This is a genomic window from Shewanella sp. T24-MNA-CIBAN-0130 (assembly GCF_040310185.1).
Classification (GTDB): domain Bacteria; phylum Pseudomonadota; class Gammaproteobacteria; order Enterobacterales; family Shewanellaceae; genus Shewanella; species Shewanella psychromarinicola.
Map to the genome: position 1 here is coordinate 1 of NZ_JBEOPP010000007.1, position 57,671 is coordinate 57,671.

The window sequence follows — 57,671 nt, forward strand, 5'->3', positions numbered from 1 at the left end:
AACGCTCGGACCCTCCGTATTACCGCGGCTGCTGGCACGGAGTTAGCCGGTCCTTCTTCTGTAGGTAACGTCACAGTAACGGGCTATTAACACGCTACCTTTCCTCCCTACTGAAAGTGCTTTACAACCCGAAGGCCTTCTTCACACACGCGGCATGGCTGCATCAGGGTTTCCCCCATTGTGCAATATTCCCCACTGCTGCCTCCCGTAGGAGTCTGGGCCGTGTCTCAGTCCCAGTGTGGCTGATCATCCTCTCAGAACAGCTAGGGATCGTCGCCTTGGTGAGCCATTACCTCACCAACTAGCTAATCCCACCTAGGTTCATCCTGTCGCGGAAGGCCCGAAGGTCCCCTCCTTTCCCCCGTAGGGCGTATGCGGTATTAGCAGTCGTTTCCAACTGTTATCCCCCTCGACTGGGCAGATCCCTAGGCATTACTCACCCGTCCGCCGCTCGTCACCTCAGAAGCAAGCTCCCTTGTGTTACCGCTCGACTTGCATGTGTTAGGCCTGCCGCCAGCGTTCAATCTGAGCCATGATCAAACTCTTCAATTAAAGTTTTTTGAAAACCCCACTCTTACAAGTAAGAACGACGCTTTCGGCTCAATGAATTCTGATTTCATTAATTAGACTCGGAAGAATCTAATATAATGTTTGTACATATTACTATGAACACTCATCGTTGCATTGAGTTGAAATTTTTTGATTATCAAAAACAGTAAACTGTTTTAAATAATTGTCGAATAACTCAATACCTGTGAATGTCCACACAGATTACTTGATAAATTGTTAAAGAGCGGACCTGGTAACTAGCGTAAGACGCTGCGTTCCGTGTCAGTGGGGTATATTATAGGGAAAACTTTTTATAGCGCAAGGGCTTTCTACGGTTTTTATGACTATTACGACCCAACTGCACACTATTTAAACTTAAAGTCATATTTATTGATGTTTTTGCTGACTTTATAACCAAAAAAGCCTCGCTACAGCGAACATTAAATTTATTTTTCTTACCTATATAAGGCTTATTATGCGGCTTATGGTGGTTTAAGTGGGTAATTTAGCTTGTTTAGAGCAAAAAATTACTGAAACGACGTTAATTTGATGTTAACTCCGTAGCGACTTTTAGTAGTACCAACGATTTCGCGTTAATGGATGACATACCTTTATTTGGCTTAGGGGTTTGTTAGCAACAAAAATAAGCTGACTAGTATATAAAGGAAGATAAAGTCTAAAACGAAGTAAATGGTTACACTGAAAATCTCTGTTCATATATAAGTGGGTGAAAGCTTATATATGAACAGTTGAAATGATAGCTTTGAATTCGCGATTCTATTATTTTGCGAGTAATTGACTTAGCAGACTCGGAACGTCAGCGATACTGTCAACCACGGCACTGGCAAGTTCAACTCCGGCTTCGTCTACTACTTTACCTGAACGAACCAAAATGGCAGTCTTAATGCCAGCCGCTCTTGCGGCCCGAATGTCATCGGCTTTATCACCTACCATGACAGACTGGCTTAAATCTATTTTTAAAAACTGCGCTGCATCTACCAGCATACCCGGCTTAGGTTTTCGGCAATCACAATCTTGCTTATATTCGCCTAGGCCTTTTTCTGGATGATGCGGGCAATAATAGATACCATCAAGTTCGACACCTTTATCGGCAAAGTTCCAATCCATCCATTCAGTTAAATGATGGAAATCGTCTTCACTGTACATACCACGAGCAATACCAGATTGGTTAGTGACGACTACTAATAGGTAACCCATTTGCTTTAACGCTAAGCATGCCTCAAACACACCATCGATATATTCAAAATCATCCACAATATGAACATAACCATTGTCTTTATTGATCACGCCATCGCGATCGAGAAATACTGCTTTATTCAACCTAACACTCCTTAAACTCTATACTGTTGTGATTATCCCATTGAGATGAATTGGGTGCTAGTCAATCTGAATATTTTTGTAAATTTGTTTATTTAGCGACTTTTATAGCCTTGATTTTCATAATTGCAGAGGTTTCACTTTATAAAACGGCGCCTAAGCGTTACTCTTGCTCGAAGAATTTAGTGATAAACTCTTAGAGTACATGAGCAATATAACTCCTATTATTCATAAAACCCGCACGCAACTTGTTGTTGAAGTGCTCAGAGAACGGATCCTTTCTGGTGATATACAAGGAGGGGAACCCCTTAGGCAGTCTGCGATTGCAGATCAATTAAACGTAAGTCGCATTCCTGTACGTGAAGCGTTAGTACAATTAGAAGCTGAAGGCCTGATCAATTTCGAACCGCATAAAGGAGCCACAGCAACTCTTTTATCTGTTGAACAAGTCACTGAATTATTTGAATTACGCGCTATGATCGAATCAGATTTATTGGCTAAGGCCATTCCTAACTTAACTGACGATGATCTTGGTGAAGCTGAAGTCGTTCTCGCTCAACTTGAATTGGCATTTAAACTCAAAGAGTCAGTGGCCAGTTGGAGTGAGCTTAATACTCGGTTCCATACTCGTTTATATCAAGCCGCTAATCGCCCTCATACAATGGAAGTGGTTAACGGGTTAAACACCAATTGTGATCGCTATATTCGTCTGCAGTTGTTGTTTACTGGCGGGATCCCTATTGCAGAAAGAGAGCATAGAGTGTTACTCGAATTGTGTAAGGATCGAGACATAGAGAAGGCAACTATTTTATTGCGTGAGCATATCTTGCATGCCTCAGCGTTGATAACGAAACTGGTAGAACAAAAAATCAAGTCATAAAAATAATAATAAATCTTAGCCATGAGCATTTAGTATCAACAACTTAGTATCAAAAAATTAATATCAAGCTATTGATATTGTAAATAATTTTAATTAACTATTGAAACGTATTGAGAGAATTTCTTATGCATTATGCACACATTACCGGTTGGGGTAAGTCTGTTCCACCCGCAACATTAACCAATAAAGATTTAGCCACGTTCATGGACACAACGGATGAATGGATTAAAACACGCACTGGGATCAGTAAGCGTAATATTAGTCACGTTAATACTTCTGAAATGGCATCTGTTGCGGCTAAGCATGCTCTTGCTGCTGCTGGGATTGATGGCAGTGAATTAGATTTAATTATTTTAGCTACCGCCAGTCCTGATACTTTGATCCCCAATATTGCATCAACGGTACAGGCCGATATTGGCGCTACATGTGGTGCATTTGACATTAACGCTGCTTGCAGTGGTTTTTTGTATGGCGTTGGGTTAGCCAGTTCAATGATCAAAAGCGGTCAAAGTAAAAAAATTCTTATTATTGGCGCTGAACGTTTATCTTTTTACCTAGATTGGTCTCGTCGTGAAACAGCGGTGCTCTTTGGTGACGGTGCTGGTGCTGTGGTACTTGAAGCCAGTGATCAACCCGGTGGTGTATTAGGTTATGAGTTAAATAACGATCCTGAAGGTCGCGATATTTTAAAATCCAGTTTTGGCACCCAAATGGACAGATTTGATAATGACTCATTAGACTTTTATATCCACATTAACGGTCAAGAGGTGTTTAAACGAGCTATTCATGGCATGGGTAATCTCAGTAATAAAGTCTTGGAAAAATGTGGTATTGATATCAATGATGTTGATTTTGTCATACCACACCAAGCCAATGAACGAATCATTGATACCTTAGTGAGCCGGATGAAAATCCCTAAAGAAAAAGCTTTCATCAACATTGCTGATTACGGTAATACTTCAGCAGCTACAATCCCGATTGCCATCTGTGATGCGTTGTCTCAAGGGAGAATTGAAGCCAATCAAACAATTTTGTCATGTGCGTTTGGGGCCGGATTAACCTCGGCAGCTTTGCTACTAAAGTGGGGAGAAAGAACAACCCCTATTACCATTAGCGATGCTAAACTACCTGACTGTGATAAAACCGCATTGGAACTAATCCAACCTGCAGTGGATTATTTTTTCAAAAAAGCTGAAAAGTAACCTTATCGCATAGCTTAAAAAAACCAGATTATTATCTGGTTTTTTTATTGATGCTATTTCACTATCACCGGGCAATCTCGATGATTTCACTTATCGATAAACGTTGTACATCCCCCATAGCCGCAACTTGCGCCAACAATAATTCCGCACACGATAATGCATCGATTAATGCATTATGAGCAGCATAGACGGGTAACCCATAGCGCGCTCTGCTGGCACCTAAACGCAATGATCCTTCTTTGAGCACTTGGTGATGCATTAAACAACGTTTTCGCTCGATAGCTAAGGTATCGATATACACCATGGGTATCGATTGCCCAAAACAACGTTGTAATTTATTTTGAATAAAATGAATATCTAACGGGGCGTGATGAGCGACTAAAATATGCCCCTGAGTCTGGGCAAGAAACCAGTTCAACGCCTCTCCAATTGATAATGCCATGTGTAATTGATTGTCGACGATCCCATGCACCGTTGCACTTGCCCCCACGCTGCCATCAATGGCAATCATAATATGCTGGGCGCGATTAAGCGGAATTTGGCCATCAACGATGGGCACTAAACCGATGCTGATCACTTGGTCGTTCTCAGGATCAAGCCCTGTCATTTCAAGATCAATCGCCATCAAGGGAGCATCTCGATATAATTGCGACAATGCCGGAGTAATCTCATCGATATAGGTCTTCAATTGTAGCGGTAATGTGGTCAATTTTTTGCGCCAAAGTATGGCTTTTATCCACCACAAATTGGCCATTAAAAACTCCTCATAAATTTAAGCTTTAACCCCGTTTGAGCATCATGGACCACCTTAAAGGCATCTCGAAGCTGATGGCGCATTAATGAAGAAAGATGTTGTGGTTTTAAAAAATTATTCACCTGCAAATTGTGAGTCACCTGGTAACCTTGATTTGCTAAGCGCATGTGGGCGATAAACTCATGGGCATCCGCCAAGTTAAGTGCATCTTTACGATTAATAATATTAGCGTCCATTAACGCTCTAATACGTTTAGCAGTATTAACCTCCTTGATGCCGGCACTTAAAGCATACACTCTGGCAATGTCATTAATTAACGCACTGCCTTTATGTTTTAAATCCATGCCTTTCACTTCACTGCCATCACGTTCAAGGACAAATTTCCTAAAAAAGCCTAATGGTGGCGATTCTGCCAGCGAATTACCCGCCATCCCTGCCAAAAAAATATCGTTATCTTGAGTTGAAGCAAGCACCGAATCTTGTAATTCGCTAAACAAGGTTATAGGACCAAATACTGGGCGCATATCGAAAAAGATGCTCGCGTGCATTAAGGCTTTTGGCTCTGGCGTATTAACCCATTGCGAAAAAAGCCCTTTCCATTTTACCAATGACAATCGCCATTTAGGGTTTTGCGCCATAATGTCACCTGGGCAATAAATATAACCACATTGATCTAAGCCTTTACACACCGCTTTTGTTAAAGCTTCAAAATAGGCAGCTGCAAACTCATCGGGTTCGTGTGCCAACAATAAGCCATTATCTTGATCAGAACAGGCAACCTGGTCTTGGCGGCCTTGTGAACCAAAAGCCAACCAGCAAAAAGCCATCGGAGCCTGACCTAGAAGTAGTTGATTTAGTTCGATGATCCGGCGAGTTAATGCATCGGTTACCGAGGTGAGCACCCGACCAATTTCTTCAGCTCTGGCATCGGCACTAATTAAGTTTTGTAATAGTAGCGGGATCTGCTTACTGACTTGAATAAGATTTTCTATGCTGCCTTGTCGCCCTATCTCGCCGATCAAAAGCAGAGGCTGTGAGCTTTGCGAACGCAATATATCTGTGCTGGTGATAATGCCTACTGCAAGGCTGCCATCAACTACCGGTAAGTGATGAATATTATGCTCACTCATCGCGAGCATGGCCTCAAACACTAATGCATTGGCATGGGTTGTCACCGGGTTGACTGTCATGGCTTGACTCACCAGCGTATTCACATCTAACCCTTCTGCAATAATCCGATTACGTAAATCTCTGTCGGTCAAAATACCGGTTAATTTTTGATTATCGATAACTAACACTGATGACACTCGATGTTCTCGCATCAGTTTGGCAGCATCGATCACACTCGCATGAGCGTCAATGATGATGGGCTTAGATGACATGATGGAAGTAATACGACTAGTTGTGGTTAAGTCTTTGGTGGTAAATTTAGCTTCATTGCGTAAACGTTTAGCAAAAGCGCGGGTAAAAAATTGATCAAATCCTCTATGTTGAGCTCGTAGTTGGCCAAACACAGTTTGCGGTACATGGTAGACTAAACCGTCTTCAAGGATCGCGACTTTATTGACTACCTTCTCACCCGATAATAAGGTGGAAAAACCAAAGCACTCCCCTTCACCTATTCGATCGACCAACACACCTTCGGGATCGCGCACTTCAAAAGCACCGCTACGAACAAGGTATAATTTGGGATTGTCTTTATCGAACTCAACAAATGCTGATGCCTTAGTGTAATACCCAATGGTAATCATTTTAGCGCAGTATTGAATGATCTCTTTGGGGAGAGTATCAAAAGGAGAATGGAGCGCTAAAAACTGTTCGACGGGTTGTAATTCACTGGCATCCATTAATCATTTCCCTATTGTGCATGGGTCAACAGTCTCACTATAGCAAAGCATTTCACTTAACGGCTATAGGACTTAAGACCAACAAAAAGAGCGCCTAAGCGCTCTTTGTAAACTGTGATAATTAAAGCTGATTAGTGATTTTGCGCTTCACCAGACCCTTTAGGGAAACGGATTGACTCCACCATCGCCACTATCTCGTCAGGAATTTTAGCGGTTACTTTACAGACCGCAAAGGCTATCGAAAAGTTAACAATCATTCCGACCATACCAATACCTTCTGGCGAGATACCAAATAACCAGTTTTCGGACGAATTGGCTGCCGGATTAATAAACTTGAAGTAAGCAATATAACTCGCAGTAAATAATAACCCGATCACCATACCCGAAATAGCCCCTTCTTTATTCATGGTTTTGGAGAAAATACCCATGATAATGGCTGGGAATAACGACGCAGCGGCGAGACCAAATGCAATAGCTACTACAGCCGCAACAAAACCTGGTGGGTTTATGCCAAAGTAGCCCGCCATAACAACCCCTAAGGCAGCGGCTATTCGCGCATACATTAACTCTTTCTTATCCGAAATATCCGGCATTAGATTTTTCTTGAGTAAATCGTGCGAAACAGACGTTGAAATCACCAGTAGTAAACCCGCTGATGTTGACAATGCTGCCGCTAAACCACCCGCGGCAACTAATGCGATAACCCATGCAGGAAGATTAGCGATTTCAGGCGTTGCCAGAACCATAATATCTCGGTCAATGGTCATCTCATTTTTTTCACCATTGGTGTAGAAAATGTTGCCATCGTTGTTCTTATCGTCCCACGTGATTAAACCGGTTTTTTCCCAGTTCTTAATCCACTCAGGTGCTGTTTCATAAGGTACACCGGTAGATTCTGGTCCATTAATGGTTTCAATCATATTAACGCGTGAGAATGCCGATAATGCCGGAATAGTAGTATACATAATCGCGATAAACACGAGTGCCCAACCCGCTGAGATACGTGCATCTTTTACTCTAGGAACCGTAAAGAAACGTACAATCACATGCGGCAAGCCTGCTGTACCAAACATCAATGCTCCAGTAATAAAGAACACATCGATCATGGATTTAGAACCTTCGGTATATTGAGAGAAGCCCAGTTCAGCAGACAGTCCATCAAGTTTATCGAGTAAATATACCCCAGTACCATTACCTGCAGCGTCCACTAACTCGGCCCCAAAACCAATCTGCGGAAAAATATGACCTGTCATCATTACCGAGATAAAAATAGCGGGCACCATGAAGGCAAAAATAAGCACACAATATTGCGCTACCTGAGTGTAAGTAATCCCTTTCATGCCGCCAAGTACAGCATAAAAGAATACGACCGCCATCCCGATATACACACCGGTTTCTACCTCTACTTCCAAGAAGCGAGAGAACACTACGCCTACCCCCCGCATTTGACCTGCAATGTAGGTAAAGCAAATGAAAATGGCACAAATAACCGCAACAGTTCGAGCTGTTTGAGAGTAATAACGATCACCGATGAAGTCTGGAACGGTAAATTTACCAAACTTGCGTAAATAAGGTGCCATACACAAGGCTAATAGAACGTAACCCCCCGTCCAGCCCATTAGATATACTGAACCATCATAACCCGTAAAAGACACAATACCGGCCAATGAAATAAACGATGCAGCTGACATCCAGTCCGCTGCGGTTGCCATACCGTTCATAACAGGGTGAACACCACCACCTGCAACATAAAACTCTTTGGTTGAACCCGCTCGGGACATAATAGCTATCCCGATGTACAGCGTAAAAGTCGCGCCGACAATAATATATGTTAGTGTTTGAACATCCATTTTTAGTGCCCCTTAGTCTTCGTGAACATTGTATTTTTTGTCTAACGCATTAGCTTTCGCTACGTAAACAAAAATCAGCGCCACGAATACATACATTGCACCCTGCTGCGCAAACCAGAAACCCAGTTTGAATCCCATGAAGGTAATTTCGTTAAGTACATCTACTAATATGATACCGCAGCCAAATGATACTGCAGCCCAGATGGCAAGCAAGCTAAGTACCAAGCGTAAATTCTCACGCCAGTAACCCGCTGCCTTTTCGTTATTTTCAAAACTCATTGCGACTCCCCTATGTTATTTTTTGTAAAGCCATTGTTAATTTAGCAACTTAGGGGGGGTCTACAATCAAGACCTTAGTCGTATCTCACGAACAAGCTACTGTTGCAAGCTATTAAATCACTTACTAATCAGAGTTATACAGTAAAAAAACAAATAAAAGCCTCGATTGCCCATTCCATCGAGTTAGACCAAGGTCGAACAAAATTACCGCACAAAGAGACTTAAATGACGATCAATTAAAACAAAACGAGGCATTTACTAATAAAAAAGTCATCGTTTTCGTTGAAATATATTCGATTTCTTGAGATAAGTACTCGTATATCAACGAATCTTTTGATAATAAGAATAATAAGGATATTTTTTTGACGTTACCACGCATTAACCAACAGCACCTTTTATTCGCGATTATCTTGGGAGTAGTCGGACTGCTGATCAATTGTTTCCCAATTCAATTTTTTGCCAATGTGCAATTTGTACTAGGTAATACGATGACAGTCATTGCTGCCGTTTTATTAGGACCTTGGTACGCATTTGTAACAGCAATGATGGCATCAACAGGATTAATGCTGGTATGGGATAGTCCCCATGTGTATTTATTTTTTGGATTAGAAGCACTATTTTTAGGCTATGCGAGACGCCGTGATATCTATGCTTTATATGCCGACGCCGCTTATTGGTTATTAATTGGCGCACCAATGGTGTATTTATATGCGGTTTTGTTGATGGATATTCCACCATCTCACTTAGGCTTTATCATTTCAAAGCAAGGGATCAACGGACTCATTTATACCAGTCTTGCATCACTGCTGATTTTAGCTATTCCAAAGCTATGGTTTTTAAAAGATAAAGTAAAAGACCGCCATCGCAGACAATTAAGCGCGCAACTGACCTATTTTTTCACGTTGATGGTCACGTTAACATTACTGTTTTCGGCGTTAATCTTTAATTTTTATTCTTTAGAGCGTCAACAAGTCATGTTAAAACAAAATATGACAGAAGCGGTTGTGCATATCTCTACCGCGGCACAGAATCATATCGAAAACCATAAGGCCGTGATCCAAAATACCGCCAATCAATTAAATTTAATGGCCGATACGCCTGAGCAATGGCAAGCTATTTTATCGAGTTTGCATCAAAGCTACCCAAGCTTTATTAGCATGCTAATTGCCGATCCTGCCGCTAACATTGTCAACGCTAGCCCATTGTCAAGACTGCTCTCAATCCAAAAACAACAACAAAGCATCAATATTAAAGACCGCGAATATTTTATTGAATCGTTTTACAATCACCGCTTTTTTGTATCATCCGCCTTTCTGGGTCGCGGCTTTGGCAATGATGCCATTATTGCCATGAGTGCACCGTTTTATCTCGATGAGCAACACACAAAAATAGCAGGGATTATAGAAGGCTCGCTTGATTTGAGCCACTTTTCATATATTGATCAAGTCAATAAATACAGCACTGATGAATCTGTAGTGATGGTTGATGAGCAAAATCAAATTATTTACGCTTCAGAAAAGCTTGCTTTTAAACCACTATCACAATTTAATTTTGTCATAAACAAAGGTGTGTATCGCGCCAACCTTGACCTTATCAATATTCACAATACGACCTCAATTGTGCCTGAGTATATTTATACTCACCATGAATTGAATAATGGTTGGACTGTTTATATTTTAAAAGAGTTCTCACCATTACTAAAGTTGGCCGAAGAACAAATGTTTAGTAGTTTTATTCTGTTGCTGATTTCATTAGTGTGTACGTTTTATATATCAACAAAGCTGAGTACGTTATTGACCGTGCCATTAGAAGCAGTAGCCAATCAATTTAGTCAGCCCGATACAGGAAAAGCATCAACTATTGACGAAAATTCACCTAAAGAAGTGTTCAGCTTGTATCAACGCTTAGTGACCAGTAAACAACAACTGGTTGCTCATCAATTGGAGTTAGAACAGACCGTTGCTAACCGTACTGCAGAATTAGAAAAAGCCAACATAAAGCTAACTGAACTGGTTGATCGTGATCCTTTAACAGGCTTATATAATCGCCGTTATGCTGAACGTAAATTTGGTGAGCTATTGGATTTTTGTTTACGCAGTGAACAAGCTATTACCGTTGTCTTGCTTGACTTGGATTTATTCAAAAGAGTTAATGATAACTATGGGCATTTGGCTGGAGATGAGTGCTTACGAAACGTATCTCAATTAATGCAGACATATTTTAAACGTGACATTGATATTGTGGCCCGCTATGGCGGAGAAGAATTTCTACTGATTTTGCCTTTGTCCAACGCCTTACATATTGAACAACATCTCAATGGCTTTAGAGAAGCATTGTCACAATTAAATATCACCTCACCCGAAGATAAACAATCATTCAAAGTGACAGTTAGTATTGGCGCGATTACAGCAAATGCGGACTATAACGTGCAACTCGATAAGTGGATTAAAGTTGCAGATGATAATCTCTATCAAGCAAAACAGCAGGGACGAAACCGGACAATAATTAATATCATTTCTGACTAAACTTTAGCGGTTTATTATCCAATGATGACTCAGATTGATGTCCTTGAGTAAACGCATCAATTCGAGTCATCATATAAGGATAAAATGGATTCCATTTCTGACGTAACATGTCGTCGGCTGTCATACTAAAAATGCCCCGTTCACCTTGATAAATTGCTCTGCCTATTTGGATTTTATCAGGATTATTGCCAGATTGAGGCCCATAAAGCGTATCTTCAATCGGAAAGTTTAACGCCACATGAGATAATGAAAACACATCTTTAGGCCAAGTTAAATTTAACGCTAATACATCATTAGTTATCGATTTATCGGCTAACTCCCTTACCTGAACATGATGATCACGTTGCGGGTCATTTTCAAGCAAACTTAGGCGATAGGGTAACGGCTTAGACAGCCAAAAAGGGGCAAAAGATGCCAGTGGGTCTTGGAAAAGTAATTGGTTGTTGCTCCGAGTACGGTTGACGTCAAATAACACCAATTGATGGTTTTTGTTTGCCGGTAACCTTTGATATAACAAATCAACCACAGCAAGCGAAGATACCGTATCATCGACAACTGACTGAAACGTTAACATCGCCGGAATAGCATCTAACTGCTGCACCGATAATGACTCTAATAAGGTCTGATTACGCTGGGTTAACTGATACACAACATCACCAGCATTAACGGCAAACGATTGATATTTGAACGGATCATATTCTGTTTGAATGCTGTTCCAATACAGTTTATCTTGCCCAAGTAATTTCCCCAGTTTTGCTTGCCAGTAAGCACCTGCAGCAATAGGTGTAAGACCAATTGCTGGCGATAACATGATCATGCCATCAAAGCTCGTAGACTTATCCAAGCTGATATTCTCAAGTTCATGGTTTAACGCCAATGCAGCCCCAGTTGAAAAACCCACCACATAAATGGGTTTACCCGGCAGTTGTGTAGATAAGTGTGCCACGGCAAGTGACACCGCCCCAGCAAGATCAGGCCAGGTAATGTCGGTTAACCCAGACGGAATGGTACCGTGGCCGGGCAAACGCAATCCTAAAACATATGCCTGTTGCTTATAATGCTGTGCTAAATGCGACATCATATAGGGTGAATCAGACATGCCATGTAACAATAATAGGCCAAACTCTGCTTGTGGGTTTTTCCATTCAAATGAGCGATTCCAATTTTGCTGCCATAACCTAGGATCAGACAGACTATGGCGCTCATAACGATTAATAGGAGACGCTATTTCAGGCTGATACTGACGATAAACTTGCTGTTCTACTTCAGCAAATAGTTTATCTTCTAATAGTAAATATTGATTAAAATCAGTTAAGCCTGACTGCTGATGATATTCAGAGGTTAGGTGTGTAGTGTGCCACAATGATAAATTAGGCCGAGCATTAAGCATCCAAACGGCTGCGATAATTAACGCTAAAGCAATCCCCAAAGCAGCATAAAATGCGGCAAACAAAAAATGTTTAGTCGACCCAATTACAATAGCGCGCATAGTAAACCTTATTGAAAATAAATATCAAATGAACAACAATATAGCTTAACATTTACCGTCAAACCGCCAAACAATAGCCATCCTTAACTATAGTGGAAATGATATGTCATCAGCTTTATTTAGCCATATATGGGGGCCCATGAATCCCGATATCATTTTTTATTTACCTACGCCTCCAGCCTTACCGGAACATTGGCAAGCCACTCACGTTGATGCAGTAACACAACTCGTCGCATTGAATGGAAATCACTGGCGAAAAATTGTCACCATTATGGCTAAAATTTGCTGTTTAGAGCACGATATCAATGCTAACAAAGGGGCTTGTTGGAAGTTGATCCGCGACAATCTGTTTAGTGAATCTGCTGAACGGCATCAACCAAAAACCGACAAGAACATCAACAGTGACATTAAAACATCACGCTTACGTTGCCAATTACGTATTGTTAAAGCAGATGTTCATTATAGCGACGACTTAAAGCTGCCTTCTGTATGTTGGCATATTATATGTGGTAAAGAAGCCCAGCTACGAATGGGGATAACGGATCCTCGGCAATATTCATCACTGGATGACCAGCAAAAAATACAGCGCCAGCCCCCAGTGTTAATGACACCATATTTAGATTATCGACAATATTCTAATGCGCTCATTGAACTGACACGACAACACATCGCCGCTACAAAACATTAGCGATTAGTCGTAAATAGTCGCAATAGGCTCACGCTTATGTTGGGTACGTTTATAGATACTAACGAGTTTATCTTCAACTGATTGGGCAACGTCTTTACCTTCTAAGAAGTCATCAATTTGATCATAAGTCAGTCCTAAAGCGGCTTCATCCTCAAGTTGAGGTTTATTGTCTTCTAGATCAGCCGTAGCGGCTTTGTTAACTAATAGATCAGGTGCACCCAAATAAGCCGCTAACTGGCGTACCTGACGTTTATTTAGCCCAAACAACGGGGCTAAATCGCACGCGCCATCTCCCCACTTAGTATAAAAACCGGTAATATTTTCAGCACTGTGATCGGTGCCAACAACTAAACCACCTACTAACCCTGCAATATCATACTGGACTATCATGCGCATTCTAGCTTTGACATTACCTTTAAGAAAATCAATTTTGGCAGCATCTGTTGATGCTAAACCCGCCGCGGTGAGACCGGCTAGTGTGGCATTATGGATGCCAACAACCCCATCATGGACATTCACTGTCACCAGTTGTGAAGGCTGAATAAACTGACAGGCTTGTTGGGCTTCAGCTTCATCTTTTTGCACATGGTAAGGCAAGCGAACGCCAATGAACTGGTACTCGTCACTGACCTTTTCTTGATTAAGGCTATCCACTGCCAGCTGGCACAAACGCCCTGCAAGGGATGAGTCAACACCGCCGCTAATACCCAAAACTAAAGTACGACTGTTAGCTTCTATTAATTTTGCCTTGATAAAAGCAATTCTACGCTGGGTCTCAAACTCTGGCTCAATAGCCTTAAGTACATGCATCTCTTTTAAGATTTGTCCTTTCACGTGGCGCTCCTAATTGCTTATTAATAAACTAGATGTCGATATCTATTCTATAAAAATTAACACAAAAAAAAACGATAATGATGCATCATTATCGTTTTTTTTATCGACGACAGATCATCGTTCCCAATAAGACTCTTCTAGACTGTCTTCTCGCTCAGGCAAACCATGGGACAAACGTGGACTATGCTGAGCTAACACCTCGTATGCAACACGATTAGCGTATTTACACACTTGTGAAAATGATGAATAACATATGCCGTCTCGTTTATGTTTACTCGAGCCAGGTATATTGGTTTTATGGAAAGTATTGGCTGATAAATCATGAAGCAGCGCAGACAACGCACCATCGCCAGCACCATTGGTATTGCGAATTAATTCCGGCCCACCCATATAAGGTGCAATATGTGCGTATACTTTTATCGGCGTGTCACAATCTGCTTGTAATTTCGGTCGCGAAAACTCATAACGATTGAACTCGGGAATGGCTCCAGGTAATAAGGTATGACTGGTTTCGCGTTTTTCATTATCCTCAGTATAACCTGCGGTATAAAGTCCTATCTCCCCCGCCGTGGTTAACACCATGTCACACCATTCAAGAGCGGCTTCGCTGGCAAGTAATGGGTCTTTAAAACCGGTTAACGCTTCGCCTTCGTCTTCATTCATGGCTAAAATAGTGACATGTTCATTAATAAAATTTTGCCACCACTTTGGCTCTTCTTGAATTAAAAACCGCGTGCCTAAGGTTAACACGACTGGCACATCTGCCTCTTTGGCGTAATTAATCGCCGTCATTGCGGCATCAGTAATACCGTCACCGTCACTGGCACGCATTAAATATGCCGTGATGACTAATGCTGAACTGCCCTGCACCACCTCTTTATCGATATACTCTGGTGTTAGCTTATCCATGCATCCTTTACTAATCGCAAACGTGCGCTCACCACTGTCGGAAATCAGCGTAAAACAACGACCAATAGGACCGTCGACAGGTTGTAAGAAGTTGAGGTCGACCTTTGATGAGGTATGACATAAATAGCGATAAGCGTAGCTACCTACCATAATATGTTGGCTCATAACCCCAAAAAGCACTGAGCGGTCATCGGCTAAAATAGAATAATTGTGTACTGTGTTACCAATGGTGCCACCAGCAAACTCATCACTGATGATCTCATTGGACTTAAGTTCATTATACAAATGATGGGCTTGCTCATCGTTAATGAGCGTTGAGTTGCCTTTAGGTAAACCGTAACGCTGAAGTAATTCATCATCAACTTTGGCTTCGATATCCACCAGCGTCTGGTCAATCCCACAAATATAAGTAGAAAAAGGTTGAGGCTGCTGCGTAAGTTGAGCTAATAAAGGATCACGACTGTTTACAGGGAAATAGTGCTTGGACTTACGTTGACCAGGGAACTTCATATTGGACTCTCATAGCTTGGCATCCATGCAAGTGTGAAATTAATGATTACTGACACCCATTGAATTTTTAATGAGTTGTCATCCGCGAAAATGGCGGCAAATTTTATCATAGGTAAGCGTTAATTCTATATCACTTTTATCATTTTCACGGCCTAAATAACCTTAACTCGGGATAAGAGATGGATAGAGAGCTAAAATGCACAGTGTTTTGAGCGATTTTATTTAAAACGTGCCTTTTTTTACTAGCAAGGGCAATCTGCGCGTCAATAGCAGGCCTATTGTAAGTCAATGCAGCGTCGGTATTGCCAGGACAAAGAGCTGTTTGATAACCGTTTCCCACCCCGTTCAGAGGTAAACAGAAAGACGTAGATGTCCAATATCTGTCTATCATTACGTTTTGAGTAATTAGCTTGTCCATTAAGCAATAAAAAAGCCTGCAATGCAGGCTTTTTATTGAGGCGTTAATTAGCGATTATTTTAGAATATTGGCCAATTGCTCACTAACTTTAGCAACAGATTGAGTACCGTCAAACTTGTTGTACTGAGTTTTACCTTCTGCTGCCACTTTGCCATAGTAATCGACTAATGGTTTAGTTTGCTCATGGTAAATACCTAAGCGTTTGCGTACGGTGCTTTCTTCATCATCTGGACGGATAGATAAATCTTCGCCAGTGACATCATCTTTACCTGCCACTTTAGGTGGATTGAATACCATGTGGTAAACGCGACCAGAACCAGAATGGACACGACGTCCGCTCATACGCTTAACGATTTCTTCGTCTGGCACATCAATCTCAATCACATGATCGATTTCAATTCCGTTTTCAGCCATTGCATCGGCTTGTGGGATCGTACGAGGAAAACCGTCTAATAAAAAACCTTTTTCACAGTCATCTTGGGTAATACGCTCTTTCACTAAACCAATGATAAGATCGTCAGAAACTAATTGACCTGCATCCATTACTTTCTTAGCTTCTAAACCTAATGCCGTGCCAGCTTTTACTGCTGCACGCAACATATCACCGGTTGAGATTTGTGGGATACCGTACTGCTCCATAATGAACTGAGCTTGGGTACCTTTACCAGCACCTGGGGCACCCAATAAAATAATGCGCATCTCAAAAGTCCTCTTTTAAGTTTGTGTTCTTTTTAGGGCGGCGATTTTCGCACATTTACCACACTATTAATAGCGCTTTTGTTATAACATTAGACCTAAATCTAATAAGGATTGTAACAAAATGGCTGCAATTGTTTAATACAATAAAGTATACAATTTACGCCGATATAAATTGGCTAACGCATTGCCTTGGCCAATCGCAGTTAAAATGTCCATGAAGACTTGTTTAACGTTACCCTCTGCAGCGCTCATGTCTTTTTGTAAAATAGCGAACAATAATTCGAGTGCTTCTTCATTACGATGGGCAACATTTAATGCTTTGGCTAAGATTAACACCGCATCAATATTGTCAGGTTGGTCGGCAACATTCTGTTGCAGTTGACGAATTTCAGGCGTATCTGCCGCATCTTCCGCTAACGCTAATTTGGCGACTAAATTGTGATAGTAACTATCTTGATCAGCTAAACCTATACGGGCTAGCAACACTTTTGCTTCCGCTAATAAACCTTGCTGTAACGCCACATCTATCATCACCAATGCAACTTCAGCTGGCTGATGCGCATCGTTATAAATGATTGTTAATTGGTCTGCTATTTTGCCCAAGTCTTGCGACGATAACTCGCCTTGGGCTAATTTTTGCTTAACCTCATCAAACGCTTGTATCCACATCGGCGGTAAATGTTTGTCGAGTATGTCGCAAATTTGTTGTTGGCTTTGTTGCCCAGCAAAACCATCAATCGGTCTGCCTTTATCTAAAATTAATGTGGTCGGTACATCTTGAATTTGGAAATAGTTAGCAATTTCTAACTCTGTTTCACAATCCACTTTGGCTAAAATAAATCGTCCAGCTTGTGCCGTTACCAGTTGTTCCAGCGTTTGTAACATCTGTACACTTTCGGGCTGTTGTTGAGTCCAAAATGCCAATACCACCATTTTTTGCATTGAGGTATCAACAACTTGCTGAATATTATCTTTAGTAAGATCGATGAGGTAGTCCATATTGCCTCCGCGGTATGACAAAAACAAAAGCGGACTTATTGTCCGCTTTTACTGCTTAAATCGAAGTTATTTTACACTCGCCAATAACATTTGATTGGTCAGTTTAATAAACGCTGATGGATCGGCCAGACTGCCTTTTTCTGATAACAACGCTTGTTGTAATAACAAGTTAGCCCAATCAGCAAACAGTTTTTCGTCAGCTTCGTTACTAAGATGTTCAACCAAAGGATGGGTTGGATTAATCTCAAATGTTGGCTTAGAATCTGGCACTGGCTGACCTGCAGCTTGCATCAGTTTAATCATCTGAGTCGACATTTCACCTTCACCGGCTACCACACATGCTGGCGTGTCAGTTAGGCGTGATGTAACACGAACTGCCGATACGCGGTCAGCAAGTGCAGCTTTAACTCGTTCAACAAGTGCTTTTGATTCTTCAGCAACTTTGTCATGAGCTTCTTTATCGGCCGCATCTTCAAGCTCGCCTAATTCTAAATCACCTTGGGTGACAGAATGTAACTTCTTCTCTTTGAATTCAGTTAGGTGGTTCACTAACCATTCATCGATACGCTCTGACATTAATAATACTTCAATGCCTTTTTTGCGCAGTAATTCAAGATGAGGACTATTTGCTGCGGCTTCATGGCTGTCGGCAACAATATAGTAAATCTTGTCTTGGCCTTCCTTCATGCGCTCAATATAAGCAGCTAATGACACCGTTGTGGCGGCCGAATTGTCATCAGTAGAAGCAAAACGCAATAGTCCTGCAATGCGCTCTTTGTTAGCAAAGTCTTCTGCTGGGCCTTCTTTTAATACTTGACCAAACTCAGCCCAAAAAGACTGGTATTGTTCAGGCTCATCTTTAGCCAGTTTTTCAAGCATACCTAACACACGTTTGGTGATCCCCACGCGCATTGCTGTAGTTACTTGATTATCTTGTAAAATTTCTCGAGATACGTTTAGCGGCAAGTCATTTGAATCGATTAACCCGCGAACGAAACGTAAGTAAGAAGGCAAAAACTGCTCGGCTTCATCCATAATAAACACACGCTGAACAAACAGCTTCAAGCCATGTTTATGGTCACGATTCCACATATCCCACGGCGCTTTGGCTGGGATATACAACAAGCTGGTGTATTCTTGTTTGCCTTCGACACGATTGTGAGACCATTTTAATGCCTCGCTGTAATCGTGAGAAATATGTTTATAAAATTCTTGGTATTCTTCTTCTGTGATATCTGACTTATTACGAGTCCAAAGCGCGGTGGCTTTGTTCATCACTTTCCACTCACCTTCGGTTGCCGCTACTTTCTCGCCATCAGGGCCATCAGACTCTGGTGTACCTTCATTCCACATTTGTACCGGAACAGAGATATGATCAGAATACTTAGTGATAATTGATCGTAGACGATAATCGTCAGCAAACTCGGTTTCTTCATCACGTAAATGCAGGACAATTTCAGTACCACGTTCATTTTTAGTAATACTGTCTACACTAAATGAACCTTCACCTTCTGACTCCCACAATACGCCTTCATTAGCCGCATGACCGGCAGCACGAGTTCGCACAGTGACTTTTTTGGACACGATGAAAGCAGAATAGAAGCCCACACCAAACTGACCAATTAATTGTGTGTCTTTTGACGCTTCGCCAGAAAGGTTACTGAAAAACTCTTTAGTGCCCGATTTGGCGATAGTGCCTAAGTGTTCAATGACGCTATCACGGGTCATACCAATACCATTATCAGTAATGGTTACTGTGCCTTTTTCTTTATTGGCACTAACACGGACGCGTAAATCACCGTTACCTTCATATAAGGCATCATCGGTTAAGGCTAAATAGCGGAGTTTATCTGCTGCATCGGCCGCATTTGAGACTAGCTCACGTAAGAAAATCTCTTTATTTGAATACAGAGAGTGGATCATCAACTGCAGAAGTTGTTTTACTTCGGTTTGAAAGCCATGAGTTTCTTGTTGTGACATGAATATTTCCCTTGGTGTTACGTTGAAACAATCACGAGTCGATTAATCTACTCGCCTTAAAAATCGGTGTTAACCAAGAGATGGGGGAACGTTACAATATTTTCAAGGGGCAACACCGCCTTGTTGAATAATAAATCATCCGTTAGGCTCAAATCAGGCCAATATGGCGAATAATGTCCGCCCCTATTACCCCATTAATCGCCCTTGATGGATGAAATAATGCCAGCAAACCTGATTAATGATCCGCTGGCACAGTGGTTTTCAATGAGTAAGCCGCTTTTCTACAGCGGAATACGACCATTAAATGACAAGGCTAAGGTGGTGCTATCAACATATTCAAGCTCACCACCGACAGGAACGCCATGAGCGATACGGCTAATCACCACATTGTGTCTCCTAGCCATATCCGCAATAAAGTGTGCGGTAGCATCCCCCTCAACGGTAGGGTTTGTGGCAAGAATAAGCTCGCTCACTTCATCAGAGATTAAATGGCGCTCAAGTAAGGCCAGACCCAGTTCTTCAGGACCAACACCGTCTAATGGCGACAAGTGCCCTAACAATACAAAATAGCGGCCATTGAAATGTCCACCCGCCTCAATGGCAAGCACATCGGCAGGGGTTTCGACCACGCAAATAATCCCTGCATTAATACGCCGATGGCTACTGCATATGGGGCATAAATCTTGTTCGGTAAATGTACGGCAACTTTGACAGTGGCCGACTTCAGACATGGCTTTTTGTAACGAATCGGCAAGCTTAAGGCCAACTTTACGTTCACGCTCAAGCAATTGAAACGCCATACGCTGTGCCGACTTAGGTCCGACGCCTGGCAAAGCGCGTAAAGATTGAATTAATTCATCGACCAAAGGACTAAATTTCATAAATTGCCAATACCTTAATAACTAAACTCATTGTGATGTTATTGGTGAAACCCTTTTTGTGATCAGCCAAGCCAATCTGCGATAGCACCAATGCAGTGCGATTATTATCTGTGCTGCGCTCGAATGCAAAGATTAATGCTTTTTAGAATAAATGAAGCCAACAATCGAGCCATTACAAAGTGTTTTTATTTAATGCTTTAACCAAATGCCCAGAGTCATCGTTACATCGAAGATATGTAAAGAGCTCAATTAATACTTCTTCTGCTAGGCTTGTTAATAATGATGAACACCGAAGCGGGTTCAAACAACCTCTGTTTATACTGCAGTAAAAATCTAAGTAACCAACCGAATTACAACAATATTCATTCATTTCATTAACGGGCTCACATAATCAGAAAAGAAGTTAATCTATATTTGAGAGCTATCACATTTTTGTTTAATCCATCTGATATTCTATCATTGTATCCCCGATATGTTCTGTGGTTCCAAGGACGATATTCACGACGATATTGAAAACATCTCAAGGTGAAGCGTTTTCAAATTGAAGTGACTCCAGAGTAAGGACTCAAAATGTACGATATTTTACCCGTATTAGGTAGCGGACTGGTTATTTGCGGAGCGCTATTACTGGCAATGGCCATCGGACCAGTATGGACGCTATTTCGCCAGCTACCAATAGGTGGATTACGCTATAGTTGGGGGTTTCTGATTCTGCTGATCCTGTTTTTTATCGCAGGTTATGTCGTATACGCAAAATTTAGCTTAGTTAAATCTTATCAACCACTCGATCTCGTCGTGCCGATTATATTTTTTTGCGGAGCTATTTTTGTATTTGTTGTTTGTAGCCTGTCACTCAAAACGACCAGCGACATCATGCAGTTGTATGCCCTCAAGCAGGAAAACATCACCGACTCACTAATGGGGATCTTCAACCGTCGTTACTTAGACCGTCGCCTTAAAGAGGAGACACAAAGGGCCCAAAGTTACTCTAAGCCTCTGTCTATCTTTATGATCGATATCGATCATTTCAAAATCATTAATGATAACTATGGTCATCAGATTGGAGACTTAGTACTGAAAAATATCGCCCAAAATATCAAAGAGTCATTAAGAGAGTCGGATGTACTTGCCCGATATGGTGGTGAAGAGTTTGTGGTCATTCTTCCTCGAACTCAAATTTCTACATCCTATAAACTGGCTGAACGACTCAGGCAGGTTGTGGAGAACACTCAGTTGCCACTGCCTGAAGAGCCTGGCATAGATATGCTTTCAATTGGGGTTACTGTGAGTGTTGGTGTCGCAGGACTAACGTCTGAGTGTAAAGACTACCTGTGTCTGATTAAAAATGCAGATAGAGCACTCTATCAGGCAAAACAAAATGGCCGCAACCAAGTAGTAATGGGGTAAAAATAGAAGCAGAGCAGCAATAAACGATACCCTAAACTATGACCTAAACTATGCCCTGTTGCCGATAAAACCCTATCGTGAGGTCTAATGATAGCGCTCAACTAAAAACAGACACTTTTTAAGCTAGTTTACTTTCAAAAATTGATTGGTGATATATAACCTAAAATGAACGACTTGGTTCACTGATGTAATAACTGACATAAACCCAAGTCGCACATTGCACTAGGTTTTTTGGCTAACGTTAATATTGATACATGCATTCTGAGGTTAACGCTCTAAAGACACGCTTGGTCAGTTAACTAACGCTCAGCATTCTAACCGTTTGCTTTTTGATTCATGTGTATTCGGCTTTTTTAATAACCTTATCCTCGAAATAGTTTTCAGCAATGCATCATGACACTGGGGGTGACTATCAAGTACAAGGTTATGTCATTATTGAATAATAAGCCCTGGCGAATGCAGTTTATGGCTAACAATAAAAATGCGCAGATTAAATCGGCATTTCAATTTCGTCTGGCAAATGGTTGATTGTATATTACTAGCATTAACATACTATTTTATTTAATATTTTAATCTTTTAACCTCTTTATATTTTTAGGGTTATTTATGTCATAAAAATTAATCCTAAAATTTCCAATATAGTTCCAAAATAGTTTCTAACTAACTTTGTCTATAGAGTGCACCGAATTTTATAATAAGGAAATCGTAGTTTATAACCCAGCATACAAATTCAAAATCCGAACTTAAATAAACAGAAAATTAATGTTAAATAGCGACCAGAATTGACATCATAAAATGCAGCTGTGTTAACGACGAGTCATGCTTTAAAACAGTCTACATTTAAGCGTTAACTTTATTTCACCTAAAAAATGTTGATACCAAAACAGACGTTATAAGATTTTAGTATAAGGACTGTTCATTTAGATTATAAGAAGTAAGCGTCATTAAATACTAATGTCATCGGCCTAATTCAACGTGACTAAAAATATCGCCACGCTAATGCTAAGGACGGAAATATTCTAAGCAATAGGAATAAGTTCATCTATACTTCAACACGAGCTTTAGTGTTTTTCATTCTAAAATTCATTAAAGGTCTTAATTATCATACTGCTAATATTAATATCCGACTAATGAGAGACGTTAATTCCACTTCTTGAAAATGGAGAGCCTCAACCTCCATGGAAATATAGCAACAGTCATGATAGATGAGTTAACAAATAGCAAAGGAGATACAATAATGAAAAAACTATTCATTGCACTAATTGGATTGTTAGTTATCACTGGCACATTTATTCAAACAGCGATGGCGACCGAGCAAGAGGTCAAAAAGACTATCATGGACGATAATGCTTATGTAAAAAAGAATCTCAAGGGGCTTGAAGGCACCTATTCGAACGAAGGCGCTATAGAGTTCTGGTCTAGTGGCGGACTGATCCAAACAATCAAAGCCGATGGACGGCTAGAAGAATATGACGCGTTCAATATCGATGTTAAACATATTCAAGTTACCATTTTGGTACCAGATAAAATTGCATTGGCCCATTATTATTCGGAGGGTTCTATGACTCCAAAAGGAAGTCCTGCTGTGGCAAATTATAGAACCCGAGTTAGCCAAGTATATACTAAGGAGGCTGGAAAATGGAAAGTACGGTCGTCACATTGGTCACCCATTATTGGTGGCTCTGGTACGAGTCAGACCGCACTAGTTGAATAAACCAACCTTTTTAAAAAATACGAAACCCCAAATTTTTCTTATAAACAATAAAAGAACCGTGATGGGATCCTTAATAAAGGACAGCAGGTATTCCATTACGTACTTCAGCATAATAGTCAGTTTATTATTAAATTATTGACGTTAAATAACTTTGGACATGGTTTCTTGGTCGCATAAATCATGCTCAACGGCTAAGAATGTTATAGTTCGTTGCTGGAAAAAACCTGTAAAAATTGCATCAATATTGCATCAAGAATTGGGTATGACTAGCTACATTTCTGTAGCAACTGTCCTGAACAACACCGTTATTCAGACCATGTTATTACACCAAACGAAAAAAGGGGATGTATCAACTACATCCCCATATGGCAAATTTACTACGCTTTATTTGGATTAATGAGGTATTTCTCACCGGTTTTTTTGGCGGTGTACTGCAAAATAATCGCCGGAGTCATGGCTTGTTCAAAACTTAATTCATCAGTAAATGCACTGGCAAAGGTGGTTTTGATTTCATTGGCCACTTGTTTTTGCAGCTGACCGATTTGCTGAGGTTGCAGCTTACCCAAGAATCTCATCAATAACCACCCTCCTATGCTCCATGTCATCCCGTATGCGCGGTTCAAGATGGTAGGAGAAAAGTCCAGACCACCGTATATATAAACTTGTTTATTAGATTCAGAGCCATAGGTATTAAAACCTACTGCGTCTTTACTGCCCGATTGTTCCATGGCGGTCAGTATATCGCTCACTACGTCGCCCCCACCTATGGCATCAAAGGCTAAGGTAGCACCGGTTTCATCTATGGCTTTATATAAGTCAGCCTTGAAAGTGTCACTGGACGAATCACAAATATACTTGGCACCAATCGCCTTGAGTATGTCCACCTGTTGCTGCTTTCTAACAATATTGACTAAAGGGACGTCTTGAGCCAGACAAATTTTATTTAGCATCTGTCCTAAACTCGATGCAGCGGCGGTGTGCACTAATGCCGTATGGCCTTCCATACGCATGGTTTCTACCATACCCAAGGCGGTAAGTGGGTTTACAAAAGAGGAAGCGGCATCATTGGCTGAGGTGCCCTCGTTGTGCACAATACAAGCTTGGGCTGGCACACAACAATATTGCGCATAAGCACCACCCGATAAAATGGCTACGGTTTTGCCCATTAACGCTTGTGCTGCTTCACTATTACCTGCAGCCACTACGGTTCCGGCTCCTTCATTACCAATGGGGAGAACCTGATCTAAGCGAGATTTAATACGGGGTAACATGCCAGGATAAAGAGGTGCATTAAGAGTTGATTTATCACCACTGAGCTGTGCAGCGGCTAAATTTGAAGGGCCAAACATAGGCCACATATCGGAAGGGTTAATAGGTGCCGCCTCTATACGCACTATTACTTCATGTGGTTTAGGGGCCGGCACATCAACATCCTTTAAGGACATTTCAAGTTGTCCATCTGAGGAGATAAGGGTAAATAGTTGTTTTGATGTTGTCATTATCGATTGCTCTCTTTCTGGTGTAAAAAGGTAAGTTCAAGTCTAGCCGTATGGTGTAAATATATTGAAATTTTGCTTTAAATATCAAAAAATCGCTATTACATCAATGGTTAAAACGGTACAGACGATTGGTTTTGCAGCATAGCCGTCTTGATGAAGTGTATACTCAGGGTCGATTAATGGCTCATTCACTAACCCCCCCTAGGGTATTAGGCCGAAGAGTAAGTATTACTGAGCTTAATATAAGAAATCGTTCAGATTACGTATAACAGGTTATTGATACCGAGGGGATATATACCAATCCACTTCTTTATCTGAATTGGTATGACTTTTTTTATTAAGATGATATGAATATTACAATGGCTTCATCTAGTAAATATTTAGATATGAAACGTTATTAGTGAGGGCTTATTTAGCAGCCGCTTTTTGCAAAATGCCGATAAATTCTGGGAAGGACTCTTCAGCTTGAGTATCGACTATTTTTGAAATCGGTTCGTTGCTCATAGTGTTCCACCACGCTTGTAGTTTTGGTGTTTTTTCCATAAAGTCTACTTCAAAGATTTTTTTCCCTACCATTACACCTGTCTTAAGACTGTATCGAACGACAAGATCTGTTTGCGTACACTTTTCACCCATCAAATAAGGGCCAAAGGCGGCCATGCTCTCTAGGCATGCAAAGGCCTTTATCAGTATGGGTAACATAACAGCACGGTTTGATTCTGATTTTGGCGCACCCATGAGTATTTCGGGTAAAAACCGTCTTGCGGATAGCTCCACATACAATTCGGCAATGCGCATCAATTCAAAGCCTTTTGCCCTTTGGAATGCATCGCTGGGCAGGATTGGCTTGTCTGGGTAATTATGCTCAATATACTCAAGGATGGCCGCAGTTTCTGATAGAAAACCGTGTTCTGTGCCAATACACGGCACTTTGCCCATAGGGCTTTTTCCCAAATATGAGGGATGGCCTGGATAAGTGCGCTCTTCATTAAAATCAATGCCTTTTAATAACAAGGCATGTTTTATCAAACCGTAATAGTTACTTGCGGGAAAGCCATATAAAGTGAGCATATTGTCATATTCCATAATTAAAGTGTCGATTAGCTTCTCATAAGGAATGTTAGAAATATAGGGTGTTAATGAAATAGGCCGAGTTGACAATGTCCTAAGCAAAAAAGCCAGTTGGGGTCAGGTTGACATTAAATACCAATGATCACCTTTGGTGGCATAACCTTTAGGTTTTTCAAGGCTGTGACAGCATGGATGTTGCACCCGTTATAAGTTGGTTTAGTGCGGATCAGCCATCTGATAATGCCTTTAAACATCAACGCGTAAAGACTTACATGCTTTCAGTTATGGTGAAACGCATCACCTAAAATATAAAAACAAATAAGTTGAGCGAAGACGAGTATTGCTAAGTCGTGAAATAAACCATATACGCGACCTGAGTTAAATACTGTCCCAAAAAATGGCTAGTACTGTTCCTACTTGGCTTGCGGATCAGATGGGGCATAGTGATAGGGAGGACTCAACAATCTATGGCAAATGGATCGCGGGTGAACGACCTGACCATAAAACTAAGAAAACTGAGAAAACTGAGAAAACTAAGAAGGCTAAGAAGGCTAAGAATGAAGACCCCAAATTCCTTTATAATTCCTAATGTAATTCCCAAGAAATGATAACAAGGGAATTACACGAGGAAAAGTCAGCATCTTAGCTTCTAGAAAGGCATTTTCATCCCTGGTGGTAATTGCATACCGCCAGTCACTTCGGCCATTTTAGTCTTTTGATTTTCTTCAATGCGACGAGCTGCATCGTTACACGCTGCAGCGATAAGATCTTCTAGCATCTCTTTATCGTCTTCCATCAAGCTTGGATCAATTTCAACTGTACGCACATTGTGGTTACCTGTCATGGTTACTTTAACCAAGCCAGCACCCGCTTCACCTGTCATTTCTGTGCGAGCAATTTCTTCCTGCATTTGAGCCATTTTGTCTTGCATCATTTGGGCTTGTTTCATTAAATTGCCCATACCGCCTTTTCCACCAAACATAGTCGTATCTCTCTCTAATTAAGGTTGTTAGCAAGTCGTCATAGTGACGCTAATCTTACTGAAATAAAATCGATTGGCAATCTAGCAAATACACTTTTGAGATGAAGATATATTCATTTTAAGCTAAATCACCGTATTTGTTCATTTATAAAGCGTTAATTTGTGTAATATCCTGCGCAATTTGTCCTAGCTGTTCCAACGGATATTCAATACTGTCACTGTCTAATTGAGCCGATAAGCGTTGAACCATCCACTGAACGTTATCATCAAGCAAAATAGACTGTTGAGCCTGTGCGATAAGTTCACGATGAAAACGTTTACGTAACTCAAGGGGCGTTTCTCGTTTAGGCACAATCCCAATCTGGATCTGTACTTGAGTCGGTTGCCCAAGGTATTGAGATAACGCGTCTTGCAGTTGATCAATAGCTGTCTGGGCAGACAAATGTTTTTGATCGGGTTTCAACACCAATATCATAGGATTTGACAATGCCGAACACACAGAGTTCACCCCTAATTGCCGAACCCTACCGCCAACAGACACATTAGTCATCACTTTATACCAATGTAAATCAATCTCGTTTCCTTGAATACTGTGTGGCTCAAATTGGGCTTTTACATCTATGGGCGTCGCATCAGTAGGACCTCGAACGACAGACTCTGCGCTAATGTTGAGCGATTGGGCTGTCAATGAGCTCGTTTTATGTGCGTGATTATGTGCGTGAGCAGCTTGCTGATGACTGGCCGTGTCTGTCGGTTGAATAGTGGCTTCAGTGACGGGCTTAATCGCATCATGAACATCTGCAAATGCATTGATTGGCTCACCCTCTTCGGGCGCGACCCAAGGAGCCCTATCATAATCTGCCACTACTGGAGAATTGATTGTTTCGGCAGTAGATAACGCTTCAAAAGCTTTAGGATCAGTTTCAGTCACTGCAGGCGACTCATTGGCGCTGACAACCGATGTCACTGCAGGTTTGTTCACTCTTGAAGTGGTTATTTTTGTCGATTCTTTTTTTGCCAGTTCATCTTTATGTTGTAACACCCCGACATCGGCAATAAGTGAATCACGACTGGCTAACACTTCGTCAAGAAAATCGTCTACATTATCCTCAGAATCAGTGAGGTTTGGGCGAGTATTATCACTGACATGATTAGCCGTTTTCGGTTCAGACCTTGAGTCAGTAACATCATCAACATTGTTAGCTTCAGTTGTTCCATTTAAAGCCGAAAAAGCCCCCTCTTCGTCATGATCAAATGGTTGATATTCCATGGACATATCATCAGACACGTCATAATCCATAAAAGCATACGCGTTGAGCGGAATATCATCCGCATTACCACTCAATTGACTATTTTCTACAACATTGCTGTCTGCAGTACTCTGCGCTAATTGATGTTTTTCAACCCGCTCTTCAGACGCAGCAATATCCCTTTTCAGCGGTGCTGTTGTGATTTGAGTCGTCGTTTCAGCATCAGCACGAATATCGCCATTGTCTGATGCCGCAGTATGAATAATATCGGCAGCAGTCTTATCAGCTGTCATATGGCTAACGTCACGCTTGACGACGTGGTTGGTAACATTACCAATCGGCATATCGCTTTTGGGTGGCAATGGATTAAACCCCAAACTTTGCGCTTGGTCCAACAACAAAGCTTGCTCAGCCACCAGTGAAGATGCGACTGGCTCATCGTCGATAGCATCAGCAACGTCCACCTCCGTGGTCGCTGCAGTTTCATCCTGAATAGATAATGCTGTTGTCGGTAAAACAATGTCTTTTTGCGGCTGAAGATCAGACTTTGGGCCTGTTTCAATGACCTCTTGCGTTGGAGATGATGAACCGTCAATAACGCTTAAATCAATGTTAGCCGGCGTCGTTGTTAGCCAGCGTTTTACTTGTTTTTCGGGGGTAAACGCTACTGCGCGAAGTAACGCCATTTCCAAGCCCGATTTAGGATCGGGGGCAAAGGCTAAATCTTTACGACCGTTAAGCAACATTTGGTAATAAAGCTGTACTTGTTCAGGCGCTAATTGCTGTGAGAATGCTAGAATTTGTTCACTAAACAGCGATTGTTGCGCTGCAGCGGGGGCAAACTGAGTTAAGGTGATTTGATGCAATAACTCTAATAAACTGCGCAATACTTCTTCAGCATCGGCACCGAATGCCAACACTTTTGCTACCGTTTGCATTAATGGCCCAACATCGGCATCACACAAGGCTTTTAATAAGGCCAGCACATGTTGTTCATCAATACTGCCCAACATGGTTTGCACTTGTGTCAGCATCACTTGGCCACTGCCAAACGCTATCGCTTGGTCAGTTAAACTGAGCGCATCACGCATACTGCCATTGGCCGCTTTGGCTAATAAGCTCAGCGCTTGTGGCTCAAAAGGTAATTGTTCTTGGGTGATCACATACTCGAGTTGCTTGCTAATTTCGTCTTGCGACAAACTTTTTAGATTAAACTGTAAGCAACGAGATAATACAGTAACAGGCAGTTTATGCGGATCGGTAGTCGCTAGCAAAAACTTAACGTGCTCAGGAGGCTCTTCTAACGTCTTTAGCAATGCATTAAAACTGCTACGCGACAGCATGTGTACTTCATCGATTAAGTACACTTTAAAACGCCCACGGGAAGGACGGTATTGCACATTATCAAGGAGTTCACGAGTATCATCGACTTTAGTACGCGATGCCGCATCGACTTCAATTAAATCAACAAATCGACCTTGAGCAATTTCAATGCAGCTAGAACATTCACCACAAGGATTAGCAGTAACGCCGGTTTCACAATTGAGACCTTTAGCAAATAAACGCGCCAAACTGGTTTTACCCACACCGCGTGTTCCGGTAAAGAGGTAAGCGTGATGTAAACGTTGCTGGCTCAATGCATTAGTTAATGCCATTAATACATGGGATTGACCAACCATTTGTTCAAATTTAGCAGGACGCCATTTGCGGGCGAGTACTTGGTAAGACATGAAATTCCCCACACAGAGCTATCGGGACTCAATCCCTTTAAAGGGATTAACAATAACATGCCAAGGGCTGGCATGCTATTGTTGAGCAAGTATTTGATAGAGCACAATGCAGTTAACTGCCTAATAAAAAAGCAGTTTATATTGCTTTGATTACTCGCCGTCAAACTCGCATAAACTTAATACTTTAATTCCCATACCTTGTAAGCGTTTCTCGCCACCAATTTCTGGTAATGAGATAACAAAGGCAGCATGGCTCACTTCTCCGCCTAATTGACGAATAAGTTTTACTGTAGCTTCAATCGTGCCACCGGTTGCTAACAAATCATCGATAACCAATACTTTGTCATTGGCATTAATGGCATCGGTGTGAATTTCTAAGGTATCTTTACCATATTCTAATTCATAGGTTTGGCTAATGGTTTCGCGAGGTAATTTACCTGGCTTACGTACCGGCACAAAACCAACACCTAGCTCTAATGCCAACGGCGCACCAAATAAGAAGCCACGCGCTTCGGTGCCGACAACTTTAGTAAAGCCTTTTGATTGGTAATGAGCAACTAAAATCGCAATAGTGGCTTTATAGGCGTCTGCGTTTTCTAATAAACTAGTCACATCGCGGAACATAATGCCTGGTGTAGGGTAATCAGGAATGGTTTTAATGCTCTGCTTAATAAGCGCTAAACTGTCTTGGTTCATCATAATTAGTTAACTCTGTATAAAAGTGATTACGCAATAAAAAAGTCCACGTAAATGGTGGACTCTGATAAAAATACTAAGCAGATTTTATGCCCGTTTAATCTCAGTTGCAACAGGCTTATATTAACTGGCTATTTATTATTCTAACTCTGGGATCCGCCACAAGAAAAATAATAAAACAAGCATCATGCACAACAACATAATCTTCACCCATACTATCGGCACAATAATAATACTAATCATAAAACTTAGGCCGCTCATTAGCATGGCTTTTCGCTTTAGTGATCGACTTAATGCCCGCTTTGATTGCCACTGATGAATACCTTCAGCAAACCAAGGATGAGTAATTAGCCAATAATGAAGACGCTCACTGGAACGCGCAAAACAAAACGCAGCCAGTAAAATAAATGGCACCGTAGGCAACAAAGGCAGCGCAATACCAATGATGCCTAACACTAGACTGCACAAACCAATAATAAGAAAAAATCCGCGTTTAACCGCCATAAGCGTCCTCATACAAGCAAAAAACCACTCTAACAGAGTGGTTTAATAAGACAATATCATCGCAGGTTAACCTGAAGTAAACGTTAAATTAATCCTGTTACAGTCAACCATGAAAGACTTGCGGGTAATATAGGAATTAACAAAACTAAAATAAAACCAATAAGATAAAAGATGTTAAACGGGTCTTTGAACGGCTGACTCATGATTATTCCTACATTGAAGATGTTGTTACTGCAATTACTGGCATCTTTCACTCGTTATGTTAAGTCAACATTTAGGTTAACTTTGCGGACAACGGATGTGATGCAAGTCGCAAAAAGTGGCCTATCTTAGACCTATCCTCACAAAATAAAAACCTTAAATATACTAAGTCTATTATGCCTCAATTGATGAAATAACAATGCCCTTTTGTGCCAATTGTTGCAATAGAGGTAAACAGCCAGATAACAGAGTTTCACTGGGCATTTGTGGGTAATGTTCGTTTAACCAACTAATAATGGCATCTACCGTTACACCTTGTTGAGAAAGGCTCATTTGTTCAATGTAAGCCAGCACTTGAGCGCTTAACGGTGTCAGTTGCAAAAAAGCGACTTCATCACCTGCATCTCTAAATACACAAAAAAACTGCGCTTGCGGTGTCGGTTCAATGGGTTGGTAGTCAAGGCTAATATGTTGAACATCAAAGGCATATTGCGCCACCTTGGCACAGGCCGCTAGGCACAAGCTATGCTGGCTTAGTTCGCCGGTATTGATCAATTGAGACGTGGGCGTATCAGGCGCTACCGCTACACACAACTCTAGCCATTCATAATGTGCTAACGGCAACATAAAAACAGGATCATCTTCTGTTATATGATATTCGTGTTGTAAAAAGGATAAAAACTCGCCCGCAATTTCAACAAATATTGGCGTTTGACAATCATGCTTCACAAAAAATTGCTGCACTAATGTCTGCCATTGCTCATCCTGATACAAACTTTTAAGCACCGGAAAAGCACTCGACACGAAACCGACAATGTTATTAAAAAATAGCTCTCGGTAAACTTGCATTCGCCGCAGCTCTATTCCTTCCGGTAAGGGTAAACTGGGATTACGGATATAATCCATAAATTGCTGTTGGATCGCGATAAAACTCATTATACCTTCCTCACGAATGACTGCTGAGCTAAAGCATCTTGTTGGTATTGATGGATCTGATTGATCTCGTTCAGCAAAACTTTGGTTTTAGGAATATTAAAATCGCGTTCGAGTAATGTTGGATGCACACCGTGTAATTGATAGCATTGCTGTAATAATGCCCATACAGGATCAATAATATCCGCACCATGGGTATCGATCATTAAATCGATGTCTTGTTGGTAATGTCCTGCTATATGTAAATATTCAATACGCTCGGTCGGCATGGCAGCCAAAAAGGCATGGGCATCATATTGATGGTTAATTGAGTTAACATAAATGTTATTAACATCGAGTAGCAGTTTACAGTCCGCTTCTTGTAAGACTGCATTCACAAAATCGACCTCACTCATTTGTGCACCAGGTGCCGCATAAAAAGAAACATTCTCTAAAATAAACGGACGCTCGAGTATGTCTTCGACTTGCTTTATCCGCTTAGCGGTATGGATGACTGCATCATCAGTAAATGGGATCGGCATCAAATCATACATATGGCCAGTACCAGAGCAATAACTTAAATGCTCTGAATACACTTCAATATTATGCTCATCCAAAAAGCGTTTTATATTGTGTACAAATTGACTATCTAGCGCTTCAGGACTACCAATTGATAACGAAAGTCCATGGCAGAAAAAAGCATATTGTTCAGTTAATTGCTTAAACTGACGTCCAAACTTGCCACCGAGCGTCATCCAGTTTTCAGGTGCGACTTCAAAAAACTCGATTGCAGTTGGCACATGCCGACAAAACTCATCCAGCATTTCGCGACGAAGCCCTAACCCGACATTGGCTAAGCCATCAGCATGATTTGTCGACATAATGCGTGTCCTTGAATTAATGAGTAATGCTAAAAATGAGTTAAAAAACAGATAAAACTAAGGCCTGAAATTCAGGCCTTAGTCTCTCAGATAAGTACAGGCTTTATCAAATAAACACAGCTAATTATTTCTGACCGCCGCACTTACCTTCTACGGTTTTTGCTGCAGAGTTCATCTTGTCGCCGCCACATTTGCCTTCAACGGCTTTTTCCGCTGACATTTTCATGTCACCGCCGCACTTGCCTTCGCCACATTTGCCTTCAGCAGCTTTTTCAGCTGACATTTTCATGTCGCCGCCGCACTTGCCTTCGCCACATTTGCCTTCAGCAGCTTTTTCAGCTGACTTTTTCATATCACCGCCGCACTTGCCTTCACCGCATTTGCCTTCTCCGCCATCAAGCTGATAACCAGAAGTTAATTGTTGAAAACCAAATGGGTTAGCTTCTACTTGAGCGCTAAAGCCAGCCGTTATCACAACAGTACCAAGTGCAACCGCTAAAGTCGTTTGTTTGATTGAATTCATAATACTTATCTTCCTTATTTCTTATTTGTATAGGGTGACCAACATCATTGCCGGCTTGCTTAAAGAGACCTGCAGTGAGTAAAGTTTATTGCAAAAAAACTAAAAAATGTGGAAAACATCCATTTATTTACCACAAATAATTGCTAGGCGACCTAAAAATAGACTTCCAAAAAAGTTAACATAAACACTACAACAGTGCTATCAATCTGATTCTTAATAATAATTTATTCAATACCTCGACAAAAATATGCGTATAGTCATTTAGTGCTGCTATCAGATAATAAACACGTTAAAATAGCGGACTTTTGACTTCAGCAAGGTGTACTGTGCGCGTTATTTTAGCTCCAATGGAAGGTGTGGTTGATGACCATATGCGTGAAATTTTATCTGCCATCAATCCATTTGACCTGGTTGTGACTGAATTTGTCAGGGTAGTAAACATACTATTGCCTGAAAAAGTCTTCTATAAATTGTGTCCTGAATTACATCATCAAGGCTTAACGGCATCTGGCACGCCAGTACGTGTTCAGTTGTTAGGACAAGAACCTGAGTGGATGGCACAAAATGCCATCAGAGCCATAGAGCTAGGGTCAAATGGCGTCGATGCAAACTTTGGTTGTCCAGCCAAAACCGTTAATAAAAGTAAAGGCGGCGCCGTTTTATTGCAATATCCAGAAAACATTTACAATATCGTCAAAGCCATGCGCGACGCTGTACCGTCTGAACACCCTGTTACCGCTAAAATCCGTTTAGGTTATGAAGACAAGTCGTTATTTATGGAGAATGCTTTAGCCGTATATGAAGCTGGCGCAACAGAGCTAGCGATCCACGCTCGCAGTAAAACCGACGGCTATAGGCCACCAGCTTATTGGGAGTACATTACTGAAGTCAGAAAACGCTTACCCATTCCCGTTATTGCTAACGGAGAGATCTGGAACGCAGCAGATGCACAACGCTGTATGGATGTCACTGGTTGTGACAGTGTGATGATTGGCCGCGGCGCAATATCCCTACCTAACCTCGGGGATACCATTAAAACCGGTGCAAGCCCTTTTAGCTGGCAACAAACATTAAGCTTGTTAATGGCATATACCGACAAGGAGCTGAGTGGCCGCAAATCAGATTACTATCCCTCACGAATTAAACAGTGGTTTAGTTACTTAAACCGCCAATATCCCGAAGCGGATGCCTTATTTAGAGAACTGCGGGTGTTTAAAACTACGGAAGAGATTGTTAAGGTTTTACAGCATGCTCATCGGACACTTATTTAATCCTCCCTCTTTGTGAATATTACTAACCTAAACTCCTATTGATCTTTATCAAATGAGTCATCAATAGTTTTAGTTACATAGAGGTTGCCTTGAAGCGTATTCAACAAAGCATGGCAAGTATTGAACAGCAAAGAGCTAACAGATCTAAGTTAATCGCTGACGAATAAGCATTGGTATTGTCTTACCGCTATGCGTGGATGATCAATATGTCAATTCGGCATACCTAATCTGGATTGTCTAAACCAAAAACAACACGTGCAATGTCACAAAATGAATCAATAGTAAATTATTATTCATGTCTTTATCGCAAAAATCTAATCGAGAATTGATCTTAGTCATAACGTCTGAAATTTTTGTGCATAGAATAGAATTTATACATTGGCATAGTCAATTAAGGTTATCTCAGTTGCACAACATTCAGGACATACAGCAAAGACTACAACAACTCGAAAATATTTTGAGGCGTGAGTTAATGCTACATATAAAGGATTTATCAAAAACAACTGAAGTAGCCCATATATCAATGGATACCTCCCTTGGGCAAGTTATTGATTACCTGTCAAAAGTAAAACTCGTTGACACAGAAATATTCACCAAGCTAATGAAGCTTGATGCCGCACATTGCCAGCTTGAGCTTGGTCTTTATGGACTCTGCTCTGATTGTGAAATGGACATAGAACCACCACGCTTAATCGCCGATCCAACGGAACAGCGTTGTACTCATTGTGAACAAAGATACCGTCGCGAACATCGACATGAGTTACGCTTAAATCACTAGCAATCTTTAACTAACCACCACAAAATTGTTTAATCTTAACAATATCTAGCGATAACAATATCCAGTATTAAAATATCCAGCATATAACAATATCTAGCATTAAATGGGTGCCATAAAAAAGACCTACACCTCTGTGTAGGTCTTTTCGCTATAGAAAATAAAAATCAATCACACTTTCTAATGTCTAACAGCACCGTTATCTTAGAACTTAACCGTTACACCGCCGTAGTATTGACGACCGATAGTGTCATACACTTCTGGTACCGTACCACCATCACTTCCATTAGATACGCCTGAAGGCTCTTCGTCAGTGATGTTTTTCACACCCGCACTGAAGGTAATCATGTCCGTAACATAATAAGTACCCGCTACGTTGTGGTACAAAATCGCATCCACTTTTTCACCAGTCCCTAAGTCGTCCATTTCACCGATATAACGGTTGAAATAGTTAACACTCCAGCTGTCTTGACCCGCTTGAATACTGAAGTTGTTACGAACTTCAGCATACGCACCAAAGTTACCGTCAATCTTGTTGGTGTAATCATTGTCTTCTTGTTCGAAGTTCAATAAGTAGGTGGTGTCATTACTGATCTTCCAATCTAAAGTTAAGCCTTCAAAATGATACGCTAAGTTGAAGTCTACACCGCTAGTATCTTGGCTACCTACGTTTGTTAACGAGTTAGTTACGTTAGACAGATCACCGTTTTCACCGATGTTAAAGGTTTCACAGGCAGCTGCAGAGGCGTTAGCAAAACACTCATTTAAGCCAGCTTGAACGTCTAAACGAGTGATCGCGTCGGTCACTTTAAAGCGCCAGTAATCAAGGGTTAATGATAGACCGTCAACATAGCTTGGTGAGTAAACTAAACCAGCTGTATAAGAATCTGACTCTTCAGCCTTTAGCTCATCATCGGAAGTGTAACGAACCAAGATCTGTGGATCTTGAGCGTTTTCCCATGGGTCATCTAAGTAATCGAAAGAACCTGTGTCACCACCGAATAGTTCACTGATACTAGGCGCACGGAAACCTGTTGCCGCGACACCTCGGAGCATTAAATCATCAGTGGCTTCATAGGTTAAGCCTACTTTCCACGTTGACGCTTTACCAAATGTTGAGTAATCGTCATAACGCAGGGCAAATTCACCGGTTAATTTTTCAGTGAAAGGCACGCTGACTTCTTCAAACACAGACATGACATTGTAATTACCATCTGTCGCATCTTGTTGTGCAGCAGTGCTGTCACCCGCAACAGTCACTGGATCTGGATTGTAAAAGCCGCTTTCATAATGGTATTCAGCACCAATAGCAAATGCGACAGCACCAGCACTTAGGTCAAATAATTCACCATTTAAGCCAGCAGAAACAACGTGTTGTTCGTTACCGCCATCAGAATTTTCGGTAAAACTAATGTCATTAACAATTGCACCTGTTAATGGATCACCACTGAACCATGCATCTTGGTTAGCATAAACCGATTGCTTAAGATTGGTGGCATTGATTAAGTTTTCAACTTGAGAATCCGCTTTATTTTTACCATAGGTGTAAGCGATATCCCAGTTCATACCCGTATTGATATCAAAGTCACCGGCAAGGCCTGCAGAAAGGCGAAATGTGTCAGTGTCTTGAGAATAAATACGAGGACCTGCATCAGTTGTACGACGACGATAGTTAACTCGTCCAGTATCATCAGCTTCGATGCCACCATCAGTCATGGCTTGATCAAGGGGAATACATGCCGCACCAGCAGTCACACCTGGAGCATCACAAACGTTTAGCATAACATCGGCAGGTTGTGCCGCCATTTGTTGGTTAGACTGACGCTTAGTGTAAAGAACATCGCCTGTTAGGACTAAATTATTGTCGAGTTCTTGAACCATGTTAGCAAATAAACTGTAACGCTCGTTTGGTGTTTGGAAATAGCTGCTTGTGGAGTAGTCATAACCAGTTGAACGATCAACCCAGTTCCCTGCATCATCACGTACTTTACCGCCTAATGAACCCGTTGGTAAAAATGAGCTATAACCAGGGGTTGTCCAATCACGATCGGATTGAATTATGCTTTCACGCTTTGAATACGCAGCACCAATAGTGTAGTTACCATCGTCAGTGTTAAAGCCATATAAACCACTGATCTCGCCAGTCTCACCATCGCTTTCGCTAGTCGTGCTTCCATTAACATCTAATTGAAAACCTTCAAAATCTTTTTTGGTGATGATGTTAACGACACCGGCAATCGCATCAGAGCCGTATACCGCTGAAGCACCATCTTTTAAGATTTCAACACGAGAGATCATCGCCACAGGGATAGAGTTCAAATCGACAGAGCTGTCCGCGCCAGAACCAGAGTTCACCATGCGACGGCCATTTAATAACACTAACGTACGTTGTGAACCCATACCGCGTAAGTCAACTTGTGCCACACCGTCGGCGCCATTGTTGGTGCTAGAACCAACTGCTGCACCCGCCATTGATGTTTGAGCTTGAAGTAGTTGGTCAACTGAAGTGAAACCTTCGGCGCGAATGGCTTCGGCTGAAATGATGGTTACTGGAGAAGCCGTTTCCATATCTTGACGTTGAATACGAGAACCCGTTACTTCGATTCTTTCCACTTTCTGTTCATCGGCTGCCAATGCGACTGAAGAAAATAAGCCTGTAGTGGCGACACTTGTTGCGGCCACAGCTAATAAACTGCGGCGAATAGCCTTAGCCGTTAATGTTATTGAACTCATGAATAAACTCCCTATAACTTGAATATAACTTGGAATAAAATAAAACAAGTCATTATATTTTTAATTATGAATAATTGGTCATTCCCAATCATTGAAAAACATTATTAATGAATAAAAATCCTTTAGTCAATATGGACAACATGTGAACAACATCACATTTAACATCTGGATTGATAATTAATTTGACTTAAACTTATTCGCTCAATAATCAATGACTTAAAAAATTTAACTATCTTTACTAAGATTATTAATATTTTAAAACGTAAAAAGAAAACAAATAAAATACGCAAAAAAAACAACCAAACACACAGAATAAAACACAACGCAAACTTAATTAACAACTACCACACAATTACCCATAAAATGCATCAACAATTAAATGGTAATATTTAAAAAATAAATTACTGATTGTCGTAAAAATAATCAGAATGACATTTCAAAATTACTGAGTATTTATTCAAAAAAATAACTCATTCGTCTTTTTTAGCCGATCTTTATTCAAATAACGATAATGCTTGCCTTGTAATGACTGTCATTTAGGCCTACACAACAACCGATTCGCTTACGTTATGTACAGAGGAGATCACACTTGAGAGGAACACAAAACCGATACACGAAGCTCATCAGTACTCAACATCTGAGTACAAATGTTAACTAAATGTTATCTTGTTAGCTGCCATTATTCACCTACACTATATTGTGAATTGGGCCACATTGAACATTAAATAACAGGATTGACTAACCATTCAGCAACGTAAATAGCTAAGCTATCAAAGCACAAAAAACAAGCAAGGAGATAATGCTCCTTTTTGATTAACTGACAGCACAATTAAGAGTGCACACTTTATCTGCGCTGAAGCAGTAAGCAATTTCAAATGCTGCTGATTCAACTGCATCAGAACCGTGAACGGCGTTAACGTCGATACTTGCAGCATATTTCCACGTAATGTGCCACGTAAAGTGCCACGAGCAGCCTCAGCGGGATGAGTTGCCCCTATGATTTCACGATTAGCTAGAGCAGCGTTTTCGCCGGCTAACACTTGAACCATTTCCGGACCCAAAATCATCAATAAAATTAAGACGCAGAGGTGCTTTTTAGTAACTTGAGATAAATATTTATCAGCTTTGTTCTGATTGTGATATGAACATAGAACCACCAAACTTAATTGCCGGCCCAATAGAACAATGTTGTACTGATTAATCTTAAGCAAAAATACCTTCTCAAACATCGACATGAGTTACACCTAAACCATTAGAGCCGTGTCTTAGCCATTCCATTTACTTATGTCTTATTCAATGCAAAACAAAAAGCCGGCTAATAATTAGCCGGCTTTTTACATTAACAATAAATGTTAAATTAGAACTTCACGCTTGCACGAACGAAGAAGTAACGACCTAATACGTCATAAGTATATGGATCGGTATTTGAATCTAAGTTACCGGTGTAATAAGGAGGCTCTTTATCAAAGAGGTTGTTCACACCACCAGATAAACGAACCGTACTGGTTAGATCATAAGAACCTGAAAGGTCATGATAAACAATGCTATCTACAGAAGGTGCATAACAAGCAGAGGTATCATCTTTACAAGCAAATGAATCCATACCATCAATATAACGAATTTCGTATGTCGCACTCCAATCATCACCACTTGCCGTTAGATCAAGGTTGGTTTTGATTTTAGCAAAGCCACCTGCGTTACCCGTTACAAAGCCACGGTAATCGACTGCATTACCATCTGGGTCAAATTCTTCATAGGTTTCTAAAATCGACGTATCTAGGTTTGCTTTCCAGCTTAACCCTACTGCCTCGAAGGCATACGCTACGTTGATATCATAACCAGACGTGTTGGTTGCACCAACGTTTTGTAAACCGTTATCAAACTTAATACGACCTGTCGCGTCGATTTCAATATTTGAAGCTTGGCATAATGCAGTATCGGTATTAATGGTTACTCCACTTGCGTCTAAACATTGATTAGCCACATAATTAGAATCAACTGCGGTAATCGTGTTCGTGATAGCAATATCGTAATAATCAAACGTTAACGATAGCCCATCGACAAAGCTAGGTGAATACACCAAACCAGCAGTGGTAATATCTGCTTCTTCTGGCGTTAACAACTCATTACCCCCCACAGTCACTTCTGCTTGGCTTTGCTCTGAAGCAGGGTGAACTATTTGATTAAATGATGGCGATTTACCACCAAATAACTCATCTACAGTAGGAGCGCGGAACGCAGTTGAACGGCCACCACGGAACATTAAATCATCTGTCATGCGCCATGTTAAGCCTAACTTCCAAGTAGTGTCATCACCAAAAGTATTGTAATCGAAATAACGCATTGCAGCGCTCAAATCAACTTGTTGTGCAAAAGGTAAATCGCTTAACAATGGAATCGCCAATTCTGCATATACTTCGTTTACACTAAAATCACCCGCTGTAGCTTCAACGCGAGGGTCATTAGCAAGACCTTGCGCCGTTAATGAATCAGGGGTGAAATGAGCGGACTCTTTACGGTTCTCATAACCAGCAGCAAACCCTAGAATACCAGCAGGTAAATCAACGATATCACCGGTAAGTGTTGCCGCAATAATATCTAATTCACTACCACCACTGTTAACTTCAGTATAGACGAACGGTTCAATGCTCTCACCTTTCCAAGATGACTCTAAAAACGGATCAAAAGTGCCCGCTAATACAGCATCGTTAATAGAACCTATGTTATGCAGATTTGCAAGGGTATCGACTGAATCGTTTTTACCTTTGTTGTATGAAGCATCCCAAGTCCAACCGTTGTCGAACATGCCTTCTAAACCGATAACGACACGAACCGTATCAACTACTTGACTAAAGTCACGGGTACCAGATTCAACCATACGACGGCCATAACTCAGTTCTTCACCATCTTGAACCCAAGGAAGTAAGTCATCAGTCATGAAACCACCAGCAGACTTAGGCTTGTATGCCCATGCAGCGCTGTTCCAAATAGGTTGTGGTGCCATTTGCTGTTCTGACCAACGCTTAGAATACATAGCTTCAGAGAAGAACGTAATATTGTCAGACAAATCATATGAGCCAGCAAAACTTAAGTTAATGCGTTCCATTGGCGTAGACAAATAGCTGTCTTTGGCATAGTTATATTTGTCATCACTAGTAAAATCATGGAAAGCGCCATCACGACCACTTACATCAGCTTCAGATTTACCATCAAAATACTCAAACTCTGGCTCACCCTTGTCATCAGCTACATACTGACCGTAATATCCTGAGTCACCAACAGCATAAGCATCGTCTGCGCCTGAAGGAGTGATGTTAAAGTTCTGATCACCCCAAACATGACCTCCTTGACTATATGAGCTACCACCACAATATAATGTTTTGCTACCTGCCGCGCCGGTTTCAGAGATTGGGCAATCTGAAAAATCACGGTCTGCTTGGCTTGCATCACCACGTTTAGTGTACTGCGCGTTAATAACCACATTACCTTTATCAAACGTGTTACCAAGAGTAAAATCTATGCTCGTTTCGTCTGCGTCGCCTTGACCACTCATACCGGTTTGAGCATTCATTTCAAAACCGTCGAAATCACGTTTTAAAATAATGTTTACTACGCCAGCAATGGCATCGGTACCGTAAACAGCTGAAGCGCCATCTTTTAATACTTCAACACGTTGGATCATTGATACTGGAATAGTATTCAAATCCACTGTGGACGCGGGCCCCGTTCCAGAAGCAATCATACGGCGGCCGTTGACTAATACGAGTGTACGACTCGTTCCTAAACCACGAAGGTTAATACTAGAGTTACCTTGAGAGCCATTGTTCACGGCAGCGTTAGTCATCGCGCCACCGGTAGAGGTCATTTGTTGTAAAACATCATCAATAGATGTTGCGCCAGAAGACACAATTGATGACGCATCAATGACACTAACCGGACTCGCAGTTTCCATATCGGCACGCTTAATACGTGACCCCGTTACTGCAATTCTTTCCACTTTCTGAACTTGTTCTTCTGCTGAAACCACAGCTGAAGAGAATAAACTTGTTGTAACGACACTGGTTGTTGCAACAGCCAGTAGACTACGACGAATAGCCTTAGCAGTTAATGTTACTGAACTCATGAATAACTTCCCTATAACTTATATAAAATGAATACAAGTAATTTATAATTTTTATATTTATATTAAACAATTGATTGAATTTAACAAAACCAATTATCGAGAAGCATTATTAATGAATTAAAAACCTTTAGTCAACACGGGCAACAAGTGAACAACATTAAGTTTAACAATTGGCCCAATCAATAGTTTGACTTTTGCTTTAATGATAATAACCAGTAAGTTAACTTGTAATATATGTTTATTAATATTATAAATATTAATAAACATATGACAACTAACAAGATGAAGTCAAGAACAAAACAAATTGTAAAACCAAATTAAACATAACCCACCCATATTTAACCGTATTGCAACGCAAAATAGGAAGATGTATTAATAAAATAAATTTTAATATTTAAAAAAACCTTATTGATTGCCGTAAAAACAACCAGAATGACATTTCGAAATTATTGATTATTTATTCAAAAAATAACTCAATAGCAATCATTTAAGGGTTTTTATTCAAGAAAGTGATAATACTAGGCTAACAACATAGGGTGACATGCGTAAATAACAATCAATTTAATGAACGGTATTGGATTTAGCTCACGGGGTATTTAGACTGAGAACTGCATCATATTTAATAGATTTTAATACCACACTTTGCAACATAAATGTTAATAAAAAGTGTTTTCACTTATAACTATTCATCAATAACACGAGAAAAATATTGCCCCATTCTGTTAATAATACCCTTGACCAATCATAAGGAATATTAACAGCATGTTTACACTATATCTCACACACCCTAGCGTTCTGCTACTTTGATCTAAATAGGAATAATGCCAGTTTTACGGTGTGATGATCAAAAAGAACAAAACTCTGCACTGATAATATAGTGAAAAAATTGGTATAAATTAGATATAGGAATTAATAAAGATAAAAATAGATATTAGCGAAGCGAACACAAAAAAGGAGCCTAAGCTCCTTTTATGATCAACTTACAGCAACAATTAACGAGTGCGTGGGCACACTTCATCTGCGCTGAAGAAGTAAGCAATTTCACGAGCTGCTGATTCAACAGCATCTGAACCGTGAACAGCATTTTCGTCGATGCTGGCAGCGTAATCACCACGTAATGTGCCACGAGCAGCTTCAGCTGGGTTAGTTGCGCCCATGATTTCACGGTTAGCTAGAACAGCGTTTTCGCCTTCTAACACTTGAACCATTACAGGACCAGAAGTCATGAAAGAAACTAAAGCGCCAAAGAAAGGACGTGCGCTGTGTTCAGCGTAGAAACCTTCAGCTTGTTCTTTAGATAGGTGTACCATTTTAGACGCGATGATCTTAAGACCAGCCGTTTCAAAACGGTTATAAATTGCGCCAATGTGGTTGTTAGCAACTGCATCTGGCTTGATAATAGAAAATGTGCGTTCGATCGCCATAACGAGCTTCCTTAATGTGAGCAAGTATAAAAAATTTTGCAAATTATACGTAATTTAAGAGTATATTCCTAGCCTTATCCGCTTTCTCAGTGATATTTCATCACTCGATTGGGTCATTTATATTAACATGGCGCAATTTATGCTCATAGGTGAACATTAATCTTAATCTGCAAGTTTTTAGACAGTATTACGATGTCCACAGAGTGCTCAACAAAGTGCTCAAAAATAAGCATTTCGCATATATACGCTAAGTTTATGTAAAATGAATATCGGCAATAACCACCGATAAAAAAAGAGCCAATCTTAGTAGATTGACTCTTTTTTTGTGATCAATTACCCGCTATAAATAGGGCTGTTGATGGGTTAACACTCCGGCAAAGACTACCCTTCGCTGACCATATTGACCGTGTATTTCGGGATATCAATAATCATATCGCAATCCACAACTTTAGCTTGGCAAGATAAACGACTTTCAGGTTCTAATCCCCATGCTTTATCAAGCATGTCATCTTCTAACTCATCACTTTCGTCAAGCTGGTCAAAGCCATCGCGAACAATGACATGGCATGTAGTACAAGCACATGATTTTTCGCACGCATGTTCAATATGAATACCGTTACGTAAGGCTACGTTTAAAATGGTCTCACCGACTTCGGCTTCAAGTACTGCGCCGTCTGGACAAAGTTCTTGATGGGGTAAAAATACTAACTGTGGCATCATTTCACCTATATGTTGTCGACCGACTGCCCTTTTAGCGCCGCTCTAATAGAATTATCCATACGTCTTGACGCAAAATCTTGGGTTTTGTCATCGAGATTTGCAATCGCTTTTTCAATGGCATCAATATCGTCTTGTTGTGCTACTGTATCAAGTTGTGCCATCGCAACCACTAACTGTTCGCGTTCTTGCTCATCTAGTAAAGCAGCATCTTTAGCCAAAGCAGCATTAAGTGATTCAATCACCCGCGCCGCTTCCACTTTTTGCTCTGCCAGCATACGACGAGTAATGTCTTCTTTAGCATACTTCATCGAATCTTTAAGCATGGTCGCTATTTCAGTATCCGATAAACCAAATGATGGTTTCACTTGGATAGAAGTATTAACTCCGGTGGATTTCTCCATCGCGGTCACGCTGAGCAAGCCATCAGCATCCACTTGGTATGTCACTCGGATATGCGCAGCACCTGCCGCTAATGGCGGAATACCGTGTAGGGTAAAGCGCGCCAAAGAACGGCAGTCATCAACAAGCTCGCGTTCGCCCTGCACCACATGGAATACCATTGCCGTTTGGCCATCTTTAAAGGTGGTAAACTCCTGCGCACGTGCAACGGGGATGGTGGTATTACGAGTGACCACTTTTTCAACCAAGCCGCCCATGGTTTCAACGCCCAGCGATAATGGGATCACATCTAACAGTAACAAGTCTGATTCGGGCTTATTACCAACAAGAATATCAGCCTGAATAGCTGCACCTATGGCAACAACACGATCAGGATCAATTGAGGTCAATGGTGTTTTTTTAAAGAAAGCTTCAACTTGTTCACGCACTAAAGGCACGCGAGTTGAACCACCCACCATGACGGTTTCAATGACTTCATCCACACTCACGTCAGCATCGCGCAAAGTACGGCGGCAGCTACCTATGGTTTTTTTCACCAACGTGCCAATTAACGTGTTAAATAAGCTTTTATCCACAATGCAGGTTAATGTTTTTTCGCCAATAGTGACCAAGGCTTCAACGCTTTCACTGTCGGTCAACGCTTCTTTAACTCGGCGAGCTTCAATGAGTAATTGACGCGCTAATTGACTGCCTGGCTCGGTTATTTGCCACTCTTGTTGTAAATGACTCACTAATAAATGATCAAAATCATCACCACCTAGAGCTGAATCACCGCCAGTGGCTAACACTTCAAATACACCACGACTTAAACGAAGAACAGAGATATCAAAAGTGCCTCCGCCTAAATCGTAAATGGCAATCACGCCTTCTTGCTTTGAATCTAGCCCATAAGCAATGGCAGCGGCTGTCGGTTCGTTCAGTAAACGTAATACTTTAACACCCAACAACTCTACCGCATCTTTGGTACCTTGGCGCTGTGCATCATCAAAATATGCCGGCACGGTAATGACCAAGCCTTCTAATTCGCCACCTAATGTCGTTTCTGCTCGCGCAATAAGCGGTTTTAAAATTTCGGCAGACACTTGGATCGGATTAACATGCCCCATAGGAGTAGAAAACACCGGTAAGCCGTTTTCACTTGCGTGTAATGCGTAAGGTAATCGATGTACACCAGACTGAATATCAGTAAGGCTACGTCCCATAAAACGCTTAATAGAAATGATAGTATTTTGTGGATCTAAAGCCGATTGTTCTTGAGCCTCATAGCCCACTAACACACGGGTATCAGCATAATGCACCACAGAAGGCAACGAATGACGTCCTTGCTCATCAGGCAAGGTCAATGCTTGAGCACTTCTTACCGCAGCAACAAGTGAGTTGGTGGTACCTAGATCAATCCCAACCGCAAGACGATGCTGGTGCGGTGCGGCGCTTTGGCCAGGTTCTGCAATTTGCAACAGTGCCATAGTGTTCCAACTTGTTATGTTATCGATTAGTCGAGCTAATCATAAATAAGGTTTAGAATTTTGGGGAATTCAGTCGAGCAAGCCATCTTCAATCCGGGCTAACTCATCATGTAATTTTGCCATAAACTTTAGCTTACGAATTTGATCTGCCGCTAATAATGCATCTGCATTATCATCACTGACCAATAACGTCGCTAATTTAGCAGAGAGGACAGACTCAAACTCACCAAACGATTCATACAGTTCATCAATTGATGGCTGCGGGTCACTGTTATGCGCGATGTCTTCAAGCGCTTCACGCCACTCCATTTGCTGCATCAAAAATGCACCATCTTTCAATGTGGTGGTTTCGTGACTTAATTCAATTCCGCGTAAGCTCAACATGTGTTCAGCACGGCGTAAGGGATTTTTTAACGTTTGATAACCATCATTAACTTGTGCTGTACGCTGAACTGACAAGCGCTTTTGTTGCTCGGTATCATTAGCGAATTTATCGGGATGGACCGCCCGTTGCAGTTCGCGGTAGCGCTCTGCAAGTAAGGCGGTATCGATATCAAAGGCAGGTACAACATTAAACAGATCGAAATAATTCATGGGCAGATATCATGCTTACTGTTTGATATAAACGGCTTAATAGGTAAATAATCGTTAAACGGTGAAACTTTCACCACAACCACATTCACCCTTTGCGTTAGGATTATTGAACTGAAAACCTTCATTTAGGCCTTCTTTGACAAAATCAAGTTCAATACCTTGCAAATAAATAAAGCTTTTAGCATCGATGATGATATTCACACCCTCGATATTATAAAGTTCATCATCGTCATTGAGTTCGTCAACGAACTCAATGACGTATGCCATACCTGAACAACCTGATGTTCTCAACCCAAGGCGCAAGCCAAGGCCTTCCCCGCGATTAGCAAGAAACGATCTAACTCGATCAGCAGCAGCGGGGGTCATTGAAATTGCCATCTTAACTCCAGGTATTACTTAGCTTGTTTGCTTTTATACTCTTCAATTGCTGCTTTAATGGCATCTTCTGCCAAAATTGAGCAATGAATTTTAACCGGCGGCAATGCTAACTCTTCAGCGATGTCGGCATTTTTAATGGTCGCGGCTTCATCAACACTTTTACCTTTAACCCATTCTGTTACTAATGAGCTAGATGCAATTGCGCTGCCGCACCCATATGTTTTGAATTTTGCATCTTCAATAATGCCGTCTGCATTAATTTTAAGTTGCAACTTCATTACATCACCACAGGCTGGCGCACCAACCATACCCGTTACTATTGATGGATCGTTCTTATCAAATGAACCTACGTTACGTGGGTTTTCATAATGATCGATTACTTTTTCGCTATAAGCCATGATAGTACTCCAAAATCTGTGTCGTTATTAGTTTACGATTAATGGTATTACGCTCATTTAATGAGATTAAATTAGTGTTGTGCCCATTGAACTTGGTCCAAATCGATACCATCTTTGAACATCTCCCATAACGGAGACATTTCGCGTAACTTATCAATAGATTCATTTATCGTTTTAATAGAGTGGTCAATTTCTTCATCGGTAGTAAAGCGACCAATAGAGAAACGAATTGAGCTATGTGCCATTTCATCATTTAAACCCAATGCACGTAATACGTAGCTTGGCTCTAAACTTGCTGAAGTACAGGCTGAACCTGAAGAAACCGCTAAGTCTTTTAAGGCCATCATTAACGACTCGCCTTCAACAAAGTTGAAACTTACGTTAAAAATACCACTGTAGCGTTGTTCCATATCACCGTTGATATAGGTTTCTTCGATATGTTTAATACCGTTCCACAACTTGTCACGAAGATGGGTAATACGTGCGCTATCAGCGGCCATGTCTTGTTTAGCAACAGCGGCTGCCTCACCTAAGCCTACGATTTGATGCGTTGCTAATGTGCCACTACGCATACCGCGTTCGTGTCCACCACCGTGCATTTGCGATTCAAGACGAATACGTGGCTTACGGCGAACATAAAGTGCACCGATACCTTTTGGTCCATACATTTTATGGCCAGAAATCGAAATTAAATCTACTTTGGTCGTTTGCACGTCAATCGGAAGTTTACCCGCACTTTGCGCAGCATCCATGTGGAAAAAGATACCTTTTGAACGGCATAATTCACCAATGGCATCGATATCATGTATGACACCAATTTCGTTGTTAACATGCATAATACTGACTAAAATTGTGTCATCGCGCATCGCCGCTGCTAAACGTTCCATTGGGATAATGCCGTTAGCATCGGGAACAAGATAACTGACTTCATAACCTTCACGTTCTAACTGTCTGCAAGTATCTAAGGTTGCTTTATGTTCAGTTTTACTAGTGATGATGTGCTTGCCCTTTTTATGATAAAAGTGGGCAATACCTTTAATCGCAAGGTTACTCGATTCTGTCGCACCTGAGGTAAACACAATTTCACGATGATCAGCATTGATTAAATCAGCAATTTGATTACGGGCGACATCAACCGCCTCTTCAGCTTGCCAACCATAACGATGTGAACGCGATGCTGGATTACCAAACACACCGTCCATTGTCATGTGTTGCATCATTTTTTCTGCGACACGCGGATCGACAGGGGTTGTGGCGGCATAATCTAAATAGATAGGAAGCTTCATAATACACTCCGTACTCAGCAGTCTCAGATGAGGCTACATACAACGTACAAATAATAATGATTTATCAATCAACATAGGGAGTTACAAACTCAATCTATGTTCCTTTTGTATTTCGTCTTGCTTTAACGAGATAAATTGAACGTCTCGTTTTTGCATTAAACCCGCAAGCGAAATACTGTCTAAAAACTCTGAAATTTGTTTACTTAAGTCACCCCATAAAGAATGGGTTAGGCAACGAGTACCACTTTGGCAGTTACCTTTTCCTTGACAACGAGTGGCGTCTACAGATTCATCAACAGCATGCACGACCATACCAATTGAGATATCGTTGGCTTCTAGACCTAGACGATAACCACCACCGGGCCCACGAAAACTCGACACCAAACCATGTTTACGTAACTTTGCGAAGAGTTGTTCAAGATAAGACAAAGAGATACCTTGTCTTTCAGAAATATCGGCTAAAGGCACGGGGCCAGTAGCAGAGTGAATCGCAACATCCAGCATAGCTGTCACTGCATAGCGACCTTTTGATGTAAGTTTCATAACTTGTACTGCTCCCAAAAAGTATGCAGTAATTTGAACATACCCGAGTAATTTAGTCAAGTATTAATCCTACTAAAACACTCGGGTATTAATATGACTAACGCACTCGGATATCATGGCATTTCTTATCACAAAAAGTTCCATATTTTCGCAGAAGGTATTTAACCTTTTTATCTTGGAAGATTCAATGCCGATAAGGCAATTAATCGCATTATCGGCCAATTGTTTGACATGAATCTACAATGACTTAATGATTTTTAAATACTCGGGTCGAACTTATCAATATCTTGTTTACGATTTGTGGCAGCTTCTCGAGAAACGTCATCGAACGCATCAACGTTTAATTCTGGCAACTTTTTAGTACACACTTCACCACCCATAAGTTGAATGGCATTACACAGTTCTTCTACTTTAGAGTCCATTAAATGCATGTGGTCAAGCATTTGCCCTATGGCATTAGCCACTGGGTCGGGGTTATCGGGTGATACTGCGTACGCATCAAAGCCGTACTTTTTAGCTATTTCGGTGCGACGTTCAGTTTTTTCTGTTGACTGGTTGGTCGGTGAAGACACCACTCGCCCGGGTATGCCCACAACAGTATGATCACTGGCGACATCCTTAACAACGACAGAATTTGAACCAACACGAGCACCATCATGCATAGTGATAGGTCCAAGGACTTTGGCCCCTGCACCAATAACCACATTATTGCCTAAGGTGGGATGACGTTTACCTGGCTGCCAGGTGGTCCCTCCCAAAGTAACGCTATGATAAAGCGTACAATCATCACCAATTTCAGCTGTTTCACCGATAACGACACCCATGCCATGGTCAATAAAGAAACGGCGACCAATCGTCGCTCCTGGATGAATTTCAACACCCGTTAACCAACGGGAAAATGTCGATAAACACCTAGCGGTAAAGCGCCAGTTGGCGATCCACAGTTTATGACTAATACGGTGGATCCAAATAGCATGCATACCGGGATAATTAAATATTATCTCTAAGGTACTGTTTGCGGCAGGATCTCGATGATAAATCGATTCAATATCTTCTTTTAGCCTAGCGATGACGACCATGATGTGTTCCTTTACTGCTTAATCTTATTTATCCACTTTCTTATCAATAGAAGTCAAAATACCCCGTAGAATATTCATCTCTGGTGCTTCAATACGCGCACGAGTGTATAAACGACGTAGTTTAGTCATAACTTGTCCAGGATGATTTTTAATCACAAAACCAGTTTTAGACAACGTTGACTCTAAATGGACGAAGAAACGTTCCAGATCAGAGGTTAATGGATATTCATCCGTCACTGCTGGAGTTTCAGTTTGCGCTAGGTGCGCGACTCGGGTTTCATAACAAATAATTTGTACTGCTTGCGCTAAGTTTAACGAGCTATATTCTGGGTTTGCTGGAATAGCCACGTGATAAGTACATTTTTGTAACTCTTCATTACTTAAGCCATGATTTTCACGGCCAAATACAATGGCAACAGGGCCATTTAAGCTTTCTTGATTCAGTTTTAAACCGGCTTCACGAGGATCAAGCATCGGCCAATCAAGGGTACGACTGCGCGCGCTAGTGGCAATCACTAAGCTACAATCGGCTATTGCTTCTTCTAACGAATCAACTCGAGTCAGGTTTTTAAGAATATCTGACGCACCTGCAGCCAGCGCTATCGATTGTCCATCAGGCTCAGCTCTCGGCTCTGCAAGATATAAATTTGATAAGCCCATGGTTTTCATTGCTCTAGCAGTAGAGCCAATATTACCAGGGTGCGAGGTACCAACTAAAACAACACGAATATTACTGAGCATGTAGCACTTTCTTTTAGCTAAAAATATTATCCACATATTAACACAATCGTTAAAAATTACGTTATATGAAAATCTGCATTTGATATAACTGTCAAATTAAGTATAATGCGGGCGCTATTTTACTCGTTCTTTAACATCCAGGGGATTGCAATGCATCCGATGCTGACTATTGCCACGCGCGCCGCACGCGCCGCAGGCCAAACTATTATGCGCGCCTATACTGAGCTTGATCGTGTTGAGGTAAGCAGTAAAGGTATTAATGATTTTGTGACTAGTGTGGACAAGGAAGCAGAAGCAACTATTACTTATCAAATTCGTAAATCTTATCCAGACCACACCGTCATTGGTGAGGAAAACGGTGAAAACCGTGGTGAAAACAAAGACTATGTTTGGATAGTTGATCCTTTGGATGGCACTAACAACTTCGTTCGTGGTATTCCTCACTTTGCGGTATCTATCGCAGTTCAATATAAAGGCAAAATTGAAGTTGCCGTTATTTACGATCCTGTCCGTGAAGAATTATTTTCAGCGGTTCGCGGCAAAGGCGCTAAGCTCAATGATTTCCGTATGCGTGTAACCAATGTCAATGATTTAAGCAATACGATGATCGGCACCGGTTTTCCATTTAAAGCACGCCAACACACAGAAAGCTATATGGCTATTCTGAGTGAAGTGTTCCCATTGTGTGCAGATATTCGTCGTGGCGGTTCAGCTGCGTTAGATTTAGCCTACGTTGCTGCAGGCCGTTTAGACGGTTTCTTTGAAATTGGCTTAAAGCCATGGGATATCGCTGCAGGCGACTTAATTTGTCGTGAAGCAGGCGGTACCGTTACCGACTTCATGGGTGCGCATAACTACATGATTTCAGGCAATATTGTTGCTGGCAGCCCGAAAGTGACGACTCAACTGGTTAAAACCATGCGTCCTTTACTAAATGAAGGCTTAAAACGTTAATCGTTAGCCATATATTATTGTATAGATCCTTAGCAATAATCGATTTAAACCGCTAAAGCACAGCTATAGCGGTTTTTTTATGTCTGTCATATAGAGCCCCTGCAATACTTGTAACACTTCTTGTTTTATCCCAGTCAATCTTAAAATGAGTCATACCAATCATATGGTGTACTTGATCAGTTCAGTACGGCTAACGTTTTTTAAGACAGAACTTATTAAAAAGCCATGATATATCTTGCAAAATAGAGCAACAATGCTGGGAAATCATCCCAAATTCGTCAATAATAGTATCTTGATTTTGTTAATGTAGAAGATTATGCGACAACTGCGAAACTTAGGCCTAAAATCCTTAAAAAGTATCGAATATTTAGTGTTATTTATTATTGCACTGGCGACCGTATTTGCCATTGGTGAAGAAATTCTTCATATGTTTGACATTAGAACCGTGGAACTAGCTGACTTACTCCTACTATTCATATATCTTGAAGTATTAGCTATGGTGGTCAATTATATCGAATCAGGTAAATTACCTATCCGTATGCCGCTTTATATTGCGATTGTCGCCTTGGCTCGGTATTTAATTTTAGACATGAAGGGCATGGAAGATTGGCGTATTTTAGCGATTTCGCTTTCGACCATTTTACTGGCGAGCACCGTTATCGTGATCCGCTGGGGCCAATTGAAAATGCCTTACCCTAAAAACCAAGACTACGATAATTAATCATCTTAACGGTTCAGCCAAATAAAGCCGAGTATCGATTACTCGGCATGTTGACCAAAGTTTGGTTTTGCTTAACAAAGTAACTATGCTAAAAGTTAACAGTAGAACGTTAAAAGCTGAAATTATAGAATAAAACCAGAAAATTGTTAGATTAATAGATATTAAGTATTGTTGGTAATGAACCGTCACAAAGCAACAGATATAGATGCTGACAGATTAACCATTTCAAGGAGATACATAATGGGGCAAGAGCCAACAGGGTTCGAAGAAAAACGCAGTTCTTTACGTTTAGATATGGAAGCTGAGCGGATCCGTCTAGATTGGATTAATGCACAAGGCGAATCATGTATAGACCATGGTATCTGTATTGACCTCGCCCGCAAAGGAGTCTTATTTGACTTCAAAGCCAGTTTTAAAGTCGGTGATTTGATCGCATTAACGTTCAATGAAAATACCAATAAACAAAATACGATTAAAGGCCAAGTCTGTCGCTGTACCGAATGCTCGCCTTACAGTTACCATATTGCTTTACAGCTTATTTAATTGATTATTTTATGCAGTACCCTATGGCGGCTCTGTACTCAAAATAAAATACCAATCAATATTTTCGGTGCAACAAGGCGCCTAGCATCAAGGATCACAACATGATATTGCTCGTCGGCGGAGAAAAAGGTGGCAGTGGAAAAAGCTGTTTAGCACAAAATATTGCCGTACACATTAGTCAAAAATACGATGCCAATGTGCTAATGGTTGACTGCGACCCGCAACGAACCACATCAGACTGGATCCAAGCTCGCAATAATGACCCCAGCCTAAAAGCCATCAATTGTATTCAGCTTTATGGCAAAATCCGTAATGATCTGCTGAGTTTAAATGAACGGTTTGACTATGTCATTGTTGATTGTGGCGGCCAAGATAACCTTGCAATGCGAGCGGCCATGTCTGTAGCAACCTATGTTGTGATCCCGCTTCGTCCAAAGCGTCGCGATCTTAAAACCTTACCTCATATGGAAGACATGCTCAGTACCTGTAAGATGGTCAATCCCAAAATGATTGCAGCCATTGTGATAACGCAATGCCCTGCACTGCCATCTCAAGGTAAACGTATTTTAGAAGCGAAGGAAGTCGTGGAGTCTTTTGGTTTACGTGCACTCAACTCAGTGACGTTTAGTCGTAATATCTATGATGATAGTGAAGAAAGTGGCTCTTCTGTCCTAGAAATCGATCCTAGCGGTAAAGCTGCTGATGAAATTAGAGCCATTGCCGATGAACTGTTTGCCATTCCGCCAGAAAATAGCTATGAGTTTAACTGATCTTAAGCGCAAGAAAACTAAAGATACCCGAGTCAAGGTATCTGTTGACGACTTTATTGAAGATGCTAATAATTATGCGTTGGGTTTAGGGGCGTCTCATGACCAGCCCGTTATCACCTCAACGACTCAAGACTTTCTAAAAGGGCTCGATAAAAAAAGTACTAAAATTTATCGTCATGCCACTTTTACATTAACCGAAAAAAGTATTTCACAATTAGATGAGATAGCCAAAAGCAACAAAGTGGCTAAATCAAAAATACTCAGAATACTCATTGATGATTTTTATCAGCAAAGTAACACCAAGCAATCTGATTTATTAAGAAAAACATCACGCTAACGATAGGACTTTTCGATGAGTATTATCAACAGATATGTTGGCAAGCACGATGTCCAATGATGTGATCAAATACCCATAACATTGACCTTTAATGGTTTCAACGTGTGGGCGCAGATATACTTGATTAGCACAGACAATTCATCATTGAAGACGAGTCATTATTAGAGATCGGACCCGATAATAAGCTGCGCACAGAGATACGTTATCTCTAATCTCTATTCGGTCATAGCCTTGAGTTGATAATCAATTACTGCTGATGCCTTTTAATATCATGCTAAAATTAAAGTAGTATTATTTATATTGCACTCATATTTGTGGCAACGAGACGCCACTAGCGACCCCCAGCTAACCAGTAATGGCTCTCTTATCAGAGCAAAAAAATAATATATTTAGCCACCAAAATCTGACTGCCTTTAATGAATCCATAAGAGAAAATATGCCGTTAATATTACTGCTAACACAACAGATGTGTGTTTATTTAGTTCTCGTTTACTTAGTCAGTAAAACGCCGTTATTTAAATTTTTTGCAGAAACATCAAAACGCTTACCTCATAAAATCTTTATCTACCTTGTGTTCTCCAGCTTTTGCATTATGGCAACTTACTTTGGTGAGCAAACATCAGGAGCCATTGCCAATACTCGGGCGATGGGGGCTGTATTAGGCGGATTGCTAGGTGGTCCAGTCACTGGTTTGTTGGTTGGGCTAACGGGTGGATTACACCGTTATTCTATGGGGGGATTTACCGATATTGCCTGCGCGATATCGACCACCTTAGAAGGCTTATCTGCTGGGATGATCAGCTATTATTTAAAAAAAGCCGGTAAACCTGAATTGGCTTATCAGCCTATTATCGTATTTGGGGTGACGTTTATGGCTGAAATAATGCAGATGTCAATTATTTTACTGGTCGCAAAACCCTTTGACCAAGCTTGGGAATTGGTCAAGCTAATCGCTCCACCTATGCTACTGATTAACTCCCTAGGCGCGGCGATGTTTATGAGTATTGTTCGCGACCAAAAAGCCATGTTTGATAAACTCTCATCCAGTTTTTCGACCAACGCGCTCAAAATAGCTGAACGCAGTGTCGGATTATTGTCCAAGGGCTTTGATTTGGAGTCGAGTAAAAAGGTTGCCCAAATCGTCATAGAAGAAACCCAAGTCGGGGCTGTCGCCATTACAGACAGACATAAATTACTCGCCTTTATTGGTATTGGGGCTGATCATCATATTCCTAATACGCCAATTTCATCCCAAATCACCCTTGATGCCATTGCACACAATCGGGTGATGTTTGCCGATGGTGTCGACACTAGCTATGCTTGCTCCATAGCCGCTAATTGCAGTTTAGGTTCAAGTCTAGTCATACCACTGCTCAGTAACGATGAGGTCATTGGCACCATTAAGTTATACGAACCTAAAAATAAGCTCTTTTTAAACATTAATCGCACCTTAGGCGAAGGGATTGCAAGGTTACTGTCAAACCAAATTCTCTACGGGCGATTTGAACAACAGAAAAGTTTATTGATGCAAGCAGAAATTAAATTGTTACAAGCGCAAGTTAATCCGCACTTTTTATTTAATGCGCTCAATACTATCAGCGCCATTATTAAACGTGACCCACAAATGTCGAAGCAATTATTACAGCAATTATCCCAGTTTTTGCGCATCAACTTAACTCGCACCACCGGGCTGGTGACCATGGCTGATGAACTTGAGCATATTGATGCTTACCTCTCCATAGAGCGGGCTCGTTTTATTGATAAACTGCAGGTTACCATTGATATTCCGGCAATTTACCATCATCTAAAAATGCCCGCGTTTACCTTACAACCTTTGATTGAGAATGCGGTTAAACATGGAACATCGCGCTTACTTGATGCGGGCATTATTAATGTAAAAGCCACACCCGATGGCGAAGACTTATTACTCAGCGTGACCGACAATGCAGGTTTATACCAACCATCCACTAACACTGAGGGTTTAGGGATGAATTTAGTCCACAAACGGATCCAAAATTTATTTGGTGACCAATACGGGATTGAGGTCGAGTGTAAAACCGATCTATTCACTTGCATCAGTGTGCGTTTACCTCTGGAGGAGATAGACCAATGATCTCCTGTTTAATCATTGATGATGAACCTTTTGCTCGTCAAGAAATCGCCGATTTATTGGCACTACAAGCAGATATTCAGGTGTTGGGGCAATGCAGCAATGCGATTGAAGCACTGCAACAAATCAACCAATTAAAACCCGCATTAATTTTTGTCGACATTCAAATGCCGCGTATTAACGGCATGGAACTGATTGCCATGCTTAGCCCAGAAAATATGCCTAGAGTCGTCTTTGTCACTGCTTATGATGAATATGCCGTTAAAGCATTTGACAACAATGCCTTTGATTATTTACTCAAACCC

The 57,671-nt window shown here is 41.1% G+C and carries 48 protein-coding genes, 1 rRNA gene and 1 pseudogene (1 of these 50 running past the window's edge); 15 read left to right on the forward strand and 35 right to left on the reverse strand.

Going from position 1 to position 57,671, the window contains the following annotated elements:
- A 16S ribosomal RNA gene (locus tag AAEZ02_RS04310) occupies window positions 1-552 on the reverse strand; the annotation flags it as partial.
- Between the two features lie 777 nt (window positions 553-1,329).
- Window positions 1,330-1,890 carry a D-glycero-beta-D-manno-heptose 1,7-bisphosphate 7-phosphatase gene (gene gmhB / locus AAEZ02_RS04315; RefSeq protein WP_351075263.1) on the reverse strand — a complete coding sequence of 187 codons (561 nt, stop codon included), beginning with the start codon at window positions 1,888-1,890 and terminating at the stop codon, window positions 1,330-1,332.
- Window positions 1,891-2,092: 202 nt separating this feature from the next.
- Between gmhB and AAEZ02_RS04320 the strand changes: the two genes are divergently transcribed.
- The gene (locus tag AAEZ02_RS04320; RefSeq protein WP_101034690.1) at window positions 2,093-2,767 is read left to right on the forward strand and encodes a GntR family transcriptional regulator; all 675 of its coding nucleotides are present in this window, start codon (window positions 2,093-2,095) and stop codon (window positions 2,765-2,767) included.
- A 125-nt stretch (window positions 2,768-2,892) separates the two neighbouring features.
- Window positions 2,893-3,969 (forward strand): ketoacyl-ACP synthase III, encoded by a 1,077-nt coding sequence (locus tag AAEZ02_RS04325; RefSeq protein WP_351075260.1) that lies wholly within the window; start codon window positions 2,893-2,895, stop codon window positions 3,967-3,969.
- A gap of 64 nt (window positions 3,970-4,033) precedes the next feature.
- Here AAEZ02_RS04325 and AAEZ02_RS04330 read toward each other — a convergent pair whose 3' ends face one another.
- From AAEZ02_RS04330 to AAEZ02_RS04345, 4 genes are all read right to left on the reverse strand, one after another.
- The gene (locus tag AAEZ02_RS04330; RefSeq protein ID WP_351075258.1) at window positions 4,034-4,723 is read right to left on the reverse strand and encodes an exonuclease domain-containing protein; all 690 of its coding nucleotides are present in this window, start codon (window positions 4,721-4,723) and stop codon (window positions 4,034-4,036) included.
- Window positions 4,723-6,570, reverse strand: coding sequence for a DUF294 nucleotidyltransferase-like domain-containing protein (locus AAEZ02_RS04335; RefSeq protein WP_101032073.1), 1,848 nt, complete (start codon window positions 6,568-6,570; stop codon window positions 4,723-4,725). The genes AAEZ02_RS04330 and AAEZ02_RS04335 overlap by 1 nt, the downstream gene beginning before the upstream one ends.
- A 131-nt stretch (window positions 6,571-6,701) precedes the next feature.
- Complete coding sequence (locus AAEZ02_RS04340; protein WP_101032074.1) at window positions 6,702-8,420, reverse strand: sodium:solute symporter family protein; 1,719 nt, start codon at window positions 8,418-8,420, stop codon at window positions 6,702-6,704.
- A gap of 12 nt (window positions 8,421-8,432) precedes the next feature.
- Window positions 8,433-8,699 carry a DUF4212 domain-containing protein gene (locus AAEZ02_RS04345; protein WP_101032075.1) on the reverse strand — a complete coding sequence of 89 codons (267 nt, stop codon included), beginning with the start codon at window positions 8,697-8,699 and terminating at the stop codon, window positions 8,433-8,435.
- Window positions 8,700-9,061: 362 nt separating this feature from the next.
- On the opposite strand from AAEZ02_RS04345, the gene AAEZ02_RS04350 reads away from it, so the two are divergent.
- Window positions 9,062-11,224, forward strand: coding sequence for a diguanylate cyclase (locus AAEZ02_RS04350; protein ID WP_233768547.1), 2,163 nt, complete (start codon window positions 9,062-9,064; stop codon window positions 11,222-11,224).
- Here the strand turns inward: AAEZ02_RS04350 and AAEZ02_RS04355 are convergent.
- Window positions 11,211-12,713: an alpha/beta hydrolase gene (locus AAEZ02_RS04355; protein ID WP_124011747.1), complete on the reverse strand. Its 1,503-nt coding sequence runs from the start codon at window positions 12,711-12,713 to the stop codon at window positions 11,211-11,213. The two genes, AAEZ02_RS04350 and AAEZ02_RS04355, sit on opposite strands and share 14 nt — an antisense overlap.
- Window positions 12,714-12,852: 139 nt before the next feature.
- Here AAEZ02_RS04355 and AAEZ02_RS04360 point away from each other — a divergent pair, with 139 nt between their 5' ends.
- Window positions 12,853-13,401, forward strand: coding sequence for a DUF6942 family protein (locus tag AAEZ02_RS04360; RefSeq protein WP_124012127.1), 549 nt, complete (start codon window positions 12,853-12,855; stop codon window positions 13,399-13,401).
- 3 nt (window positions 13,402-13,404) lie between these two features.
- Here AAEZ02_RS04360 and nadE read toward each other — a convergent pair whose 3' ends face one another.
- From nadE to recR, 6 genes are all read right to left on the reverse strand, one after another.
- A complete protein-coding gene (gene nadE, locus AAEZ02_RS04365; protein WP_124011748.1) occupies window positions 13,405-14,235 on the reverse strand; it encodes an NAD(+) synthase in 831 nt (276 codons plus the stop codon).
- Window positions 14,236-14,349: 114 nt separating this feature from the next.
- A complete protein-coding gene (locus AAEZ02_RS04370) occupies window positions 14,350-15,654 on the reverse strand; it encodes an inosine/guanosine kinase (RefSeq protein ID WP_124011749.1) in 1,305 nt (434 codons plus the stop codon).
- A 472-nt stretch (window positions 15,655-16,126) separates the two neighbouring features.
- Window positions 16,127-16,771: an adenylate kinase gene (gene adk / locus AAEZ02_RS04375; RefSeq protein ID WP_101032079.1), complete on the reverse strand. Its 645-nt coding sequence runs from the start codon at window positions 16,769-16,771 to the stop codon at window positions 16,127-16,129.
- A gap of 135 nt (window positions 16,772-16,906) precedes the next feature.
- Window positions 16,907-17,770 carry a tetratricopeptide repeat protein gene (locus tag AAEZ02_RS04380; RefSeq protein ID WP_124011750.1) on the reverse strand — a complete coding sequence of 288 codons (864 nt, stop codon included), beginning with the start codon at window positions 17,768-17,770 and terminating at the stop codon, window positions 16,907-16,909.
- A 66-nt stretch (window positions 17,771-17,836) separates the two neighbouring features.
- Entirely contained in the window at window positions 17,837-19,750 is a 1,914-nt protein-coding gene (htpG, locus tag AAEZ02_RS04385; RefSeq protein WP_124011751.1) for a molecular chaperone HtpG, read from the reverse strand.
- A 281-nt stretch (window positions 19,751-20,031) separates the two neighbouring features.
- Window positions 20,032-20,631 (reverse strand): recombination mediator RecR, encoded by a 600-nt coding sequence (gene recR, locus AAEZ02_RS04390; RefSeq protein ID WP_101032082.1) that lies wholly within the window; start codon window positions 20,629-20,631, stop codon window positions 20,032-20,034.
- 570 nt (window positions 20,632-21,201) lie between these two features.
- Between recR and AAEZ02_RS04395 the strand changes: the two genes are divergently transcribed.
- Both AAEZ02_RS04395 and AAEZ02_RS04400 read left to right on the forward strand, forming a co-directional pair.
- Window positions 21,202-22,038 carry a GGDEF domain-containing protein gene (locus AAEZ02_RS04395; RefSeq protein WP_124011752.1) on the forward strand — a complete coding sequence of 279 codons (837 nt, stop codon included), beginning with the start codon at window positions 21,202-21,204 and terminating at the stop codon, window positions 22,036-22,038.
- A 1,237-nt stretch (window positions 22,039-23,275) separates the two neighbouring features.
- On the forward strand, window positions 23,276-23,752 hold the full coding sequence (locus AAEZ02_RS04400; protein WP_124011753.1) for a Cif family virulence factor: 477 nt from the start codon (window positions 23,276-23,278) through the stop codon (window positions 23,750-23,752).
- A gap of 377 nt (window positions 23,753-24,129) precedes the next feature.
- Here the strand turns inward: AAEZ02_RS04400 and AAEZ02_RS04405 are convergent, their stop codons facing one another.
- From AAEZ02_RS04405 to AAEZ02_RS04445, 9 genes are all read right to left on the reverse strand, one after another.
- On the reverse strand, window positions 24,130-25,251 hold the full coding sequence (locus AAEZ02_RS04405) for a zinc-binding dehydrogenase (protein WP_124011754.1): 1,122 nt from the start codon (window positions 25,249-25,251) through the stop codon (window positions 24,130-24,132).
- A 408-nt stretch (window positions 25,252-25,659) separates the two neighbouring features.
- Window positions 25,660-26,322, reverse strand: a complete 663-nt coding sequence (locus AAEZ02_RS04410; protein WP_351088433.1) for a glutathione S-transferase family protein — start codon at window positions 26,320-26,322, stop codon at window positions 25,660-25,662.
- 649 nt (window positions 26,323-26,971) lie between these two features.
- Entirely contained in the window at window positions 26,972-27,304 is a 333-nt protein-coding gene (locus AAEZ02_RS04415) for a YbaB/EbfC family nucleoid-associated protein (RefSeq protein ID WP_101032086.1), read from the reverse strand.
- 145 nt (window positions 27,305-27,449) lie between these two features.
- Window positions 27,450-30,284 carry a DNA polymerase III subunit gamma/tau gene (gene dnaX / locus AAEZ02_RS04420; protein WP_124011756.1) on the reverse strand — a complete coding sequence of 945 codons (2,835 nt, stop codon included), beginning with the start codon at window positions 30,282-30,284 and terminating at the stop codon, window positions 27,450-27,452.
- A 150-nt stretch (window positions 30,285-30,434) separates the two neighbouring features.
- Window positions 30,435-30,986, reverse strand: coding sequence for an adenine phosphoribosyltransferase (gene apt / locus AAEZ02_RS04425; protein ID WP_101032088.1), 552 nt, complete (start codon window positions 30,984-30,986; stop codon window positions 30,435-30,437).
- Between the two features lie 132 nt (window positions 30,987-31,118).
- Window positions 31,119-31,484, reverse strand: a complete 366-nt coding sequence (locus tag AAEZ02_RS04430) for a YbaN family protein (RefSeq protein WP_124011757.1) — start codon at window positions 31,482-31,484, stop codon at window positions 31,119-31,121.
- A 375-nt stretch (window positions 31,485-31,859) separates the two neighbouring features.
- Entirely contained in the window at window positions 31,860-32,621 is a 762-nt protein-coding gene (locus AAEZ02_RS04435) for an HvfC family RiPP maturation protein (RefSeq protein ID WP_124011758.1), read from the reverse strand.
- On the reverse strand, window positions 32,621-33,478 hold the full coding sequence (locus AAEZ02_RS04440) for an HvfB family MNIO-type RiPP peptide maturase (protein WP_124011759.1): 858 nt from the start codon (window positions 33,476-33,478) through the stop codon (window positions 32,621-32,623). The genes AAEZ02_RS04435 and AAEZ02_RS04440 overlap by 1 nt, the downstream gene beginning before the upstream one ends.
- Before the next feature lie 124 nt (window positions 33,479-33,602).
- The gene (locus AAEZ02_RS04445; protein ID WP_351122100.1) at window positions 33,603-34,001 is read right to left on the reverse strand and encodes an HvfA family oxazolone/thioamide-modified RiPP metallophore; all 399 of its coding nucleotides are present in this window, start codon (window positions 33,999-34,001) and stop codon (window positions 33,603-33,605) included.
- A gap of 326 nt (window positions 34,002-34,327) precedes the next feature.
- Here AAEZ02_RS04445 and dusC point away from each other — a divergent pair, with 326 nt between their 5' ends.
- Window positions 34,328-35,272: a tRNA dihydrouridine(16) synthase DusC gene (dusC, locus tag AAEZ02_RS04450; RefSeq protein ID WP_124011761.1), complete on the forward strand. Its 945-nt coding sequence runs from the start codon at window positions 34,328-34,330 to the stop codon at window positions 35,270-35,272.
- 472 nt (window positions 35,273-35,744) lie between these two features.
- Window positions 35,745-36,050 carry a TraR/DksA C4-type zinc finger protein gene (locus tag AAEZ02_RS04455; protein ID WP_232772055.1) on the forward strand — a complete coding sequence of 102 codons (306 nt, stop codon included), beginning with the start codon at window positions 35,745-35,747 and terminating at the stop codon, window positions 36,048-36,050.
- 201 nt (window positions 36,051-36,251) lie between these two features.
- On the opposite strand, the gene AAEZ02_RS04460 is transcribed toward AAEZ02_RS04455, so the two are convergent.
- From AAEZ02_RS04460 to trmJ, 13 genes and pseudogenes are all read right to left on the reverse strand, one after another.
- The gene (locus AAEZ02_RS04460) at window positions 36,252-38,780 is read right to left on the reverse strand and encodes a TonB-dependent receptor plug domain-containing protein (protein WP_124011762.1); all 2,529 of its coding nucleotides are present in this window, start codon (window positions 38,778-38,780) and stop codon (window positions 36,252-36,254) included.
- Between the two features lie 813 nt (window positions 38,781-39,593).
- A pseudogene (locus AAEZ02_RS23720) lies at window positions 39,594-39,859 on the reverse strand (nucleoside-diphosphate kinase); the annotation flags it as partial.
- A gap of 278 nt (window positions 39,860-40,137) precedes the next feature.
- Window positions 40,138-42,903 carry a TonB-dependent receptor gene (locus AAEZ02_RS04470; protein ID WP_124011763.1) on the reverse strand — a complete coding sequence of 922 codons (2,766 nt, stop codon included), beginning with the start codon at window positions 42,901-42,903 and terminating at the stop codon, window positions 40,138-40,140.
- Window positions 42,904-43,895: 992 nt separating this feature from the next.
- Window positions 43,896-44,327 carry a nucleoside-diphosphate kinase gene (ndk, locus tag AAEZ02_RS04475; RefSeq protein WP_124011764.1) on the reverse strand — a complete coding sequence of 144 codons (432 nt, stop codon included), beginning with the start codon at window positions 44,325-44,327 and terminating at the stop codon, window positions 43,896-43,898.
- Between the two features lie 381 nt (window positions 44,328-44,708).
- Window positions 44,709-45,044: an ISC system 2Fe-2S type ferredoxin gene (gene fdx, locus AAEZ02_RS04480; RefSeq protein ID WP_101032097.1), complete on the reverse strand. Its 336-nt coding sequence runs from the start codon at window positions 45,042-45,044 to the stop codon at window positions 44,709-44,711.
- An 8-nt stretch (window positions 45,045-45,052) separates the two neighbouring features.
- Window positions 45,053-46,912, reverse strand: coding sequence for a Fe-S protein assembly chaperone HscA (gene hscA, locus AAEZ02_RS04485; RefSeq protein WP_124011765.1), 1,860 nt, complete (start codon window positions 46,910-46,912; stop codon window positions 45,053-45,055).
- Between the two features lie 69 nt (window positions 46,913-46,981).
- Window positions 46,982-47,506: a co-chaperone HscB gene (gene hscB / locus AAEZ02_RS04490; RefSeq protein WP_124011766.1), complete on the reverse strand. Its 525-nt coding sequence runs from the start codon at window positions 47,504-47,506 to the stop codon at window positions 46,982-46,984.
- 54 nt (window positions 47,507-47,560) lie between these two features.
- Window positions 47,561-47,884: an iron-sulfur cluster assembly protein IscA gene (iscA, locus tag AAEZ02_RS04495; RefSeq protein WP_101032100.1), complete on the reverse strand. Its 324-nt coding sequence runs from the start codon at window positions 47,882-47,884 to the stop codon at window positions 47,561-47,563.
- A 14-nt stretch (window positions 47,885-47,898) separates the two neighbouring features.
- Window positions 47,899-48,282, reverse strand: coding sequence for a Fe-S cluster assembly scaffold IscU (iscU, locus tag AAEZ02_RS04500; protein ID WP_101032101.1), 384 nt, complete (start codon window positions 48,280-48,282; stop codon window positions 47,899-47,901).
- Window positions 48,283-48,353: 71 nt separating this feature from the next.
- Window positions 48,354-49,568 (reverse strand): IscS subfamily cysteine desulfurase, encoded by a 1,215-nt coding sequence (locus AAEZ02_RS04505; RefSeq protein WP_124011767.1) that lies wholly within the window; start codon window positions 49,566-49,568, stop codon window positions 48,354-48,356.
- 81 nt (window positions 49,569-49,649) lie between these two features.
- Window positions 49,650-50,111 (reverse strand): Fe-S cluster assembly transcriptional regulator IscR, encoded by a 462-nt coding sequence (gene iscR, locus AAEZ02_RS04510; RefSeq protein WP_124011768.1) that lies wholly within the window; start codon window positions 50,109-50,111, stop codon window positions 49,650-49,652.
- A 257-nt stretch (window positions 50,112-50,368) separates the two neighbouring features.
- Complete coding sequence (gene cysE / locus AAEZ02_RS04515; protein ID WP_101032104.1) at window positions 50,369-51,190, reverse strand: serine O-acetyltransferase; 822 nt, start codon at window positions 51,188-51,190, stop codon at window positions 50,369-50,371.
- Between the two features lie 24 nt (window positions 51,191-51,214).
- Window positions 51,215-51,931, reverse strand: a complete 717-nt coding sequence (gene trmJ / locus AAEZ02_RS04520) for a tRNA (cytosine(32)/uridine(32)-2'-O)-methyltransferase TrmJ (RefSeq protein WP_101032105.1) — start codon at window positions 51,929-51,931, stop codon at window positions 51,215-51,217.
- 150 nt (window positions 51,932-52,081) lie between these two features.
- Between trmJ and suhB the strand changes: the two genes are divergently transcribed.
- The 7 genes from suhB to btsR all read left to right on the forward strand — a co-directional run.
- On the forward strand, window positions 52,082-52,885 hold the full coding sequence (gene suhB / locus AAEZ02_RS04525) for an inositol-1-monophosphatase (RefSeq protein WP_101032106.1): 804 nt from the start codon (window positions 52,082-52,084) through the stop codon (window positions 52,883-52,885).
- Between the two features lie 316 nt (window positions 52,886-53,201).
- Window positions 53,202-53,606 (forward strand): phosphate-starvation-inducible protein PsiE, encoded by a 405-nt coding sequence (locus AAEZ02_RS04530; RefSeq protein WP_101032107.1) that lies wholly within the window; start codon window positions 53,202-53,204, stop codon window positions 53,604-53,606.
- Window positions 53,607-53,846: 240 nt separating this feature from the next.
- Window positions 53,847-54,149 (forward strand): PilZ domain-containing protein, encoded by a 303-nt coding sequence (locus AAEZ02_RS04535; RefSeq protein ID WP_101032108.1) that lies wholly within the window; start codon window positions 53,847-53,849, stop codon window positions 54,147-54,149.
- 101 nt (window positions 54,150-54,250) lie between these two features.
- A complete protein-coding gene (locus tag AAEZ02_RS04540; protein WP_101032109.1) occupies window positions 54,251-54,919 on the forward strand; it encodes an AAA family ATPase in 669 nt (222 codons plus the stop codon).
- Window positions 54,906-55,256, forward strand: coding sequence for a replication protein RepA (locus AAEZ02_RS04545; RefSeq protein ID WP_101032110.1), 351 nt, complete (start codon window positions 54,906-54,908; stop codon window positions 55,254-55,256). The genes AAEZ02_RS04540 and AAEZ02_RS04545 overlap by 14 nt, the downstream gene beginning before the upstream one ends.
- A 436-nt stretch (window positions 55,257-55,692) precedes the next feature.
- Entirely contained in the window at window positions 55,693-57,369 is a 1,677-nt protein-coding gene (locus AAEZ02_RS04550) for a sensor histidine kinase (protein WP_124011769.1), read from the forward strand.
- Window positions 57,366-57,671 carry the 5' portion of a two-component system response regulator BtsR gene (gene btsR / locus AAEZ02_RS04555; RefSeq protein ID WP_124011770.1) on the forward strand. Its footprint extends 405 nt past the window's final position, so 306 of the gene's 711 nt are visible here — the first part of the coding sequence; its start codon is at window positions 57,366-57,368; the stop codon falls past the right edge of the window. Before AAEZ02_RS04550 ends, btsR begins: the two co-directional genes overlap by 4 nt.

Coding starts and splice junctions, on each gene's coding strand:
- iscA (WP_101032100.1), bottom strand. CDS start 47,884: ATGGCAATTTCAATGACCCCCGCTGCTGCTGATCGAGTTAGATCGTTT.
- AAEZ02_RS04470 (WP_124011763.1), bottom strand. CDS start 42,903: ATGAGTTCAGTAACATTAACTGCTAAGGCTATTCGTCGTAGTCTACTG.
- adk (WP_101032079.1), bottom strand. CDS start 16,771: ATGCGCATTATTTTATTGGGTGCCCCAGGTGCTGGTAAAGGTACCCAA.
- hscA (WP_124011765.1), bottom strand. CDS start 46,912: ATGGCACTGTTGCAAATTGCAGAACCTGGCCAAAGCGCCGCACCGCAC.
- hscB (WP_124011766.1), bottom strand. CDS start 47,506: ATGAATTATTTCGATCTGTTTAATGTTGTACCTGCCTTTGATATCGAT.
- AAEZ02_RS04360 (WP_124012127.1), top strand. CDS start 12,853: ATGAATCCCGATATCATTTTTTATTTACCTACGCCTCCAGCCTTACCG.
- suhB (WP_101032106.1), top strand. CDS start 52,082: ATGCATCCGATGCTGACTATTGCCACGCGCGCCGCACGCGCCGCAGGC.
- AAEZ02_RS04505 (WP_124011767.1), bottom strand. CDS start 49,568: ATGAAGCTTCCTATCTATTTAGATTATGCCGCCACAACCCCTGTCGAT.
- iscR (WP_124011768.1), bottom strand. CDS start 50,111: ATGAAACTTACATCAAAAGGTCGCTATGCAGTGACAGCTATGCTGGAT.
- AAEZ02_RS04545 (WP_101032110.1), top strand. CDS start 54,906: ATGAGTTTAACTGATCTTAAGCGCAAGAAAACTAAAGATACCCGAGTC.
- AAEZ02_RS04550 (WP_124011769.1), top strand. CDS start 55,693: ATGCCGTTAATATTACTGCTAACACAACAGATGTGTGTTTATTTAGTT.
- AAEZ02_RS04400 (WP_124011753.1), top strand. CDS start 23,276: ATGAAAAAACTATTCATTGCACTAATTGGATTGTTAGTTATCACTGGC.
- AAEZ02_RS04335 (WP_101032073.1), bottom strand. CDS start 6,570: ATGGATGCCAGTGAATTACAACCCGTCGAACAGTTTTTAGCGCTCCAT.
- AAEZ02_RS04325 (WP_351075260.1), top strand. CDS start 2,893: ATGCATTATGCACACATTACCGGTTGGGGTAAGTCTGTTCCACCCGCA.
- AAEZ02_RS04395 (WP_124011752.1), top strand. CDS start 21,202: ATGTACGATATTTTACCCGTATTAGGTAGCGGACTGGTTATTTGCGGA.
- AAEZ02_RS04415 (WP_101032086.1), bottom strand. CDS start 27,304: ATGTTTGGTGGAAAAGGCGGTATGGGCAATTTAATGAAACAAGCCCAA.
- AAEZ02_RS04435 (WP_124011758.1), bottom strand. CDS start 32,621: ATGAGTTTTATCGCGATCCAACAGCAATTTATGGATTATATCCGTAAT.
- AAEZ02_RS04430 (WP_124011757.1), bottom strand. CDS start 31,484: ATGGCGGTTAAACGCGGATTTTTTCTTATTATTGGTTTGTGCAGTCTA.
- AAEZ02_RS04340 (WP_101032074.1), bottom strand. CDS start 8,420: ATGGATGTTCAAACACTAACATATATTATTGTCGGCGCGACTTTTACG.
- AAEZ02_RS04405 (WP_124011754.1), bottom strand. CDS start 25,251: ATGACAACATCAAAACAACTATTTACCCTTATCTCCTCAGATGGACAA.
- AAEZ02_RS04455 (WP_232772055.1), top strand. CDS start 35,745: ATGCTACATATAAAGGATTTATCAAAAACAACTGAAGTAGCCCATATA.
- AAEZ02_RS04345 (WP_101032075.1), bottom strand. CDS start 8,699: ATGAGTTTTGAAAATAACGAAAAGGCAGCGGGTTACTGGCGTGAGAAT.
- AAEZ02_RS04410 (WP_351088433.1), bottom strand. CDS start 26,322: ATGCTCACTTTATATGGCTTTCCCGCAAGTAACTATTACGGTTTGATA.
- AAEZ02_RS04330 (WP_351075258.1), bottom strand. CDS start 4,723: ATGGCCAATTTGTGGTGGATAAAAGCCATACTTTGGCGCAAAAAATTG.
- htpG (WP_124011751.1), bottom strand. CDS start 19,750: ATGTCACAACAAGAAACTCATGGCTTTCAAACCGAAGTAAAACAACTT.
- AAEZ02_RS04380 (WP_124011750.1), bottom strand. CDS start 17,770: ATGGACTACCTCATCGATCTTACTAAAGATAATATTCAGCAAGTTGTT.
- AAEZ02_RS04320 (WP_101034690.1), top strand. CDS start 2,093: ATGAGCAATATAACTCCTATTATTCATAAAACCCGCACGCAACTTGTT.
- iscU (WP_101032101.1), bottom strand. CDS start 48,282: ATGGCTTATAGCGAAAAAGTAATCGATCATTATGAAAACCCACGTAAC.
- trmJ (WP_101032105.1), bottom strand. CDS start 51,931: ATGCTCAGTAATATTCGTGTTGTTTTAGTTGGTACCTCGCACCCTGGT.
- AAEZ02_RS04355 (WP_124011747.1), bottom strand. CDS start 12,713: ATGCGCGCTATTGTAATTGGGTCGACTAAACATTTTTTGTTTGCCGCA.
- AAEZ02_RS04540 (WP_101032109.1), top strand. CDS start 54,251: ATGATATTGCTCGTCGGCGGAGAAAAAGGTGGCAGTGGAAAAAGCTGT.
- AAEZ02_RS04530 (WP_101032107.1), top strand. CDS start 53,202: ATGCGACAACTGCGAAACTTAGGCCTAAAATCCTTAAAAAGTATCGAA.
- AAEZ02_RS04370 (WP_124011749.1), bottom strand. CDS start 15,654: ATGAAGTTCCCTGGTCAACGTAAGTCCAAGCACTATTTCCCTGTAAAC.
- AAEZ02_RS04440 (WP_124011759.1), bottom strand. CDS start 33,478: ATGTCGACAAATCATGCTGATGGCTTAGCCAATGTCGGGTTAGGGCTT.
- cysE (WP_101032104.1), bottom strand. CDS start 51,190: ATGGTCGTCATCGCTAGGCTAAAAGAAGATATTGAATCGATTTATCAT.
- AAEZ02_RS04460 (WP_124011762.1), bottom strand. CDS start 38,780: ATGAGTTCAATAACATTAACGGCTAAGGCTATTCGCCGCAGTTTATTA.
- fdx (WP_101032097.1), bottom strand. CDS start 45,044: ATGCCACAGTTAGTATTTTTACCCCATCAAGAACTTTGTCCAGACGGC.
- recR (WP_101032082.1), bottom strand. CDS start 20,631: ATGAAATTTAGTCCTTTGGTCGATGAATTAATTCAATCTTTACGCGCT.
- AAEZ02_RS04535 (WP_101032108.1), top strand. CDS start 53,847: ATGGGGCAAGAGCCAACAGGGTTCGAAGAAAAACGCAGTTCTTTACGT.
- ndk (WP_124011764.1), bottom strand. CDS start 44,327: ATGGCGATCGAACGCACATTTTCTATTATCAAGCCAGATGCAGTTGCT.
- AAEZ02_RS04445 (WP_351122100.1), bottom strand. CDS start 34,001: ATGAATTCAATCAAACAAACGACTTTAGCGGTTGCACTTGGTACTGTT.
- dnaX (WP_124011756.1), bottom strand. CDS start 30,284: ATGTCTTACCAAGTACTCGCCCGCAAATGGCGTCCTGCTAAATTTGAA.